Annotated in this window: 56 protein-coding genes and 3 riboswitches (1 of these 59 running past the window's edge); of the genes, 6 read left to right on the top strand and 50 right to left on the bottom strand. The window is 37.6% G+C overall.

What is annotated here, in order from left to right:
* The 10 genes from BLT_RS0110540 to BLT_RS21755 form a co-directional block, all read right to left on the bottom strand.
* Window positions 1–768, bottom strand: partial view of a methyl-accepting chemotaxis protein gene (locus BLT_RS0110540; RefSeq protein ID WP_017727760.1) — the beginning only. The gene continues 921 nt to the left of window position 1, outside the view; 768 of the gene's 1,689 nt are visible here — the first part of the coding sequence; the start codon lies at window positions 766–768; its stop codon lies beyond the left edge, outside the window.
* Between the two features lie 309 nt (window positions 769–1,077).
* Window positions 1,078–1,743 (bottom strand): thiaminase II, encoded by a 666-nt coding sequence (gene tenA, locus BLT_RS0110535; RefSeq protein WP_017727759.1) that lies wholly within the window; start codon window positions 1,741–1,743, stop codon window positions 1,078–1,080.
* Between the two features lie 335 nt (window positions 1,744–2,078).
* Window positions 2,079–2,190: riboswitch (TPP riboswitch) on the bottom strand.
* A gap of 135 nt (window positions 2,191–2,325) precedes the next feature.
* Window positions 2,326–3,144: an alpha/beta fold hydrolase gene (locus BLT_RS0110530; RefSeq protein WP_017727758.1), complete on the bottom strand. Its 819-nt coding sequence runs from the start codon at window positions 3,142–3,144 to the stop codon at window positions 2,326–2,328.
* Between the two features lie 74 nt (window positions 3,145–3,218).
* A complete protein-coding gene (locus BLT_RS0110525) occupies window positions 3,219–3,869 on the bottom strand; it encodes an alpha/beta hydrolase (RefSeq protein WP_017727757.1) in 651 nt (216 codons plus the stop codon).
* A gap of 102 nt (window positions 3,870–3,971) precedes the next feature.
* On the bottom strand, window positions 3,972–4,952 hold the full coding sequence (locus BLT_RS0110520; RefSeq protein WP_017727756.1) for a catechol 2,3-dioxygenase: 981 nt from the start codon (window positions 4,950–4,952) through the stop codon (window positions 3,972–3,974).
* Between the two features lie 122 nt (window positions 4,953–5,074).
* On the bottom strand, window positions 5,075–6,289 hold the full coding sequence (locus BLT_RS0110515) for a hypothetical protein (RefSeq protein ID WP_017727755.1): 1,215 nt from the start codon (window positions 6,287–6,289) through the stop codon (window positions 5,075–5,077).
* Window positions 6,290–6,443: 154 nt separating this feature from the next.
* Window positions 6,444–6,629 carry a tautomerase family protein gene (locus BLT_RS0110510; protein ID WP_017727754.1) on the bottom strand — a complete coding sequence of 62 codons (186 nt, stop codon included), beginning with the start codon at window positions 6,627–6,629 and terminating at the stop codon, window positions 6,444–6,446.
* A 125-nt stretch (window positions 6,630–6,754) separates the two neighbouring features.
* Window positions 6,755–7,651: an FAD synthetase family protein gene (locus BLT_RS21760; RefSeq protein WP_017727753.1), complete on the bottom strand. Its 897-nt coding sequence runs from the start codon at window positions 7,649–7,651 to the stop codon at window positions 6,755–6,757.
* Window positions 7,652–7,685: 34 nt separating this feature from the next.
* A complete protein-coding gene (locus tag BLT_RS0110500; RefSeq protein ID WP_017727752.1) occupies window positions 7,686–8,168 on the bottom strand; it encodes a flavin reductase family protein in 483 nt (160 codons plus the stop codon).
* Window positions 8,169–8,433: 265 nt separating this feature from the next.
* Window positions 8,434–10,311: a XylR N-terminal domain-containing protein gene (locus tag BLT_RS21755; protein ID WP_017727751.1), complete on the bottom strand. Its 1,878-nt coding sequence runs from the start codon at window positions 10,309–10,311 to the stop codon at window positions 8,434–8,436.
* A 660-nt stretch (window positions 10,312–10,971) separates the two neighbouring features.
* Between BLT_RS21755 and BLT_RS0110490 the strand changes: the two genes are divergently transcribed.
* Complete coding sequence (locus BLT_RS0110490) at window positions 10,972–11,175, top strand: twin-arginine translocase TatA/TatE family subunit (protein WP_017727750.1); 204 nt, start codon at window positions 10,972–10,974, stop codon at window positions 11,173–11,175.
* Window positions 11,176–11,490: 315 nt separating this feature from the next.
* On the opposite strand, the gene BLT_RS0110485 is transcribed toward BLT_RS0110490, so the two are convergent.
* Window positions 11,491–12,348, bottom strand: a complete 858-nt coding sequence (locus tag BLT_RS0110485) for a polysaccharide deacetylase family protein (RefSeq protein ID WP_017727749.1) — start codon at window positions 12,346–12,348, stop codon at window positions 11,491–11,493.
* Window positions 12,349–12,645: 297 nt separating this feature from the next.
* Window positions 12,646–13,470 (bottom strand): adenosylmethionine decarboxylase, encoded by an 825-nt coding sequence (speD, locus tag BLT_RS0110480; RefSeq protein WP_026105068.1) that lies wholly within the window; start codon window positions 13,468–13,470, stop codon window positions 12,646–12,648.
* 152 nt (window positions 13,471–13,622) lie between these two features.
* Between speD and BLT_RS0110475 the strand changes: the two genes are divergently transcribed.
* Entirely contained in the window at window positions 13,623–14,537 is a 915-nt protein-coding gene (locus BLT_RS0110475; protein WP_017727747.1) for a VanW family protein, read from the top strand.
* A 750-nt stretch (window positions 14,538–15,287) separates the two neighbouring features.
* Here BLT_RS0110475 and BLT_RS0110470 read toward each other — a convergent pair.
* Together BLT_RS0110470 and BLT_RS0110455 are read right to left on the bottom strand one after the other, a co-directional pair.
* Window positions 15,288–16,166 (bottom strand): DNA adenine methylase, encoded by an 879-nt coding sequence (locus BLT_RS0110470; protein ID WP_051045233.1) that lies wholly within the window; start codon window positions 16,164–16,166, stop codon window positions 15,288–15,290.
* 536 nt (window positions 16,167–16,702) lie between these two features.
* Window positions 16,703–18,073 (bottom strand): hypothetical protein, encoded by a 1,371-nt coding sequence (locus BLT_RS0110455; RefSeq protein WP_017727744.1) that lies wholly within the window; start codon window positions 18,071–18,073, stop codon window positions 16,703–16,705.
* Between the two features lie 219 nt (window positions 18,074–18,292).
* On the opposite strand from BLT_RS0110455, the gene BLT_RS0110450 reads away from it, so the two are divergent.
* A complete protein-coding gene (locus tag BLT_RS0110450; RefSeq protein WP_017727743.1) occupies window positions 18,293–18,601 on the top strand; it encodes a hypothetical protein in 309 nt (102 codons plus the stop codon).
* Window positions 18,602–18,703: 102 nt separating this feature from the next.
* On the top strand, window positions 18,704–19,225 hold the full coding sequence (locus BLT_RS0110445) for a hypothetical protein (protein ID WP_017727742.1): 522 nt from the start codon (window positions 18,704–18,706) through the stop codon (window positions 19,223–19,225).
* Window positions 19,226–19,285: 60 nt separating this feature from the next.
* On the opposite strand, the gene BLT_RS0110440 is transcribed toward BLT_RS0110445, so the two are convergent.
* The 24 genes from BLT_RS0110440 to BLT_RS0110325 all read right to left on the bottom strand — a co-directional run bounded on the left by BLT_RS0110440 (window position 19,286) and on the right by BLT_RS0110325 (window position 42,955).
* Complete coding sequence (locus tag BLT_RS0110440; protein WP_017727741.1) at window positions 19,286–19,579, bottom strand: DUF3219 family protein; 294 nt, start codon at window positions 19,577–19,579, stop codon at window positions 19,286–19,288.
* A gap of 88 nt (window positions 19,580–19,667) precedes the next feature.
* Complete coding sequence (locus BLT_RS0110435; protein WP_017727740.1) at window positions 19,668–20,663, bottom strand: LLM class flavin-dependent oxidoreductase; 996 nt, start codon at window positions 20,661–20,663, stop codon at window positions 19,668–19,670.
* Window positions 20,664–20,875: 212 nt separating this feature from the next.
* Entirely contained in the window at window positions 20,876–22,246 is a 1,371-nt protein-coding gene (locus BLT_RS0110430) for an MFS transporter (protein WP_394295510.1), read from the bottom strand.
* Window positions 22,247–22,290: 44 nt separating this feature from the next.
* Window positions 22,291–23,172, bottom strand: coding sequence for a patatin-like phospholipase family protein (locus tag BLT_RS0110425; protein ID WP_017727738.1), 882 nt, complete (start codon window positions 23,170–23,172; stop codon window positions 22,291–22,293).
* Window positions 23,173–23,388: 216 nt separating this feature from the next.
* Window positions 23,389–24,144 (bottom strand): exodeoxyribonuclease III, encoded by a 756-nt coding sequence (locus tag BLT_RS0110420; RefSeq protein ID WP_026105067.1) that lies wholly within the window; start codon window positions 24,142–24,144, stop codon window positions 23,389–23,391.
* Between the two features lie 93 nt (window positions 24,145–24,237).
* Window positions 24,238–25,293 carry a DUF3900 domain-containing protein gene (locus BLT_RS0110415; protein ID WP_017727736.1) on the bottom strand — a complete coding sequence of 352 codons (1,056 nt, stop codon included), beginning with the start codon at window positions 25,291–25,293 and terminating at the stop codon, window positions 24,238–24,240.
* Between the two features lie 374 nt (window positions 25,294–25,667).
* Window positions 25,668–25,859, bottom strand: coding sequence for a hypothetical protein (locus BLT_RS21750; RefSeq protein WP_394295509.1), 192 nt, complete (start codon window positions 25,857–25,859; stop codon window positions 25,668–25,670).
* A 144-nt stretch (window positions 25,860–26,003) separates the two neighbouring features.
* Window positions 26,004–26,378: an IDEAL domain-containing protein gene (locus BLT_RS0110405; RefSeq protein ID WP_017727735.1), complete on the bottom strand. Its 375-nt coding sequence runs from the start codon at window positions 26,376–26,378 to the stop codon at window positions 26,004–26,006.
* Between the two features lie 99 nt (window positions 26,379–26,477).
* On the bottom strand, window positions 26,478–26,897 hold the full coding sequence (locus BLT_RS0110400; RefSeq protein ID WP_017727734.1) for an RrF2 family transcriptional regulator: 420 nt from the start codon (window positions 26,895–26,897) through the stop codon (window positions 26,478–26,480).
* A gap of 177 nt (window positions 26,898–27,074) precedes the next feature.
* Complete coding sequence (locus tag BLT_RS0110395) at window positions 27,075–27,644, bottom strand: nitroreductase family protein (protein ID WP_026105066.1); 570 nt, start codon at window positions 27,642–27,644, stop codon at window positions 27,075–27,077.
* Window positions 27,645–27,698: 54 nt separating this feature from the next.
* Complete coding sequence (gene cobT, locus BLT_RS0110390) at window positions 27,699–28,748, bottom strand: nicotinate-nucleotide--dimethylbenzimidazole phosphoribosyltransferase (RefSeq protein WP_026105065.1); 1,050 nt, start codon at window positions 28,746–28,748, stop codon at window positions 27,699–27,701.
* 66 nt (window positions 28,749–28,814) lie between these two features.
* Window positions 28,815–30,203: a cobyrinate a,c-diamide synthase gene (locus tag BLT_RS0110385; RefSeq protein ID WP_017727731.1), complete on the bottom strand. Its 1,389-nt coding sequence runs from the start codon at window positions 30,201–30,203 to the stop codon at window positions 28,815–28,817.
* Window positions 30,204–30,213: 10 nt separating this feature from the next.
* On the bottom strand, window positions 30,214–31,353 hold the full coding sequence (locus tag BLT_RS0110380; RefSeq protein WP_017727730.1) for a cobalt-precorrin 5A hydrolase: 1,140 nt from the start codon (window positions 31,351–31,353) through the stop codon (window positions 30,214–30,216).
* Window positions 31,350–32,123: a precorrin-4 C(11)-methyltransferase gene (gene cobM / locus BLT_RS0110375; RefSeq protein WP_017727729.1), complete on the bottom strand. Its 774-nt coding sequence runs from the start codon at window positions 32,121–32,123 to the stop codon at window positions 31,350–31,352. The genes BLT_RS0110380 and cobM overlap by 4 nt, the downstream gene beginning before the upstream one ends.
* Window positions 32,123–32,824, bottom strand: a complete 702-nt coding sequence (gene cobI, locus BLT_RS0110370; RefSeq protein ID WP_017727728.1) for a precorrin-2 C(20)-methyltransferase — start codon at window positions 32,822–32,824, stop codon at window positions 32,123–32,125. Before cobI ends, cobM begins: the two co-directional genes overlap by 1 nt.
* Window positions 32,821–34,035, bottom strand: coding sequence for a precorrin-6y C5,15-methyltransferase (decarboxylating) subunit CbiE (cbiE, locus tag BLT_RS0110365; RefSeq protein WP_017727727.1), 1,215 nt, complete (start codon window positions 34,033–34,035; stop codon window positions 32,821–32,823). The genes cobI and cbiE overlap by 4 nt, the downstream gene beginning before the upstream one ends.
* Window positions 34,019–35,116 carry a cobalt-precorrin-5B (C(1))-methyltransferase gene (locus BLT_RS0110360; protein ID WP_026105064.1) on the bottom strand — a complete coding sequence of 366 codons (1,098 nt, stop codon included), beginning with the start codon at window positions 35,114–35,116 and terminating at the stop codon, window positions 34,019–34,021. The genes cbiE and BLT_RS0110360 overlap by 17 nt, the downstream gene beginning before the upstream one ends.
* A gap of 15 nt (window positions 35,117–35,131) precedes the next feature.
* Entirely contained in the window at window positions 35,132–35,779 is a 648-nt protein-coding gene (locus BLT_RS0110355; RefSeq protein WP_017727725.1) for a precorrin-8X methylmutase, read from the bottom strand.
* Between the two features lie 18 nt (window positions 35,780–35,797).
* Complete coding sequence (gene cobK, locus BLT_RS0110350; protein WP_017727724.1) at window positions 35,798–36,562, bottom strand: precorrin-6A reductase; 765 nt, start codon at window positions 36,560–36,562, stop codon at window positions 35,798–35,800.
* A complete protein-coding gene (locus BLT_RS0110345; protein ID WP_017727723.1) occupies window positions 36,559–37,428 on the bottom strand; it encodes a sirohydrochlorin chelatase in 870 nt (289 codons plus the stop codon). Before BLT_RS0110345 ends, cobK begins: the two co-directional genes overlap by 4 nt.
* A 42-nt stretch (window positions 37,429–37,470) precedes the next feature.
* Entirely contained in the window at window positions 37,471–39,117 is a 1,647-nt protein-coding gene (gene cobJ, locus BLT_RS0110340) for a precorrin-3B C(17)-methyltransferase (protein ID WP_017727722.1), read from the bottom strand.
* Window positions 39,118–39,252: 135 nt separating this feature from the next.
* The gene (locus tag BLT_RS0110335) at window positions 39,253–39,636 is read right to left on the bottom strand and encodes a (2Fe-2S) ferredoxin domain-containing protein (protein WP_017727721.1); all 384 of its coding nucleotides are present in this window, start codon (window positions 39,634–39,636) and stop codon (window positions 39,253–39,255) included.
* A 147-nt stretch (window positions 39,637–39,783) separates the two neighbouring features.
* Window positions 39,784–39,974: riboswitch (cobalamin riboswitch) on the bottom strand.
* 208 nt (window positions 39,975–40,182) lie between these two features.
* Window positions 40,183–40,369: riboswitch (cobalamin riboswitch) on the bottom strand.
* 106 nt (window positions 40,370–40,475) lie between these two features.
* Complete coding sequence (locus tag BLT_RS0110330; protein ID WP_017727720.1) at window positions 40,476–41,516, bottom strand: glucose-1-phosphate thymidylyltransferase; 1,041 nt, start codon at window positions 41,514–41,516, stop codon at window positions 40,476–40,478.
* Window positions 41,517–41,887: 371 nt separating this feature from the next.
* The gene (locus tag BLT_RS0110325; RefSeq protein WP_017727719.1) at window positions 41,888–42,955 is read right to left on the bottom strand and encodes a fatty acid desaturase family protein; all 1,068 of its coding nucleotides are present in this window, start codon (window positions 42,953–42,955) and stop codon (window positions 41,888–41,890) included.
* A 367-nt stretch (window positions 42,956–43,322) separates the two neighbouring features.
* Between BLT_RS0110325 and BLT_RS0110320 the strand changes: the two genes are divergently transcribed.
* On the top strand, window positions 43,323–43,532 hold the full coding sequence (locus BLT_RS0110320; protein ID WP_017727718.1) for a hypothetical protein: 210 nt from the start codon (window positions 43,323–43,325) through the stop codon (window positions 43,530–43,532).
* 364 nt (window positions 43,533–43,896) lie between these two features.
* Here the strand turns inward: BLT_RS0110320 and BLT_RS0110315 are convergent, their stop codons facing one another.
* From BLT_RS0110315 to BLT_RS0110260, 12 genes are all read right to left on the bottom strand, one after another.
* Window positions 43,897–44,757 (bottom strand): SDR family oxidoreductase, encoded by an 861-nt coding sequence (locus tag BLT_RS0110315; protein ID WP_017727717.1) that lies wholly within the window; start codon window positions 44,755–44,757, stop codon window positions 43,897–43,899.
* Window positions 44,758–44,881: 124 nt separating this feature from the next.
* Window positions 44,882–45,316 (bottom strand): Rrf2 family transcriptional regulator, encoded by a 435-nt coding sequence (locus BLT_RS0110310; protein ID WP_017727716.1) that lies wholly within the window; start codon window positions 45,314–45,316, stop codon window positions 44,882–44,884.
* Between the two features lie 104 nt (window positions 45,317–45,420).
* A complete protein-coding gene (locus BLT_RS0110305) occupies window positions 45,421–46,395 on the bottom strand; it encodes a 5-oxoprolinase subunit C family protein (RefSeq protein WP_017727715.1) in 975 nt (324 codons plus the stop codon).
* Window positions 46,396–47,283, bottom strand: coding sequence for a 5-oxoprolinase subunit B family protein (locus BLT_RS0110300; RefSeq protein ID WP_017727714.1), 888 nt, complete (start codon window positions 47,281–47,283; stop codon window positions 46,396–46,398).
* Window positions 47,284–47,296: 13 nt separating this feature from the next.
* Window positions 47,297–49,378, bottom strand: a complete 2,082-nt coding sequence (locus tag BLT_RS0110295) for a sigma-54-dependent Fis family transcriptional regulator (RefSeq protein ID WP_017727713.1) — start codon at window positions 49,376–49,378, stop codon at window positions 47,297–47,299.
* Between the two features lie 203 nt (window positions 49,379–49,581).
* Complete coding sequence (gene gabT / locus BLT_RS0110290) at window positions 49,582–50,928, bottom strand: 4-aminobutyrate--2-oxoglutarate transaminase (protein WP_017727712.1); 1,347 nt, start codon at window positions 50,926–50,928, stop codon at window positions 49,582–49,584.
* 108 nt (window positions 50,929–51,036) lie between these two features.
* Window positions 51,037–51,807: a LamB/YcsF family protein gene (locus BLT_RS0110285; RefSeq protein WP_017727711.1), complete on the bottom strand. Its 771-nt coding sequence runs from the start codon at window positions 51,805–51,807 to the stop codon at window positions 51,037–51,039.
* Window positions 51,808–51,935: 128 nt separating this feature from the next.
* Window positions 51,936–53,270 carry an acetyl-CoA carboxylase biotin carboxylase subunit gene (locus tag BLT_RS0110280; protein WP_017727710.1) on the bottom strand — a complete coding sequence of 445 codons (1,335 nt, stop codon included), beginning with the start codon at window positions 53,268–53,270 and terminating at the stop codon, window positions 51,936–51,938.
* A gap of 29 nt (window positions 53,271–53,299) precedes the next feature.
* Window positions 53,300–53,548, bottom strand: coding sequence for an acetyl-CoA carboxylase (locus tag BLT_RS0110275; RefSeq protein WP_017727709.1), 249 nt, complete (start codon window positions 53,546–53,548; stop codon window positions 53,300–53,302).
* A 71-nt stretch (window positions 53,549–53,619) separates the two neighbouring features.
* A complete protein-coding gene (locus tag BLT_RS0110270; RefSeq protein WP_017727708.1) occupies window positions 53,620–54,597 on the bottom strand; it encodes a 5-oxoprolinase subunit C family protein in 978 nt (325 codons plus the stop codon).
* Window positions 54,590–55,474 carry a 5-oxoprolinase subunit B family protein gene (locus BLT_RS0110265; RefSeq protein ID WP_017727707.1) on the bottom strand — a complete coding sequence of 295 codons (885 nt, stop codon included), beginning with the start codon at window positions 55,472–55,474 and terminating at the stop codon, window positions 54,590–54,592. Before BLT_RS0110265 ends, BLT_RS0110270 begins: the two co-directional genes overlap by 8 nt.
* A gap of 321 nt (window positions 55,475–55,795) precedes the next feature.
* Window positions 55,796–56,797 (bottom strand): HD-GYP domain-containing protein, encoded by a 1,002-nt coding sequence (locus BLT_RS0110260; protein WP_017727706.1) that lies wholly within the window; start codon window positions 56,795–56,797, stop codon window positions 55,796–55,798.
* Window positions 56,798–57,352: 555 nt separating this feature from the next.
* On the opposite strand from BLT_RS0110260, the gene BLT_RS0110255 reads away from it, so the two are divergent.
* Window positions 57,353–57,589, top strand: coding sequence for a hypothetical protein (locus tag BLT_RS0110255; protein ID WP_017727704.1), 237 nt, complete (start codon window positions 57,353–57,355; stop codon window positions 57,587–57,589).
* Window positions 57,590–57,671 lie beyond the last annotated feature (82 nt).

Here is a 57,671-nt window from a genome sequence, read left to right as displayed (position 1 = left end):
AATCATCGCTCTTAAGTTATCTGTCATTCGGTTAAAGGATTGATTTAGCTCAAAGATTTCGTCTTTGCTTTTCACGACAATCCGCTCAGTCGCTAAGTGTCCAGAAGCCACTTGTTTTGCAGCCTCACCGATTTTAATAATAGGAAGTGAAATAACATTTGACACCAATACTCCACTTACAATGGCGATCATAAATGCGACAATACTCACGATACCCACAACAAGTAGAGCACCTTCAGCCATCTGATTTGTCTCTGCTTGGGTTTCTACTAAAATGTCTTCGAGCCACCCTTTCAATGTACTAGCAGACTCTCTCATATCACGACTGATTGGAACGACACTTTCATTCGTCAACGAAATCGCTTCTTCTCTATCTGCTGGATAAACAAGAATAATAGATTCTACTTCATTTATAAATTGAGCATTCTTCGTCGATAATTCATCAAAGAATACGATCGTTTCTTGTCTCGTTGCTAGCACTTTAGCAGCTTCGATTTCTTCATTTATTTCGACGTTAGCTGCTCTTAAATCATCGAGGTAATTTTGATCTCCATATAGTAAATACCCACGAAGGTCACTTGTTTGTCTTGCGATTAAAGAATCAATGTCTTGCGTAATGGAACGAATCTCTGAAACGGTGTTTACTAGATATGTATACGATTCATTTGTATTTTTTAAATTTATATACGAGATAAAACTAGCGATTCCAAAAAGTACCGAAATTAATAAAAAGCTTCCTATCAATTTTTTTCTTATGGTTAGTCTCATGATTTTCCCCCAGTTGGCATCTATGTACTAGAAATACTTTTGTACTATATATGAAAATGAATAAATTCACAAGAGGAAATGATTAAATTTTACAAATTGTACAAGATATTGGAGAGAAACATTCACAAAAAATAAATACATTTAGAAAAAGTAGATTAAAAACAAAACGAAAATATAAATTAGTTATCTATATTTTTAATGATTATGTGTTTAGTAAATGGATTTTTAATAGTAAAAAAATCCCCTCTAGGAAGAAGAAAACTATTATATCTAACTAGAAGGGTTTTAGTTACCCTTAATTATTCTTTTTTACACTGGCCATTTTTCTAAGGTGTATGCCATTTCCCAAAACATATATTCATATTTGCTACTTGTTATAAAAATGGATTCCATCCGTTGTTTTTCAGCTTCAGAAGCTTTGTCAGCCCATTTATCTAAACGGTCGATTTGTTCTTTTACTAATGATTCAAACCATTCATCGCCGTAGGTGTCAATCCACTTTTGGTAAATTGGAACACCGGGCTTTGAATCTTTATATTTTTCCCCAATTTCCCAGTAGAGCCAATAGCAAGGAAGAATAGCGGCAATCACGTCACCTAGAGTCCCTTTGTAAGAAACTGAAAACATATGATTCGTATATGCAATCGCAGTTGGAGCAGGCTCATCAACAACGATTGTCCCCTCTTTGGAAATGCCTAATTCCTTTGCAAATCCTTCGTGTAATAAATGCTCTGCATCATACGTAGATTTTGCATGAAAAGCCATCCGACTTGTCGTATGAAAATCGAGTGCTTTTGCAGCACCAAGTGATTGAACTTGGGCAAATTGTGAAAGATAGAAGGAATCTTGTTGTACGTAATAGGAGAAACACTCCAACGGCAGAGATCCATCAGCAACTCCCTTTACAAAAGGGTGCTGAAAACTTGCTTCCCAGATCGAGTCAACTTTTTGGCGTAAATACTCAGAAAATTTCATTTTGCTTTCATCCTTTCTTCATTTTAAGGTTTTAGTTCATTTATTCGCCTATTTCATTCAAAGCCTTCTTTAATTTCTCCTTCTGTGAGGCACCTCAAGTCCAGCGATTAAATTGAATAGCGTGCTTTTCCCACAGTTACTTGACCCGATTCATAAAACGAATTTTCCTTTATCTAGTGATAGGTATCAATCACTTTCACCTCTTTTACAACAGTGTGATTGCACAAAATGCTGGGAGTAGAGAAATGATTTGTGTCTTAGTTTGTTCATGAATACCCCCTTTTTAAGCATAAAAAAAGTCAACGTGCCATGAAACATGTAGACTTACATTTAGTATGTAATTCTCTTATCATCCCTCCGCTGGCATTACCCAGATCAGATTTAATGGGTCGATATCTTCATCGGGATATCCTCTTAGCCAACCTTATAGCTCCCCAAGATTTTTGATTGTTAAATAAAGTATAACATACCATTTATTATATAGAAAAAAATATGCCTTTAATAGCTATTTTAGGCCGAGGTAATCCAACATATAAAACAGCTTGGTCCATACATTTGGATTGCAAGCTGTTTCTACACTAGTTATCGTTTTAAAAAATCATCCACTTGATTAATAAACGGTTGAGTTTTTTCAATTTGCGTCCAATGACCACATTCAGAGAACACATGCAACTCGGCTTTTGGAAGTATTTTTGATAGTTTCCAACTTGTTTTCTCGATCGGAATAATCCTGTCCTCTCTTCCATGAATTAATAAAACAGGAATTTCTATCTTCCGTAATTGGTCTTCTGACAACGCTAAAGCATCTACACATCTTTGTCTCGGTGCGGGAAACATGGCTGAAAAAGCTTCTTGAAAGCCTTCCTGAATGCTCGCCTTGTAACGCAACTCAACCAAATCATCGTTGCTTGCTGCACTTTGATCATAGGCAAACGTTGCGATCAGCGCTCTCATATTTTCTACACTTGGCTCATAGCCCCATACTGCATCTAATTCTTTAGTGATGGGGAATTCAATCCCTACACTGCCCATTAAAATTAATTTTTTTACTAAATCAGGACGGCGGTTCGCAATATGTAATGCCAATGCGCCTCCCATTGAATTACCAACGATTGATAGGTTTTCTAGATTCAGCGTTTCAATAAATGAGATCATATGGTTAACCCATACATTGACGGAGTACTCCATATTCTCTGGTCGCTCTGTATACCCAAACCCAACGACATCAGGAGCATAAAGCTTATATTGCTTTGACAGCTCTGGAAAAACCAATCTCCAATTTGCCCATGCCGAAACACCAGGACCCGAACCATGAATGAGAAGAATTGGCTCTCCCTCACCAGCTTCATGAAAATGTGTTTTGAACCCTCCTGCTTCGATATATTTCCCATTTTCAGACATCAATATCTATCCTTTCTCTTGGGTTTCGTACTACTTTAATAGGCTGTTTACATAAGCTTATGTGAGAATGCCATCTATGATTTTACTTGTACCCTTTCACGGAGCCATGAAACAAGATCCTGTTGATTCTCTTTTGAAATTTCATGGCCCGCTAGATAGGTCGTATATTTCACTGAAGCAGCTCGCTCAATCAAGTAATCATAATTCTCTTGACCAATGGTAGGAGGAAAAATTTCATCAAACTTACCATCAGAAAGAAAGATTGACATATGGTTTATTGGCTTTACTTCATATTCTGTTTTCACAAAAGAAGGAATGTAGCCATTCATTGCGACAACGCCTTTGATTGAATCACCTAAATGAATAGCTAGTGACATGCTTAAAATGGCTCCTTGGCTAAATCCAAGCAAGTATATCTGCTCAGGATCGATTGGATATTTGATTGTCGCGTATTCCATAAAATCTTTTAACCGCTTCATGCTTTCATCAAATAATGCTCGATCAGGGTTTCCATACCCTTTTAAATAGTAATAAGCAAAGCCTTTCTCAAATGTGAGATGGCCTCGAATGCCGATGATTATAAATTCATCTTTTAATTCCTTGACCAGTGCTACGATGTATTCCTCGTTATAGCCAATTCCATGTAACGCAAATATGACTGGATATTTCTGTCCCGGTTTTATGCTTTTGGGCTGGTGAATGGTATAAAAAAAGGGTGATTCCATCGTAAGCCTCCTTTTTCAGATTACTATTATGATTAAAAGTTGATGAGAGACTAAAGGGCATGACAGCTAGAAAACTGCCCTGCCCTTTAGCAAAGGTAAAAATTAGCCGATCGTTGAAGGCTTTTTATCGCCAATAATCGGGGTGCCATATCGGAAAAATTCTTCTGGTAGCTGAGAGCCGTACCAAATAATTCCTTTTTCCAAATCTTCTTCTTTCCACGTAATTGGCTTCCAATCAGGATCGAAAATTAAGTAACCCGCATCTCCAAATAACTCAACACGATTTCCACCAGGCTCAAGTACATAAAGGAAATAAGCTTGACTTACTCCATGCTTTCCAGGTCCTGCTTCAATTGTAATCCCATTTTCAGTAAAAAGTTCGCAAATGTCCATTAAGTGTTGAGGATAGCCGTACCAATAGCAAAGATGGTGCATACGTCCTTTTCCGCCAAGTGGATCTCCCATCATCGCAATCTCGTGGACTAGTGGACTTACGCTCATCCATGCAGCAACATCGGTACCATCCTTTAATTGAATATGTTCACGTAAATTAAAGCCAAGCTTATCCATCATAAAATCGACATTCGGTTTCGTTTCACTTGTCATTAAATTGACATGATCGAGTCGACGAACTGGGACGCCCCGTTGTGGTTTCTTTTGTGGACGGTTTAATAAAGGGGTTTTTAACTCTGATGGAGCTTCAAAGTATTCTACTTCCCAAAGTAATTCCATAGGATGTCCATCAGGCGTAGTAAATTGGTAGGCATCTCCATGACCAATTTCATTTTCAACCCAGCCTTTCTCAAGACCAGTCCCTTGAATCGCACTTACTCGACGATCTAACGCCTGCTGGGAAGATGTCCGCCAAGCAACATGGCCTAATCCAGCTTCCTTACCTTCTGTAATCTTGAGTGTATGATGATAGAAATCTTCATATGCTCTCAAGTAAACAGACTGACCTTCCTGATGAGAAATTTCCATTCCTAAAAGGTCTTTAAAAAACCACAACGTTTCATCTGGCTTCGGGCTGAAAATCTCCACATGTGCTAGCTGAGCAACATCAAAAATTGGTTCTTTTCTCATTTATAAAACCTCCTAAATAATGTGATGAAACTTAAAATTATCTATGCAGTCTGAATTGTGTGTACGCATTCAATTTGATTGCTTGAATCTATAGGTAAGCATGTTGCTCTCCCGTTACACAATTACCAAACAGGGTCACCTGCAAACCCGAACAACGTTCGACCAAAGGCAGCCAAAGAGTCTTCATACAGGTGATTCGGATGTGCAGCTAGAGCAAGTAAATCTCTTGTGATAAGCTCGACTTCATCACCTTTAAAGATCGCAGTCCCACCAAGGGTTAGCATAACCTTGACAGCAATATCCGTTGCTGCTTTCGCTACATGGCCTCGCAGAGCAAATAAGTGCTCTCTTTCTTCGTCGCTGACAACGGTCTTCCCTTCAGTTTGCCATGCTTGAAGCTTTTCAATATAAAGATTCACAAGGCCTTCTATAGAATTAAGCTGTAACTTTAGCTCGGCAAGAACACGTTGGCTTCCTGAGAAATCTTTTTCGCTTGCTCCCATCTTAAAGACACGTACACGTTTTTCTGTCCGTTCTTTGAACAAGGAAACGATTTTTTCCGCTCCACCTAATGCGACGAGCGGGAAGCCTAATAGGAAGAGAGGCATGAAAGGCATCCTGTATACCGGATCATTTTTATCATAATCGCCTCCAGCAGGTACTCCAGTGGCCATCACACGGCCTGCAGGAAAGATTCGATGTAAAGGAACATAGGCGTTATCCACTAATACACCGTTACTACCAGTACCACGCAGACCAACTGTATCCCAGTTTTCTACGACTGTAAGGTCAGACTTTGGCAATGCTAGGAGGCAGTATTCTGGTTCTTTGCTATCTGGCAATTCCATAATTGCACCTAAGCCAATCCAGTTGCTCCACAAAACACCGCTGCAAAAATTCCAATTTCCAGAAAGGCGGTATCCTTCTCCATCTGCGTCTTTTTCTACCTTACCGATAGGAGCAACAACGTCAGCAATCAAGCCACCTCTACCAAAGATTTCATCTCTACCTTTAGGAGGAAGATTGGCTACCCATGTTTCATGGATAGTGTAAAAATAGACGAGCCATCCAGCTGCAACACTATGACGTGCAACGGTACGAATGATTTCTCCATAAGTTTTTAAATCAACAGACAAACCCTCATATTTTTTGGGGCGCATAAGCTTATGAAAGTTTGCTCCCTCAATAGCCTTTGCTATTTTTTCAGAAAATCGAGCATTTTTGTCAGCCTCTTTCGCTTCAGCAGCAGCTAATCTCCCAATTTCTTCTGCTTTCGCTAATAGAGCAGCTCTATTTAATTCCCCTGCGCTTTCTAACTCTTGTTTGTTAATTGCCATCTGAACATACCTCCTCAATAAAGTTTAATTTTCCCATGAACGCTCGTGTATTTTTAAAAATTCATAAATACCAAATCGTAATCTCACTAAAGCTTCTGGATAGAAGTAGAATAAATTCATTAAAGCGCTTACATTTAGGTTTAAAGCTAGTAGATTAATTTTTTAATTTCTTTTTAACAGACTCACTAGCAATTCTCCAGTTTTCTACTGGTAAATCTTGAATAAGCACCCTTACCTTGTCTAAATCACAGTTAAGAATTTTCACTGCGATGTCTGACGTTTCGTAAATTAAAGCTTCTTTTTGCTCGTCTGTAATCCCAACAAGCAGTTGTATTAGCATCAGCACCCTTTACTTTTGAATTGTTCTAATAACAGCTTAAGATTTTCAATAATTCAAGTATACAGATCATAACGCTGGTTTTAATTCCTATTTTTAAAAATTTTTCATACGAAATGTGCTAATTTTTAAAAGAATGCGGATTGAATAAATCTATCGCTAAACGGCACTGTATCAAATTCAGTTACTGTAGCTATTCTTTTTAGCCATTTAATTTTTAGTTGCATTTGATTATCTATTTGTTGAAAACTGTTAAATTCAATCCTCAACTCATTGCTAGCAGCTTCTGTTGGACAGATGTATGCATAGCCATAGTAAGTGTGATGACCAATCGAAGCTTCAATCATATAGCAGCCGATTTTCGGAAGTGTATAGCCCTTTTCAATCTTGACTAACGCTTTAAGCTCACCAATATTTCGTTGTGAGGAGTTGACAACCATTTTGCCACGAGTCTCGTAATAGTTTCCTAGGTAAGAACACAGCTTTTCGACCTCTCCTCTTGCCAAAGCTTCTCGAATGAGTGTCGAACTAATTTTCTGGCCATCACAATCTGTCTTTGCTACTTTCGATACTTGAAAATATCCTTTTCCGTGTTCTAAGATCGTTTTCATTGTACCTTTTCCTTTGAAACCATAGGTAAAATCAAAGCCAGCTACAACATGAACAGCTTGTAGGCCAATCACATAATGTTCAATAAAGCTTTCAGGTGAAAGTGCTGCAAACTCTTCATTGAAATTAATAACATATAATTTGTTAACACCTAGACGAGCAAAGGTCTCTACTTTCACAGACATGGGGGTAATGTAACAAAAATTTTCCTTACCACCATTCAATATTTCTTTTGGATGGGGATAAAACGTGATAATAGCTAACTCTACTTTGTTCTCTTCTGCAACGGTTTTTGCAGTCTTAATGACACGCTGATGTCCAAGATGTACACCATCAAAAAACCCTAGAGCGATAACGCAAGGTTTGACGTTAAAAACAGTATCACGTTGATGATGAGTTAGATATATTGTTTCCATTCGAGTTAACTCCTTCGCAGTGCTTGAACAAGAACTACGTTGTGATGTTTTCTTGTAATGCATCTAAATCTCGATATCGGCCTTGGAAATATAATAATGGGTCATTTTCATTTATTTTCATTTCCTTCACTTCACCGATAAATAGGGTGTGATCTCCAGCTTCATGTTCTGCAACCACTTCACATGTTAAATTCACGAGTGCAGCTTCAATTATTGGCATCCCATTTAATCTGGCAAATTCATAGGGCTGACCATCCTTAATTTGTCCAGCAAACAACATCGAAGCTTCTTGCTGATTAGCAGCTAAAATGCTTACGGCATATTTTTTTGCTTTTTTGATGTAATCGAGCATTTTTGCTTGATTGCCAATGGAGATAACAACTAACTTAGGATTTAAAGATACGGACATAAATGCATTTGCCGTCATACCATGTTCTTTTCCATCCAGTTCTGTTGTGATAACTGTAATACCCGTTGCAAAATTCCCCATTGCATTTCGAAACAAACGATCATCCATTTCAATTCAACTCCTTCAATTTTTTTCTAACAAACCAATGAAAGCATTATATGCGCCTTTCAACATATCACTCCTTCTAAAATTCTTTGCTATACATAAATCATAATTAATTATTTGTTCAGAATATACAGATTATTATGTTGGTTGTTTGACTGAAATTAACTGCATCTTCGCATGGATCATATGGAGATTTATTTTTGTACATTTTAAAAAAACAAAAAAACAGCTTTAGAAATTCAGCTGTTTCACAGGGGAAAGCCCTTTATCATTTAATTGTTCCAAATTCTGTATCTGCCTCTAATTCAATCTCTATATCTAGTTCACCCATTAAAATAAGTGACTGGAGGGCTAAAAACAATTGAAAAGCAACATTCGGACGATTAATGTCTGATTCTAATATTTCATTTAACCGCTGTAATCGATACCGAAGGCCGCTGATAGAAAAATTCATATTTCGAGCTGTTTTATGAACATTGCATCCGTTATTTAAATAGTGATACAACGTTTTAGTTAACTCCATACTTTTATCTTCTTCAATTAATTTTCCGATTTTCTTGTTGATAAATTTTTGAATCATCTCATCGTTTTTCACCTGGAAGAGAATTCCTTCAATTCCTAAAGAATCAAAATTCACGATATTTCTAGAGCTGTTCGTAACTTTTAAAGCTGCAAGGCTCTCATTGTATAATTGGGCAGCATCTTCGATTGAAAATGAACTTGAACTAACGCCCATTCTAAATGATTCTTGCGGGAATTTGAATTGACAATAGTCTAATAGCTTTTTTAAAAGCTTATTTTTTTGGTGAACGCTTTCTGTGAAGGTATCTTCTGATATAAGAATAACAATGTCTTCAGCCTTTTGAGCCAAAAGCGCATGAATATTACGATCTTTAAAATACATATAAAGAAGGTTCATTAGTTCTTCGTTAACTACAAGTTCCTGCTTCATCGAATTCTTTTGTTTTGAGCGATTGAGGTTAATAACAAAATAAGGAGGATTAAGTTTAAAATCTAGATAATAGGCACGCTTGCTCATTTCTTTTTTACACATGCTGCCTGATAAGATATCCTCTAGAAAATTCCTTCTTATTTTATGTTCTGTATTTAAACGCGTTCTTTCATTTAACAAAATGGTTGAACATGCAAGTGCTGCACGTTCTAAAATCATTCGATCTAATTCTGTTGGCATACTTTCTTTGTACAAAAAAGAACAATAGCCAATAATTTTTTGTTGTAAAAAAATAGGTGTGATTAATTTCAAATGTACGCCGCTTTGTTCAATAAGCTCTGTCTTATTTATTTTAATTGGTCGGTGACGCTTTTGGGCTTCTTTATACGGTATACCGGCAACGGTCACTACGTTTTCATTTTGATCCTCAATGAGAACAGGCAAGTCAGTTGCTTCATGCAAAAGCTTTGCAATTGAAGACAAGCCGTTTTCTTGTAGTACTTCTTTCATTAACTTCTCATGGATATTGTAAGCTTTATTAAGATTGTCTCGTTCTAATAAAAGCTTTTCATACGTTTGCTCCAACTCATTAATTAGACTGTTTGCCTCATAATATTTAAGCTCCTTGTCTATTTTTCCTGACCATTCCTTCACGGTCCGACAAATACATTCGCAATAATCATGACCCATTGCTAAGCATTTTACTTCTTTCACAATGACCTTTTCTCCTAAAATCGTGGAGAGGTAGCCACTGGCATAACCTATCAAGTTATGGCACACAGGGTGTATACTATGACCAAATTGCTTAATATACTCTTGTGCTTCATAGGAATTAATCCAATGTGCTTCCATATGCATCGTTTTATTTTTAAAATCTACTTCGTTCACTAAAATATTTGCATCTTGTAAATAACCGTGTAATATATGCATTTTAGGTCCTGCTAACATTAATTCTTGAGCATTTTCCCAATTTAAATGTTTCATTTTTATGGCATCACTTATTCCAGAATGCCAACCATACCGTAGAAGAAATCCCTTTGTTCTGTCCTCGCCTAGCGTTTCTAATAACTCTTTGCGCAACGTTCCAATGGCTTCTGTAGGAATGGAAATGATTCTTTCGTATTGAGATTCCTCATGTTCTTGTTCAGTTACACTTTTATAAAACTGAGCCAAGTTTAATTTTTCAGCTCTCATATTTTCACCACCGTTAAAAAGATTTTTATAAAAATCATTTCAAACATTGTGAAAAAATCTAGATGTAACATGAATCATCAAAAACACAGATAAATAACAAAAAGTATGCGCTTACATTTCAGGCAATTAAATAAAATTGTCTGTAATGAACTTAAAACCATAGAAATTTTTTAGAGATCCGCACGAACGATATCGATACATGATTTAAATCTAAGAGTCACCTAACGAACGTCACTTTGCACAGTATATTAATTATAAAATTCACTTTATTCAAAAAAATACAAACGATTCAGCTTGAAATTTGTTCTCTATTTTCAATTTTATCGTACGAATATGCTGAAGCAGCTGTTTTAGGAATTATAGAAATAAAAAAGTGAAAAGTAAAGCATAAGCTACCATATAAACAATAATGAACAAAACAACTATTTATTCAGCAATCTTCTACAACGAACGATAAAATTTTAGGGTTCTTCCCTATATGAGCTTTCATCTCCCCAAAATTTGTTCACACATACTTAGAGGGATTTCTGAAAGTTTGTATATGATTTCCAATGATAATTTTATCATTCAGATTGTAATTTTTCGTCTGAAAAGCTATATTAAAAATTAGAAAAGAAATCTTACCTTTCACTATTTTAGTTTTTTGGGAGGCAATTATTTATGGTAGGACCAGCTGGATTAGTTCTAATTGGTACGGTTGCATTACTCGTATTCGGACCAAAAAAATTACCGGAAGTTGGACGTGCTGCAGGTAAAACACTTCTTGAGTTTAAGAACGCGACAAAAGGTATCATGGATGATGAGAATGACACAGGAAAAAAAGATATCACAGTAAAGAAAAGCGATAACGAAACAAAGCTTTAAATATTAAAATAAAAAGGGCTGGGACAAAAGAGTTTTTATTGAAGAGAAATCCGCACGTCATGCTCGTTGCTGCATAGCATTCGCTTCGGAAATATACTTCGCTAAGCATTTTCAATCATACACGTTCGTTATGTCCCAGCCTCTTTTTAAAGTGAAATCGTTTATTTTCATCCTTTCATGCAAATTTTAAAAGACCCAGCTAGGAGTCGCTGAATTCTAAGTGAACGTACAGTGATCTACCTTTTGAAAATAATAGCAAAGCATGTTGTATTAGCAATTATTTTTTGGTAATTATTTCCTGCGATGCATTCGATCTCATTTCTTATAAGAAATATTCACTAGATCAGGAACGGTTACAAACTCAAGTCCTTGTTCTTTTATCTCTGGAATGATTTGGTGAAGCGATTTTATCGTTCTTGTTCGATCTGCATTTTCTTCTCCACCGTCATGCATGAGGATTATCGCACCAGGTGAAAGATTCCTTAAAACATTTATTGCAATTTCTTCTGGAGGTAATTCTCGCCAATCTAAGGAGTCAACTGACCAACCGACGACCGTATAGTTCATTTCTTTGAGCTTTTCAACTAATTTTTCGTTTAAAAATCCATATGGTGCTCGGAACAGCCTTGTGCGATAACCAATTACCCCAGCAAGGATATCTTCCGTTTTCTTAACTTCTTCTTCAAGTGCTTTTTCTGAAGCTTCTACAAGATTTCGATGAGAATATGCATGGTTCCCAACAATATGCCCTTCACTTATCATTCGTTTGACAAGGTCAGGGTAAGCTTCTGCCCTTTTACCCATGACAAAAAACGTGGCTTTTACATTATATTGTTTTAAAATATCTAAAACCTGTGGTGTAAAACGCGGGTCTGGACCATCATCAAAGGTTAAGGCAACTTTATTTTCTGTTAAGGGTCCCCGTAGAATGACTGTATCTGGATATTTTTGCTGTAAAATAATATTTGAAACAGGCTTTTGTACTCGAACCGTTGATTCAGGGCCTCCTTCGAGAGCAGGCAATCCGTCTTTTAATTGTTTCGCGTTAAGCTCCCGTGCTTCCACGCTATTACTTGGCAATTTTTGAGCAGCATGTACAGATAACAAGGTTAGGCTCTGACAACTAATGACTATAACAGCCAAAAAAAAGAACCGTAAAATATTGTTTTTCATTCGTTCCTCCATTAGTTTACATAATAATATTATGTTATTTAAATTATGGTTTCACATATTCCCTTTACGAACGTTTTTGATTTAATCGCTTTTGTTGCAGGGCTATAATTGTACGGTCACATTCTCTTCCTCCATCAGCAAGCGGATGAGTTTTGCCTTTATTCGTATGCCTTATCCCGCCCTTTTTTTATATTGTCTGTATCTCCAAACAAAATTATGTTTGAAGTCATTTATTCAACTAAAAACCTTCCCATTGTAAGGAAGGCTTTAATACACGCATGATATTTAGAAGGGTCCTCAATCATCTTGTGAGTCAGGACTCATATTTTTTCCATAAAATATTTCTTCCATTTCAATTTTTAATCTTTCTGTGATTTCCTTTATCTCTTGCGCCTGTAATTTTTCTTTCGTATAGCCAAATAAATAGTTGTTTAGATCGAACTCTTTGAGCTTGCATTTTGTATGAAAAATATGCTCTTGATAAATATTAACATCAATCATATCGAACAAGCTCTTTATTTCTTTTGGAATATAGGTCTGAATGGAGCTAATATCGTGATCAATAAATAATTTATGGCCTTTAATATCACGCGTGAATCCTCTCACTCGGTAATCAATCGTCATAATGTCTGTATCAAATGAATGAATAAGATAGTGCAATGCTTTAAGGGGTGAAATTTCTCCACATGTTGCTACGTCGATATCTGCTCTGAATGTACTAATTCCCTCATTTGGATGATACTCAGGGTATGTATGCACAGTAATATGGCTTTTATCAAGCTGCATTACAACTGACTCAGGTAATGGTCCTGGTGATTCTTTCAAGGATTCGTTAGGAACTTCTACGACTGGTCCTTCTGATATCAATAAGGTTACACTGGCTCCTTGTGGGACATAATCCTGCTGAGAAATGTTTAAGACATGGGCTCCAATAATATTTGAGACATTTTTTAAAATGTTTGTCAGTCTCTCTGCATTATATTGCTCGTCTATATAATCGATATATGCTTTACGTTCTTCTTTTGACTTCGTATAGCAAATATCATACATATTAAAGCTTAATGATTTTGTTAAATTATTAAAACCATGTAATTTTATTCGCTGCGCCGGAGTTTGTTTCATGCTTTTTCCCTTCATTCATTATTGTCTTTCCTTCTTATGTTAGCTAAAAGAAACGGCAACTATTCCTAAAAAAACAATTCTTTTTTTATGTCATGTTCAATCACATGATCTAATACCTAGCTAGTTATACTATGAACGAGGGAGGCTGGCTTATGAAGTATTTCGTTTTTTTTATTCTTTTTTTCTTTCATCCATTACCAAGCGTTCATGATGATTTTGTCATTACAGATGATGGTGAAACAATTGCTACAGTAAATCGAACAGAGTTGATGATGCCGTTACTTGGTAATGCCATGGTCAATACGGAGAAATTTTCACAATTAATCAATGAGCTTGATAAGCATATTTACTTGCCACCTACGAATGCAACGCTAAACTCCAATGGCCAAATTGTAGAAGAGAAGGTAGGCTATAAACTTGATCAGAAAAGATTTCATGAATTATTTTATACCTACTTCTATGCTCAAGGGCATGCTGAAATTGAAATTCCAAAAATTAAGCTTTATCCAAAAGTAGACAGTGAGCTTTTAGCAAATATTCGTACACAGAGAATCGGTTACTATGTTACTTATTTTAATATGAATAATAAGGAAAGGTGTCATAATATTACCCTTGCTAATGAGGCGATCAATAATTACGTTGTTTTTCCTGGGGAGACGTTCTCCTTTAATGCGGTAGTCGGAAAGCGGACGAAAGAAAAAGGTTATTTACCAGCTCCAGTTATTGTAAGAGGTGAATTGACAGAAGGAATCGGGGGAGGGATTTGTCAAGTGTCTTCGACCCTTTATAATGCGGTAGACCATGCTCGCTTGCAAATTCTGCAACGGTACAGCCACAGCAAGCGTGTTCCCTATGTTCCACCTGGTCGTGACGCAACGGTCAGCTGGTACGGTCCTGATTTTGTTTTTAAAAATCAACATAATCAACCGATTCTTATCCAATCAAAAACATATGGAGGGCAGATTATTATCCAGATTTTTTCTTCAGATGCTTTTGATCACAAACCAAAAAACGTTCCAAGCGCTCCACATCAATTAGCGAAAGAAATTAAAGACCTTTTACCTTAAATTCTCATAAAAGGGCTCGGACAAAAGAGTTTTTATTGAAGAGAAATCCGAACGTCATGATCGTTGCTGCATAGCATTCGCTTCGGAAATATACTTCTCTAAGGTTGTGCATTGTTCGCATGTTCAATCATACACGTTCGTTATGTCCCAGCCTCTTTTTGAATTAGCAATTATTCAAAGGGAAGTGTCTTAAGTTTCCCTTCATTTGTAGAAGAATCTTTGCTCACTCGAAAAATATAAGTGGCATTAACTTCTTGTTACCTTTTTGTTTAAATTTATAGGAAATCGGTCACTATTTTCTAAAATCCATCGAACAAAAGGAAGTTGTTAACCCTCCCCTATCAAGAAAGATAGATCAGCGGCAAAAGGAACATAGTCATCTTCAAAGAAGAATGACACAATCATCATATGGAATCAACGACAATGAGTTATATTGAAAAAGCTTATGAATTAGGGCTTGTTGACACACTAGGATCTTTATACCGAGCACAAGGATAAAGATATTCACTACATTTATAAAGATAATCAAAAAAATTAGTTCTAAATATAAGAATGGAAGCTATTAATGAAATATAAAAACTCATGTTTTAACTGAACGGAGACTTAACAAGCCAAATAAAAAAGTCGGATCCTCCTTAGAATATAGGAATCCGGCTTTTTTAGGTTAAAAATTGCTTAGCGTATAATATCTGCGTTTTGTCGACAGGACCCCATCTACAATATTTTAATTTTAATTATACAAACCTTCCGTCACTTAGTTTCATAGTTCATTATTAAGACTTCATCAATCTTTCCTCGTTTGCTTGCTACTGAATTAATGCTTCGGGTTGCTTGGACCGTGACCATTTTATAATCTTTATAAATGTCTAGGATAAAATCAGTGGCTGAATTGCTGAGAAGGACGTAGCACCCTTTCTTATCTAATTCTGAAAAAACATCTCGGAGCTGTATCTGATCCTCTTTTGTAAAACCGTCTAAGCTGTAGCTCGTAAAATCAGATGTGGTCGAAACAGGGTCATACGGAGGGTCAAAATAGACAAAGTCCCCTTCTTTAGCTGTTGAAACAGCCTCCGCATAGCTTTTGTTCATGATCGTAACGTTATGATTGTTTAAGTAGTCACTAACAGATCGTAAAACCTGTTCATTTACGTATTTTGGATCTTTATATTTTCCAAAAGGTACATTAAATTGTCCTTTGCGGTTAACTCGATATAGTCCGTTAAAACAGGTTTTGTTCAAATAAATAATTCTTGAGGCTTTTTGAATGGCTGTACGCTGCGCATATTCATCGGTCCTGTCCCAATTTCGAATCTCATAAAAATAGTCCGACTCGTTTTTATGTTTTTTTAGTTCTTCAATTAACTCATCCACATTGTTTTTTATCACTTGATAGGTGTTAATTAATTCTGAGTTAATATCATTAATGATAGCATTCTTCGGTTGCAGACCGAAGAGGACCGCTCCAGCTCCAACAAAGGGCTCGTAATACGTTTGAAAGTTTGAAGGAATGTATTTCTGTATCTCAGGAAGTAATTGTCTTTTTCCTCCTGCCCACTTCAAAAATGGTTGGGCTGTGTTACTTGTTGATGTTGCCAATGCAGTTCTCTCCTTTAAGGTGGAGTATCTCATTTGTGTGCTCTGTTGGTAAAAGCTCCTTCACTAATTCTCCTGTACCTAATCAAATAATGTGTTGCTGAAACTTCGCTTTGTTTATTTTTAGTACAAAAGGATGATTAGGTAAGTGGAAGCTTTTTTCAACATAGTTCCAATCTGGACCTGAGGACGAATAAGCTCCATGTGTCATTTGCCACATAAGTGTCTCGTCCTCCCCTACTAATAATTAACCCTTCAGCAGCTAATTCATCATAGGCTAGAACGATGGTGCTTCAATTAACCTCTAGCAATTTTGCGTTGAGATGGTAGCTTGGTTCAAACGGTCCACTCACCTTGCTAGATTTTTTCTTTTACAAGCATTTTAATTTGTATATAAAGTGGTATTTTGTTGTGTCGATCTGACTTCCACTGAATGTCCATCTTCATCCACCTTTTTCTTTTATCATACCACAACTGGCTGGTTACAAGACTAACCAGTTGGATGGTGACTTATTTTATCCATCCTTTAGATAGAGTTCATTTAATGAAAGGTAAGCAGGTTTGGTTTCTTTTTAAAGTAATAAATACGCAATCAAGGTTCCGATTCCACCATAAAGAAGAGCAAAAGGCATATTTCGTAGCATGATCCGATAAGGATTTTCAATTGTGTTCATGGACGTCATCGTAACAGTAACTCCATACGTACCAACAGTGGCTGTCGCTAATGCCCCTGTAATTAGTACCATCCCAATGCTCAATGGATTCATAACATCATATAGAGGTGGCAAAACTTCCATTAATACACCGACTGTCGCCACAGGGTGTACACCAATCATGCTCATCCCTAGGTACATAAACTGTATTAAGAGTAAAATAATGATTGGATAACCAGAAGCAGCTAAAAATGGTTCTTGAATCAGTTGAAGAAACGGTGTTTCATTTAAACTACTAGAAAAAAACGCTAGTGATAAAAAAAGCACGACAAAATTTTGCATCCCATTCGTACGCGCCTTCCATGTCCCCCAGCCAATCGCTAAAAAGCTACGCCATTTTTTCATAAACAAGGCCCAAATGCAGGCGAATGGAAGAATGACCAATGTGACCGTTAAAATAAAATTAAGGTTAAATTGATTACCAACGAAAACTACAATCGCAAGGAACGTCGTTAATACAACCAAAAGGTGAAGGATTTGCAACCCAAATTCTTTTGGACTGAAAACACGATTGTGCCCTTCTACTGCTGGTTCATAAGGAACATTTTGAAAAGCTTTTTTTCCCCAGAGTGTGTCGATAACGAGAATGATAACAGAGCACAATAAGAGCCACGGTAAATAAGTAAGATAGCTTACCCCAGTCGTATCAACTGTAATGGCAACCATAATTTCCATTGGACTCCAAGCGAGGGCAATCGCAAAAGCCCGAAGTGTTGTTCTGCTAATAAATGCATCGCGTAACGTTTTTTTAAACTTTGTCATATTTTCAATCAATACATTCTGAGTTAAGGAAAGAGCCGATAAATTAATAAATGAAACAAGTGTATAGGTCGTTAAAGATGTTCTTACATACAGCTTTCCTAAATCCTCCACATTCGATTTCATCAACTGATTAATGCGACGGTCGAAACGACCGGCTCGTACAACGCTATTCATCCAAGGAAGGACGGCTAAAAATGCCAATAGCGGCATGGTAGAAGTCATATAAAACGGGATCTCATAAAGAGGCAATCCGGCATAAAGAAACAAAACCAACCCAATCAACACAAAAACAGTTCCAAGAATTCGAAACAGTTTAGCAGCACCTAAATAGGATATAAATAGCATTGGTAATGCTAACAACCCGACGATATATTCTAATGCTTCATTCTTTAAAAACACATTGACGATAAATAGCACAAGCACCAAAGAATAATAAATGTATAAGTTATGGTGGATCAATCGACTCATTTTCCTGCTCCCTTTCTTAAGAAAACATTTCGACTCTCAAAACATTCACATTAATCCACTTTACTCTTCTTCTATTAATCTTTCAACTAATAACTTTTTCTTTTTTATTTTAGGAGATAAAGTCAATTTTTGCATAAGTCAAATAAACAATCATAAGTATTATCTGATCAAAATCTTCGTTATAATATGCATATTATTGATTTTATAAGGAGAATGAAAGTGGACAGAAAAAGAATGGAAGATCAAATGATACATAATTACCAACGGGACGAGCAAATGATGATTCTCATCTTTGCTCAGTGGTGTGTGAACCATGATCTCAACCCAGTTGAAGTTTATAAGCGAGCATATCCGAATCAGGAAACCAATCATGAATTAGCACAGGCTGTAGAATTAACGGTACCGAAAGAAGAAGCTGGAGAAATCCCTAATGACACGTTACTTGGGGTCTTATCTTTATTTGGCAATGAAGATTTAGCATTTGTCGTTACAGAGGAAATTGACAAAAAAAGAAAAGAATGGCTCTAATCGTAGACGAAATCGCCAATTTTTTTGAATGAATCTTTACCTATATATAAACCAATTTATCAGCTAATATTTATTTAAAAGGTAATTAAAGGAGTATATCAAATGTTCGATCCAACGATTTATGAAAATCTAAAAGTAATCCTTGAAGGGAATGTCTATGACTTAGATCTTGCCGGTGAAATCAACGTCATCAATCGAAGTGATCTCGTTGATTTAGCAACAATGTCCAGAATGTATTCGGTGGAATTTCAAACACGTGAGGCGCAAAGCTCTTATCCCTATGCAGAAATCCTCTTGCAAACCTCAATCGTTGATTTCACAATTGAGAAAATCGAGGGTGATGAAAAAAAGGCTGGTTGCGAAATCGAAGTCAATTTTTATGCAAAAATTGAAGAGCCTGAAAAAGATTGCCCAACGATTGAGAAGCATTTAGCTGACGTCTGGAACCAAAGGCCTGTGATTAGACAAGAAATTATGTACCAATTTGGACGAGAAAATCAAATGTTCACAAAAATTAATATAAATTTCGAGCGAAAGATTAACGAACAACAAATCGATGACTTACGAGGAATTGTAGAATATAGTCTACAGTCATTGGATTATTTAAACTTAAGTGTGTTTTAAAATAATATTAAAAGCATTCACGTTCAATACGCCTATCAACGTGAGTGCTTTTTTAACAGGTTATTGTCCATCTACTTCAATCAATTCTAATTTAAACTCTGAAATAGAATGCTCATCAGTAAAATCAACTCGAGACGTTGAGTACTTGTTGATTTTCCCTCTGAATTCAATCTCTCTAGCAGGAATTTTCACATTAAATACATTTTCATATAGGAGTACGGTCATGTCATGATAGTCATTTCCTCCCCTCACTTTAAAATCAAAGGATATTTTGTACTTTTCATGCTCGAGAATGTCTTCTTTGTAATTTGTCACTTGAATTTTTACATGATTGAGAAACACTTCGTTAACCATTACAACATCTCCTCATCGTATGGAAAGTCATTCATATTACAGACACTGCTCGCTTCACAAATCATTACTTCGTTTTCAAAAAAGTTTATCAAAGCATTGCTTTTGCAATCCATTCATACGATTGAATCCGTTCTTGAAAACAATGTACATTTGTAACGATCATGATTTCATCAACTTCATAGGTCTCTTGTAAAGTAAGAAGCTGCTGCCTTACTTCTTCAGGATTTCCTATCACCATTTTTTTTCTCATGCTATCAATCATTTCTTGTTCTTTTTCAGTTAAAGTATATTGTCTCGCTTCTTCAAAAGAAGGGATCCCATTCTTTCCATTCCCTTTTCCTGTCTCAATTTGCCATATTAGAGTACTTAAGGCTAGTTCCTCTGCTCTTTCTGTTGTTTCTGCACAAATCGCTGTAACCGCAATCATTGACACAGGGCGGTTTAGGCCGTTATTCGCTTTAAAGCTTTCCTTGTAGTGCTTAACAATCGCTGCTCCATCTTTATCACTCATAAAATGACCAAATGTATACGCAATCCCTTTTTCGGCAGCTACCTTTGCACTTTTTTCACTTGTACCAAGAAGCCAAGTTTGCGGTGGTTTTTCTGGAAGAGGAGCTGCAGAAATTTTTGAAAACATATGGTCAGATGGAAAGTCTTGATATAAAAAATGGAGAAGTTCCTCAATTAATTCAGGCATTTTCCAAACTTTTTCCAAAAATTGATCTGAAAGAGCCATTGTCACTTCCGCTGACCCACCTGGAGCTCTCCCTATTCCAATATCAATGCGCTCTGGAAAAAGTGTTGCCAGCAAATTAAATATTTCCGCGACTTTATATGGCTTATAATGTGGGAGTAAAACTGCTCCCGAGCCAAGACGAATCCTTTTTGTCTTTGCACCGATGTATCCCAACATCACTTCTGGTACTGAGCATGCGAGTCCTGCCATATCATGATGCTCTGCAATCCAATAGCGATTGTATCCTAATTTTTCACCAATTTGCGCAAGCTTCATTGATTCCTGTAGTGCTTCATGAGCCGTTTTTCCAGACGCTATTGGGGATTGATCTAAAATGCTTAATTTCATGCCGCACTTCCTTTATGCTGTGATTCTTTTCATTTTAAATCGTTTTAAAATCTGTGTGAGCTTATGAAAAAATGACTGTTAACGATGTACTGAATATATATTATATCAAAAAAGGGAATTTTATATTTCAGATATGCTTAATAAAAAATGCCATCCAAGGGCATTTCGAAATCGAATAGATGGCAGTCAAAAAAATGATCATTGGAATGAAACTATTTATTCAATTGGGAGCTCCTAACATAAAACAAAAAGATGGTAAAAGATATGACGATGAATGTCGTTAAACCTAAATAAATATTTCTATAGGCGAAAGTAGGTAAAATACTTTCTTGCCATACGAGCAACAATCCAGCTAGTGCCACTCCGAACGCCCCTCCAAAAAATTGGATGAGCTGTGCCATTCCAAGACCTGCACCCATTTCATCTTTCACCAATATTCTAGATATCTCATTTGCAACACTAGAATTTAATGCTGAAAATCCAACGCTTACAAACAAATAAGTGATTAATATTACATATGGAGATAAGCTTGACAAAAACGCAAATAGAAATGTTGCTAGAAGTAATGATACATGACCAAACAAGATCAAAGGGTTGTTTCCTAATCGGTCAATAAAACGTCCAATTATAGGAGCAGCAAAGGCTGAAAAAATCGCTCCAGGAAAAATAATGATACCAATTTTCGCAGGTTCCAGCCCAAATAAAACAGAAAGCATGATTGGCATTAAAAACAACGTAGAGAAATGGGTCATAAATGCAGTAAATCCAACAAATAATAGCATCATATAGCGTTTGTTTTTAAGAAGGACAGGTTGGATAAAAGGCCGTTCTGCCGAATGGATATGCCTCCATAAAAGAACGAATGAAATCAAACTACCAAATAGAAAAAGAAACGAAAAGCTTGTAAGAAACAGCAGAAAACCTGTTACGGCGACTCCCGTTAGTACTGCACCAAAATAGTCAAACCTTCCTTTCTTTACTTCTTCTGCTGGAATCCATTTTTTAAATAGAGGGACTAAAAAAATCACAAGCCCTGTTACAGCAAAAAGATAATGCCAGCCAAAATATTGGGTAATCGCTCCGCCAATCACAGGACCAAGTCCGAAGCCTAACGACGCAGCAGAAGCAATAAATGACATCGCTCTTCCGCGTCTGGATATGGGAATATAACGTCCCGCAAGTACCATGGCAAGACCTGGAACGGCTCCAGCTCCAGCTGCTTGTAAAACTCTTGCTGCAAGTAATAAATAAAATGGCTGTGCAAAGAGACCGATTATTGATGAGATACTGAGTAATGTTAATCCAATCATTAATAGTCTTCCAATTGGAATAAAATCTGATAAACGACTATATGTTAAGGTTGAAATAGCAAAAACGATTGAATACCCAGAAACAATCCAAGAAGCAGTAGAAGATGACAACGACAAATCGGTCAATACACTAGGCAGAGCGACATTGAACATTGTCGTGTTCATAACAACAAGCCAAACCGTAAAACTCCAAAGAAAAATAATCTTATTTTCTCCTTTTTCCTGTTTAATTAACGTGACAGAAGATGAAATGTTTTCCATCGTTTTCACCATTTTTCTCTTTTGATAGAAAGCTCGTTATCCTGTTTTCTTTGATTCTAACCTTCTTTGCTTTTTATCATCTGATTTTGTCGAATTAAAAACTGCTTTAATTGGTTAAATTGTGATTTCGCATCGTTATAACCAAGTTCATATAGCTCAGTAAGTTTTTTTTGATTACGCTCAATTCGGCCCACTGGAATTCCCACACTTGGTTGGAGCACAAAAACATTGCCTTTTGTCTTTTCCTCTTCAATAAAAGAAAGTGTATCATTGTAAATTTTATAGCGTTCTTGTAGGAGTGATGCAATCATTGGGTGGCGTTTATATAAATATTTAACGACCGAAGCCGCTTTGCTCGGCCGTCTTTTAAAATGTTTTGGTTTTGTCATGATCACGACATTTTTTATGTAACCATCCTGTTGCGATTTTTTAACAGGAATCGGATCAATAATTCCTCCATCAAGCAAATACTTTTTATTGTATTCAACAGCCGGCGCAATGAAAGGAATCGAGCTTGATGCCCGAAGTATCTTTAAAATATCATTGCCGTGCTCATGCTTATTAAAATAAATGGCTTCGCCTGTCTCACAATCGGTTGTCACGACGACAAATTGCTGCTTCTCACTTAAAAACGTTTCAAAATCAAAAGGAACAATCTTTGTAGGAATTTCATCGAATAAAAAATCCATCCCGAATAGCTCTCGTTTACGAATGAAATTACGAAAAGATAAATAGCGAGGGTCGCTCACTAACTCGATGTTTACCTTTTTGTTTCTGCCTTCTTGTCGCGATAAATAGGAAGCAGCCATACAAGCACCAGCTGATACACCAATCACGTAAGGAAAGTACAGATTCTGCTCCAAAAAATATTCCAGTACGCCTGCAGTGTAGAGCCCTCTCATGCCACCGCCCTCTAAAACAAGACCTGTAGCCTCCATAGTAAAATACCTCATTTATATGTAGAAATTTACTTCTATTGTACTTCTTTTTCCTTTATTAATTGAAATTTTATGCCTAAATAATGTTCTTTATTATTTTGATGGCATGTCTTGATAAAATAAAGAACCATATAAAGAGAAAAACCAATGGAATCTTTTTCACCATTGGTCATTGGAATTTTTTCTATTTACTTTGCGATGTCGCTCTGTTACTTGCTAGCATTTCATTTCTAAAACAACAGGACAGTGATCACTTCCGAGAATTTGTGAATGGATTTCCGCGTCAATTAGTCTGTCTTTCAGTCTCTCTGACACAATAAAATAATCAATTCTCCACCCTATATTTCTGTCTCTAACTTTAGCCATATAGGACCACCAAGTATAGGCATCCTCCTTTTCAGGATAAAAATATCGAAACGTATCGATAAAACCACTTGAAAGCAATGTTGTCATTTTCAATCGTTCTTCATCCGTAAATCCAGAGTTACCTTTATTTGATTTTGAGTTTTTTAAATCGATTTCTTGGTGGGCAACATTCAAGTCGCCACATAGGATAACTGGTTTAATCGTGTCTAATTCTTTAAGATACATACGGAATGCATCCTCCCAAATTAAGCGATAGTCAAGTCTTGATAAATCTCGCTTTGCATTCGGCGTATAGACATTTACTAGATAAAAATCGTCAAATTCTAACGTTATGATCCGTCCTTCTGTTTGATGCTCTTCATTCCCGACACCATATTTAACGGATATTGGCTTTCTCTTCGTAAAAATGGCAGTACCTGAATACCCTTTTTTTTCAGCATAATTCCAATACTGCTCGTAGCCATTTAATTCGAGCTGAATTTGTCCTTCTTGTAATTTTGTTTCTTGGATGCAAAAAATATCCGCATCCACTTCTGCAAAATAATCTAGAAATCCTTTGCGCACACAAGCCCTAAGTCCGTTCACATTCCACGAAACCAATTTCAACATGTATTCATTCCCTTGCTGTCTATTTTATATGAGCCTAGTATATCGAAAAATTTAAGATGAGTGAATGAATAATGCTTAATCTACATTGTACTATCTACCAACCCTCTTCAACACATCCTCAAGCGAATCAGGCTTCAAAAACTCCACGGGTGAAACGCCCTTCTCAAACGTAAATGAATCTCCTTCAATGACGATCACGTATTTCCCGTTTATCTTCCCAATATGAAGTGATTCTCCGAAATCCGACAGCAATGCCTTTACATCAATATGGTCAAGCTTGAGCTTGAGTGGCAGCTCTGGCTGCTGCTCGACTATCGGTGCAGAAGCTTCGACGACTTGCTCTGGCGTCCATTTTTCCTGAAGCTCTCGCACAGGTGTGTTTGACCATGCTTCCATATACTCTTCCTCTTGCTGGCGTTCAGGGCTTTCCTCCGCATACGTTTCAGCAATATGCTGCTGGGCGATTTGTATGACCTGTGTTTTGACGATTTCAGGCATGGATTGATTGTATTCTACAAACTTTAAAAAGTCTTCAAAGTAACGCGCATGGGAGGATTGGTGAATTTTCAGCTCCCATTCCTCAACCATGCCTTCTTCTGGCATGAACGGGTATTGGATCGATTTCATGTTTTTTGTTGTGATTGCCCTTTCTACATGTCGGATTAGTGTTTTTTCATCAGAGATGCTAGCTACCTTTTGCTCAAAATCACATTTTAAAACAAACACAAATGGATCATCCATATACTTTGTTAATTTTGCACGGATAACAAGTATCGCTCCTCCACGAATCGCACTCGTATCTTTGTATGCGCGCACTAGTTCCTCACTATTCATTTTAAAATCTTCAGCAGAAGTAGCCAACCGAATTCGGTTAAAAAGATTATAATTTGGGTTTGTGTCAATGTCATAGCCAGGCTCGACGATAAAACGACCAATTTTTGTAGGTACTTGTTCAGATTTAGGGTTTCGCTCTACCTTTCGTTTTGCAACTTTCATTAATTCACCATCAAGAAATTCTTTCAGTGCGCTCTCAACATATGCTGCTTCATCTAATGTTTGGTAGTGCTTATAACGTTTATCCGCTTGCTCCCCTTGGCCGTCGACTTCAATAACAAAAAAGGAGAGATACTGTATCGAAAAGTCCATTAAAATCCCCTTACTTCATTTAGTGATCATATAGATTATCAAGATAGCATTATATCACATCAAGTTATAGATGAATGGGAAGTTCGAAGAAGATTTGGAACAAAGAAGTATTTTCACTAAAACAAATTTGAACATTGTTTAGAGCTTTCATGCTAAGAAGAGCAAATTTGTAAGAGAAAGCTTAAAAAGGGGCTGGGACAAAAGAGTTTTTATTTATGAGACATCCGAACGTTATGATCGTTGCTGCATAGCAATCGCTTTTCAATCATACACGTTCGTTATGTCCCAGCCTCGATCAATATTTCAAATCACGATCATGAATTAATGGATATGTGAGCCTTTGGAAGGGTTCGTAATGACAAATTCTTCTCGTGCTACATAGAAATATGGTTCCAAACACCATCTAAGAAATCTTCACGCTTGTCGAGTAAGATATCGATATCTTTGTCCGTCTTCACGATTTCGTCATGCTCTGGAGGCGTATCAAGAGCTGTATAGTATTGGGCATGATCACCGTGATGATGGGTAACAAAAAATGCTACCCATTTTTCCTTCAGCATCGACACCGCTTTGCTTAATCCTTTGTGCAACCTGTTCGAAGCCTTGTCTCATTTTAAGACATGACTCTTTAAAATAGTACCCAACAGGATTCAACACAGCTGTATCAGCATGTGCGTTTTAGCGCTCCTTTCATTCCACCTACACTTTTCTTACCATACACTGCTTCCGAAATTTGAATCACTTGCAATTGGTTTATTGTTCGCATTTGTTTTTTCTACGGTTTTTAATGCTGTCGTAAGTTCGTTAAACCATTGCTCATCTTTCGTTAATAACGCAAGATCAATCAGTGTATAGATTTGTTCTTCGTTATTTACCTGTGTGTTTGGTATGAGCTGAACGGCATTACTCGGAAGTCCAATTGTACTCCCAATCGTATCTTCATTTTCACATGCAACAACATGAACTCTAATAATGTCTTTTATTGGATCGATCGTTTGAATAAAACCATGTAACAATTCACCGTTTTTAAGCTTTCCCTTCACCCAATCTCCAATTACGAAACGTTTATTATGACTATTTTCCATTATTATTCACCACCATTTAAAGGGTATAAATCTAAGCTTCTATGAATACCTTCAACTGTACTCAAAAAAGTAACACAAAGGTTAAATAAAATCCTAGGTCTAAGGGCATAATTTTATGTCCGCCAATACTGAACTAATGGTTATTGTTTCTAAATATTTTTCAAAATAATTTTCTGCATCATGAAAAATTTGATTCATAACGACATGCATATTAGCTGAAATAGGGCATGATTCCTCAGGGTTACCACTGCTCCAATGGGGTTTGAGTGTACCATGTGAAACTGCTTGATAGATATGAGCTAATGTCAGTTCTTGTGGGTTGCTATTTAATATATAGCCTCCACCATTTCCTTCTTTCGTCGTTACAAACCCATTTTTTCTTAGACAACTCATGATTTTTCGAATTCTTGCTGGATTCGTTGCTACATTTTCTGCGATCATTTCACTGCTCGCCATATGCTCTGGCAAATAAGCAAGATAGACAAGACTGTGTACGGCAATTGTAAATTCGCTTTTCACACAATTCGGCTCCTTCTTATGGAAGAGTACTGTAATCCTAACGCTTACAGTTTAAGAAGTCAATTAATTAGGCTTATTATATTAATACCTTGGTACAAAAGTTATCAAACATTTTAAATTATAGCAAAAGAGACAGCGTCCTAAACTGTCTCCTCAATGATTTTATCTTTTAGACTTTTAAAGCCAAACTGTTTTTTCGTGATAAGGAGTACGTTTCGACGGCTTCATGCTATTAAGAGCTTCTTTGTCTGGGTAGCCAAGAAAGATCGTACCGATAATTTTTTTATTCTCTGGTGCCCCAATAAATGTATGTAATCGAGAATCCCGAACGAGCCCAACCCCTCTTGTTCGCCAAACAAATCCTAAACCGAGCTCACTCGCAGCTAACCACATAGAGTGAATCGCGCAACAAACCGCGTATTCATTGTCTTCTGAAGCATCTTCATCATCAATTACAAGATCAGAGGTTACAATAATCATAACAGGTGTTGTTGAAACTACTTTTAAGGAGCTCTCTACTAAATTAGGCTTTGTTGGAAACCGTTCCAATAAAAATTCTTTTGCTAATTCTTCATAACGCTCTTTTGCTTCATCTTGAATCACATAAAAGCTCCAGGGTTCACGCAGCCGATCTGTCGGTGCCAAAGTCGCCGCTTCAAGTAAGTATTCGATCTTCTCTTTTTCTACTTTGCGGTTTTCATAATTTCGTATTGCTCTTCTCGCTTTTAATAGGTCAATCGTTTTCATCATTCAGGCGCTCCTTTCCTGCTATTGAACAACACATTCGATTTGTGTTCTAGTCTAATTGGTTTGATCCTTGGTTGAAACCCCCGCTGAAGTGAATGTTGCCATTTCCTTAAGCATTAACGTCGCTGATTGAAGAATAGGAAAGGCAATGGCTGATCCACTCCCTTCTCCTAAGCGAAGCTCCAAATCTAAAATAGGCTGTTTTTCCAACAATTGAATTACAGTATCATGCCCTGGTTCCACTGAACGGTGGGATAAAAACATATAGTCGGAAACTTTGCTTGAAATGGCTTTCGCAATAAGTGCTGCAGTTGAGGAAATGAAGCCATCTACAAGAATGGGGATTCGATGATGTGCAGCTGAAAGCATCGCACCTGCCATACCAGCTATTTCAAGCCCTCCTAGCTTTGAAAGGATGTCGATGGGATCGTTTGGATCTGGGTTTCTTTTGCGAATTACCTTTTCAATGATTTTTTGCTTATGGACAACTCTCTCTTCAGAAATTCCTGTCCCTTGTCCTACAAGCTCTTTAACGTCTTTCCCACTTAAGACAGCTAAAATAGCACTGCTCGTTGTTGTGTTTCCAATCCCCATTTCTCCAAGCAGAAGACATTTTGCACCTTTCTTAATGATCTCTTCAGCCTGTGTAAATCCTATTAGAAGTGCTTCTTCTACCTCACTTCTTGTCATCGCATCTTCCACTAACGTATTTGCTGTACCAAATCGGATTTTCTTTTTAACAAGGCCTTCTCGCTCTATGTCGGAGGCAACACCAATATCAACGATTTGAAAAAGGGCACCAATTTGCTTGCTAAATACATTTATGGCGGCGCCGCCATTTAAAAAGTTCGTGACCATTTGGGCCGTTACTTCCTGTGGATAAGCAGAAACCCCTTCAGCAGTAATTCCATGATCAGCTGCAAACACGATAACCCCAGGAGGTGTAACCGTCGGAAACGTCTCGTTGGTCATTTCTGCTAAGGAAACAGCATATTCTTCAAGCTTTCCGAGGCTTCCAAGTGGTTTTGTTAACGTCGTTAGATAGTATCGGACCTCGTTTCCCGTTTGTAAACTAAGTGATGGAATTGAAGTTAATTGTGACATGTCCACTTTTTTGTGCTCCTTACTTAAATTCTTTCTTTTTAAAAAATTAAAGGTACCGCTACTCGTTTATCGTGAAATTTTATTTTTTCGTTTTATTTCCTTACATTTTTGAATCCAGTTTGTTACCATCTCTGGGCAGGAAGCAAAATGAAAATGTGTATAGCCTGCGATCAAATTTTCATTCATATAGCCTTCTTTTTTCATTCCGCGCATCCCTTTTGTTTCATAAGCATATGGTAGATCCTGCTCGGAATAAAATGTTGAGTAATGAAACTCATGGCCTTTGGCTTTCACGTTATCTGGCAAGAGATAGTTTCCGCTCACACCGATAATTTCTCTATAACCTAGAGCTACAAGTTTTTCTTGCATCTTCACTTTTCCAGGAATGATTCCAACCATTTCAAACGATTTTTCGTCCGTTCCTTCGATTGATTCTGTCAAATACATGTATCCACCACACTCAGCAAGCGTAGGTAACCCATTTAAAATAGCTTCACGTAACGACTGTTTTACTTCGGTCCCCTTCGCTAATTCTTCTAAAAACTCTTCTGGAAATCCTCCACCTAAATAAAGCCCATCAATGTGCTCTGGTAACCGTTCACCTGCAAGAGGAGAAAAATAAACAATTTCTGCACCCTGGGACTCAAGGATCTCGATATTTTCTTGGTAGTAAAAATTAAAAGCGGCATCCTTCGCTACAGCAAGTCGAACAGAAGCCTCTTCCTTCCTCGTAAAAATAGATGGAGATTCCCTTTGGCTTAGTGACGGAGCCGTCGCTAATTCCAAGAGCTGATCAATGGAAACAGAATCTAAGACAAGCTCTCCGAGACGGTCAAAAAACGGATCAAGCTCACCTCGCTCAATGGATGGTATTAATCCCAGGTGTCTTTCTGGAATTTCAATGTCCATCTCTCTTGTTAGATAGCCGATGACTGGTATATTGCACTCCTGCTCAATTGCTGTTTTTACAAGCTTAAAATGCCCTTCGCTCCCAACTTTGTTTGCAATCACTCCAACAATGTTTGGCCCCTCTGCAAAACACTGGAAGCCTTTAACAATTGCTGCTGCACTCCTGGCCATACTAGCACAATTGACAACAAGAACGACAGGGCTTTCTGTGATCATACTAATTTCTGCCGTACTGCCTTCATTCGTTTTTGGGTTTTTTCCATCGAAGAAGCCCATTACACCTTCAATGATCGAAATGTCGGCTCCCTCACTGCCTCTTGCATAAATATCAAGAACCGTTTCCTTTTGAAGCATCCAGCTATCAAGGTTTCGTGATGGTCTACCTGTAACAGCCGTGTGATAAGAAGGGTCAATGTAGTCAGGTCCACATTTAAAGCCTTGCACCGTAAACCCTTTTTTTCTAAGTGCTGACATCAGCCCAATCGTTAAGGTTGTTTTACCAACTCCGCTCCCTGTTCCAGCAATAACTAATCGTCGCTCTGTCATCTTCTACACCTCATATCATGCTACTTTCGTTTGGAATCACAGCAACTGAAATCGTCACGTTACCTGATTTCTTCTTAACAAGTGCTAGCTCCTTCGCTCCACTATAAAGACGTGCAGCAGGCTCACTTACACCATAGGCTCCAGTGAATTTAAAGACGGTTTCTGAAGGCTCACTTATTTCAGCTTTGTTCAAATGTTCTGCTGGATAATAAGCGAAGTCCCAATTGTATTTTTGGACCACCTCTAATAAACCGATTTCATCTTTTTTCAAATCAATCGTAGCAATCGCTTTTACACTTTTAATTGAAAAATTTAATTCTGCTAGTGTATCAAGGATTACCTTTTCAATTTCCTGGCTTGATGTTCCACGGTTACAACCAACACCGAGAACAATTACCTTTGGTCGGTACACGACACCATTTTTAATGATTAATTTTTCGTTCTCCGTTAGGTTTCGATGAGTAATCACAAGCGCTGCGTCAGGCTCTGCGCACAAAGCTTCTTGGATGGATTCATAAAGCTTAATGTTCTCAGGAATCGGTCGATCATAGGTCCACCAGTTTTTCTCCCCTGATTCTTGAATCACTGCTACATGCTCTTCATTCACCACCGAAGCGCTTACCGGTGTTAGCTTCTCTGCTGAATCCCAAACCCAGCCAAACCTTTTACCGAATAAGTCCACTGGAATGGTTTGCTGCACATCTGATGCGGTGGTGATAACAGGAATTGCTCCAAGATTTTCCGCCACCTCTCTTGTTAATTCATTTGCACCGCCTAAATGACCAGAAAGAACACTAATAGCATACTCGCCCTTATCATCAAGGACTACAACGCCAGGGTCTGTCTTCTTATCTTTTAATAGAGGCGCAATCATTCGGACAACTGCACCAAGCGAGATGATCATAATAATCCCTTTATAGGACTGAAAGAGAGATGGAAGAAGGAGACGAACACTTCCTGTAAATAATTGAATATGTTTAGCTTCTTCATCTCCTTTTTTAAATTTTTCCATATAATATAAATCAGCATTTTGAAATGAACTGAGTAATTTTCGTGCCAGGTTCACTCCATGTTTGGTTATGGCTACAATGGCGTAGTTTTCCTGCTGTTTTATCGTAACTGCCTTTCCTTCTTCTAATAAGAGTGTCATTCTTTCACTCCTTTTCGAAAACCATGCGTAAATGCTTTGTCATAGAGCTTTGATCGGTAGTCTTTATTATGAATCTGTTCATCGAGTGCCCATCCAGCTAAAATCATTGCTTGCTTGCGCATGCCATTTGCTTTCATGTCTTCATCAAGGCGCTCAAGTGTCGAACGAAGAATTTTTTGATCTGGCCATGTTGCTTTATATACAACAGCAACAGGAGTTTTCTCGCTCCAACCTGCATCGAGAAACTCCTTAACAATTTTTTTTGTTAGTGTCGCACTTAAAAATAAGGCAACGGTGCAATGGTGCTTTGCTAAATCCCGAAGCTTTTCTGTGTCAGGAACTGGTGTACGCCCTTCAGCACGGGTTAAAATCACCGTTTGGGTTAAGTCAGGAATCGTTAATTCGGCACCTACTGCGGCAGCTGCAGCAAACACAGAGCTGACACCTGGTATAATATCAACTTTAATGCCTTCTTTATGTAAAAGAGCAATCTGCTCCATCGTCGCTCCATATACAGCTGGATCACCTGTATGGACACGCACGACTTTTTTATTCTTTTGTACTCGGTCCACCATAAGCGCAACCATTTCCTCCAAATGCATGCCTGCCGTTTTAATGACTTCCGCATTCGGTTTTGCTCGTTCAATTAGCTCAGTACTAACAAGGGAGTCGGCATACATAACAACGTCTGCTTCTTGAAGCAGCTTTAAGCCTTTTACAGTAATTAAATCAGGATCTCCGGGTCCTGCACCGATAATCGTTATTTTCATTATTTTCTAACCACCATTAACGTTAAATATTCGAGTTCCGCTCGCTCTAGTTCTTGAACGTTCCAAACAATTTCTTCATCAGAGGTTACTTTCGTGACGACAGAAGCTCGGTCAAGTAAATCAAGCTCACGAAGAATACGAAGCATTAAATCTATTACCTTTGCCACTTTAATAAAAATGACACAATCATTCTCAACAATTGCTTTTTTCATCGTTTCATAATCATCTCTTGCTGGAATAATCGCCACATGATCATCCCCTTCAGCAAGGGCAATACCAAGTCTGGATGCCGCACCATTAATCGAAGAAATACCTGGTACAGTCTGTATCAAGACTTCAGGATAGCGCTCCTTCATCAGGTTCATCATATGAATGAATGTACTATACAATAGAGGGTCCCCTTCGGTAACAAACGCAACATCTTTTCCCTCCCGTAGTTTTTCCCAGACAGCTTCGACCGTATTGGACCATTCCCGTTCAAGGATTACCGGATCTTTTGTCATCGGAAACACAAGCCCCAGCATTTCTTTTTCACTAGGATTTACGTAGACATCAATGATACGTTGAGCGTAGCTTTTACTCCCTTTTCTTTTTTTCGGGTAGGCGATAACTGGCGACTCCTTCAGCTTCCGAAACGCTTTGACCGTCAAAAGCTCAGGATCTCCAGGTCCTACTCCTAAACCATACAATGTTCCTATCATGTTCCATTCCTCTCTTTGCGCTTTGCTGTAATAATGTATATCGGGTTTAATGCATCAAAACGAGTTAGATTAAGAATTGGTTTACTTCGTGAAATTTGCGCAAGTGTTATCTCAGTCTCAAAGCCTCTTTTTTTAAAGCCTTCTACTGCTTGGACCAAATTTTCAATTGTGACGGCGTTTAAGACAATTCGACCGCTAGCCTTTAGCCGTGAACAGCAAACGTCAAGAATATCCTCCATTCCACCGGCTGTCCCGCCAATAAAAACGGCATCTGGATCTAAAAAATGGTCGAGCTTTTCTGGTGCTTTTCCTTGGACAACGTGAAAATCTGTGCGAAACTTCACCATGTTTAGCCGACAATTTTTTAAATCATGCTCATTTTTTTCAATTGCAAAGACTTTTCCTTCTTTCGCGATCCTCGCCGCTTCAATTGCCATTGATCCTGTACACGTTCCTATATCCCAAAAAACACTATCTTTTTTTAAATTTAGTGCAGCCAAGCTTAAGGTTCTAATTTCTTTTTTTGTAAGCAACCCTTTTTCAGGCTTTCTTTGATAAAACTCTTCATCGTTAATTCCAAACGCCCAAGATGGACCTTCTGCCACTTTTTTTAAAATCACGACATTTAGTGGGGAAAAATCTACCGAGCTTAAATCTCCTAGCTCGTACCAACTGCAACGTTCATTCTTTCCACCAAGATTTTCAGCGACAAACGCACGATACTCTGTCATACCATATGAAAGTAGATAATCCCCAATACGTCCTGGGTGATTATCCGAATCGGTAAGCAGTGCTACCGTTGATTGCCCATCAATACGCTGAACAAGCCCATCCATACTTCGTCCATGGACACTTGTTATGTAAGCATCGTGCCAGCGTTCTTTTATTTTTGAAAAAGCAAGCTGTATCGAGCTTAAATAAGGATAAATGTCGAGCTCCACCTTTTTCGATAAATAGCCGCCAATTCCATAAAATAAAGGATCTCCTGATGCGAGAATCACAACACGTCTTGTTTCGTTTTGTAATTGTTCCACAAGTGATTGAAGTCCGCCTTTTATGACAACCTTTTCACCTTGATAATCTGGAAAGACAGACAGTTGCCTTTCTCCGCCTATTAATACTTCACTTTCATCAATCCACTTTTCATACAATGGGAGGAGACTTTCCTTTCCTTCATCTCCGATCCCAATCATTTTAATGTTCTCTTTCATCAATAGCCGCCTTTCCAAAAAACGTTCCTTTCATCGAATATAAGCTTGTTTCAATAAAAAGACCGCCTCCAACTTCCTTTAAACCTGACGAACAGCAATGTTCACAAAGGATTCTAAAGAAATCGGCAAAATTATTTTCATATAACAGATCCCCAACTTGAGAAGCAGTGTTCGCCTCACGCACTTGTTCCAGGATGGATTCATTTGCACCTGCTTTTCCAGCTACTTCTGCTAAGAAATGAAAATCAACAGGAGCGCTTTTGGAGTGAACCATCATAACACCTTGGGCAACTTTTGAAAACTTTCCCATCATGCCGACCATGGATACCTTTTTGATTCCTTGTCGTTTACATTGTTTTAACGTAAACCCAACAAAATCTCCCATTTCAATAAACGCTTCCTCAGGCAGGTCTGGGTACTGCTTCATTCCTAACTTCTCACTTCTGCCCCCTGTTGTTATGACGACATGATCGCAGTTGCTTGCTCTCGCTACACTGATTGCTTGTACGATACTTGCCATATAAGCAGAGCTAGAAAAAGGAACCACGGTCCCTCTAGTTCCTAAAATTGAGATGCCTCCAATAATCCCTAAGCGACTATTTAAGGTTTTTTTGGCGATTTCCTCACCATCTGGAACAGAAATTACGACGTTTACCCCTTTAGAAATCCCGTGCTTTTCCAATACCTCATTAACGGTTTCAAGGATCATTTTTCGAGGAACAGGATTGATCGCAGCTTCACCTACCGGAACGGGCAGTCCCGCCTTTGTCACACGACCAACCCCTATCCCCCCTTCCAACGTAATTCCTGGAGTGTCACTCCAAGACACGGTTGATTTAATTAAAGCACCATGCGTAGCATCCGGATCATCGCCACCGTCTTTAATGGTGCCTGCTTCTACTCCTTGTCCGACCCTTTCACAGCTCACCATCTCAAACGTGGCAAATTTTTTAATTGGTAGATAAATGGTTGCCTCTGTTTGTGGTTCTCCAGAAATCAAAGCAATTAATGCTGCTTTAGTTGTTGCTGTTGCACATGCCCCTGTTGTGTATCCATGACGCATTTCTTTCTTTTTTTTCATATTTTCCATCATTGTTTATGCCTTTTCAGCGAGGATTGAAATTGCATTTAACGCTGCAACTGTAACGGTACTACCGCCTTTCCGACCGACATTTGTGATAAAAGGCACATCCAGTTTCGCTAATTCTTCCTTCGATTCAGCTGCTGAAATAAATCCAACAGGCAAACCAATGATTAGCCCTGGCTTTGCCACACCTTCCTTTACAAGGCGAATGAGCTCAAGTAATGCTGTTGGGGCATTTCCAATCGCAAAAATCCCGCCGTCACATTCCTCTAATGCTTTTCTAACAGAAATAATCGCTCTTGTTGTATTCAGGCGTTTCGCCTCTTCGATGACATCCTGATCAGAGATATAAACCTTGACTTTTCCTCCAAACTTCTCAATTCTCGGTTTGCTCACACCAGCTTGAACCATTTGGACATCGGCATAAACAATTTTTCCACTTCGAACCGCTTGAATTCCAGCCTCAATTGCTTTCGGATGGAAAACAAGACTACGCCCTAACTCAAAGTCCGCTGAAGCATGAATCACTCTTTGAACAATTGGATATTGCTCTTCTGTGAACGAATGTTCTCCAAATTCCTCATCAATGACTTCAAAGCTTTTTCCTTCAATTTCTTGAGGCTGAATTGTAATTGGCTTAAACTCTGTATGAAAATCCATAAAAACTCTCCTCCATATTTATTCGAACGTTTGATTTAAATGATTTATAACAGCTGTAAAATCAGAGTAAACGGTCCCGTATTCAACAGAAGGGCGCTTAATCATGATCGTTTCAATGCCAAGCTCTGCTGCCGCCTCTACTTTTTCATCAACGGTGCCTACTTTACCGCTTTCTTTTGTTACCATTACAGTGACCCCATATTGTTTGTATAGTGCCCGATTAAACTCTTTACTAAAAGGACCTTGGATCGCCACAATGTCTTTTTGCGGAAAACCGAGCTGTTCACATTTCTCCATGTTATCCTTTCGTGGAAGCATCCGTGCAACAACACGAGTGTCAGGTAGATTCAATAGTTTTTCAGCAAAAATTTGTAGTGTTTTGCTTCCTGTTGTTAGCATAATCACGCCTTTTTTCTCTGCTGCTTTTTCTGCCGCTTCCCCGTAGCTCGATACAACCGTAACATTTTTCTGTTGAAATGTCTGAGTCTCTCTTTCATAACGAATATAAGGAACATTTGCATGTGCTGCCCCTTGAATCGCATTTTTACTCGCTTCTTCCGCGAATGGATGGCTCGCATCAACTACGGCTTTTACCCCATGCTGTTCAATAAAGGAAGCAAATTGCTCACTTGTCAAGCGACCAACATGGACATCTAGCCCATATGCCTTCATTTCTTTCCCTGCATTTTCAGTTACAACAGTCGTTAAAATGGAATAACCGGCTTTTTTAATTTCAAGTGCCAACGCCCTTGCATCACTTGTTCCAGCTAAGCAAAGAATCATGATTTATGCACCTCATGATGATGGTGGTGATGGTGGTGATGGTCGTGATGATGGTGATCAATATGTTCCATCGCAGCAATGCGATATTGACACGTATCACAGTTCATTTTGACATTTTCTTGGAGTGCTTCATGAATACGGTCAAGCAAGATCGTTTGCAGTTTTGTGTGAAAACCAAAATACTCGGCCAACTTAAATTCACAACCAGGATACTCTGCTTCAAATTCTACAATCATCTCTTCTAAACGTTTAATTAGGATTCCTGTAAATAAAAAATACGGAAGTATAATCACTCGTTTTGCGCCTAGCTTTATACAACGCTCAACCCCCTCACGTACAAGGGGATCGGTCACCCCCATAAAAGCTGTTTCAACAATTTTATAATTTAGATTTTCCCACAACAAACGCGTAATTTTATATAAATCACTGTTCGCATCAGGGTCACTGCCGCCTCTTCCTAGCAATAAAATGGCGGTTTCTTCATCTTTTTCAGTAGGTAGTTCTTCTACCTCTTGTAAGCGGCTTTTACAAATTTCAATCGTTTCTTGATGCATGCCGATCGGCCTTCCATAAGTAAAATGAACATCTGGATAGGTTTCTTTTGCTTGGTCGATTGCAGCTGGAATATGTATTTTTGAATGACCTGCTGCAAGGAGCATGATTGGGATTACATAAACATGTGTTGCTCCTTTTGCAACGCAAGTATCAATTCCTTGATTGACATTCGGTGATTCAAACTCTAGGAAACATGTTTCAAGCAAAAAATTCTCCTCAATTTGCGATTTTAATTGTTCAATTGATTGCCTTACTTGTTCATTACCTTCAGGGTCCCGACTTCCGTGCCCGACTAATAATACTGCTTTCATGTTCAAACTCCTCCTTTAATCCTTACAATGTGTCATACTTATTTAGTCACCACACGGGGCAGGCTCTAGTTCAATTTTTGGAGCGATGTCTTTGTACTTGAAGCCTTGTACCTCTTGAACACGTTTAAAATACTTAAAGAACCGCTCATTTGGATGCCCTTTTTCCTTGTACTCATAAATAATCTTTTCAATGGTTTCTACGATTTTATCAGGCTCGATCCCTTCTGCAACCGCTTGTCCAGGATGAGCTGTTCGACCGACCGTTTTAGCACCTAAAAACAAGTCAAACTTTCCTTTTCGAAAGACGATGCCAATATCATCATTTACTGCTCCGTAGCAAGCCATCCCACAGCCGTTAAATCCTAGCTTTAGCTCTTTTGGAAGCTCGATGCCACCAAGCTTTTTATGTAGCTCCTCTGCATAGGGAATCGAATCTTTTTTCTCCCCTTCACAAAAGTCACAAGCTTTTAGTTGAAAGACGTCACCCACTGGATTTAATATAAAGCCAACCTCTGTTAACTTTTTTGTAATCACATCAGGATCTGTTGTCGGAATGCTTAAAATTATCTGATGATGAGGCGTGTACTCCATGCTTCCTTTGTCACCAACGACTTCAGCGAGCGTCATCATTTGAACAGGTGTAAACTTTTTGTTAACAATCCCTGGACTAACCGCTAGTTCAAAAATTGATTCAATTTGTTGTTGAACAGGTGCAATAGGCTTAGTGTCATCCGCTTTTGTTTCCTCAGTCTGCATACGAACACGCTCAAGAGCTTCTGTTGCGATACTTAAAGTACTTTCCCTAGGCTTCTCGGCTATTGCAATCTTCTCTTGTTTGTTCGTAACATTATCCTCTTTTCCTTGATGCAGAGCCCAAGGTTCATTCTCGTGTCGTAATCTCTCATGTGGCCGCAATCGCTGTTCAGTCGTATGAAGTGTGTATTTTCGCTGGTATCCCCGTGGTGTAATCATTTTATTATCATAGAGAAACGTTGAAGAGTTACCTATAACAACGGTCGTTAGCATGCCAATATCATGTTCCAGCATCTCGCTTAAATTTGTAAGAATCACCTTTTCTCTATCACGATAGGCACTTTTAACAAGACCAACAGGGGTGTCAGGGGAACGATATTTTAGTAGAATTTTTTGGGCTTCGACAATTTGTCTCGTTCTGCGCCCGCTTTTTGGATTATATAGGGCAATGACAAAATCGGCCTGTGCCGCAGCATCAATTCGTTTTTCAATCAGCTTCCAAGGTGTTAAATGGTCACTTAAACTTATCGTACATGCATCATGCATGACAGGTGCACCTAACAAGGAAGCGCATGAATTAATCGCAGAAATCCCTGGTATGACCTCTACATCAACACCTTTTTCTTCTGTCCAGCCTTTTTCAATTAACACTTCATAAATAAGGCCTGCCATGCCGTATACACCAGCATCACCACTTGAAATAACCGCAACCTTTTTTCCTTCTTCTGCAAGACGTACAGCCGCTTGCGCCCGTGTTACTTCTTCGGACATTCCTGTGCTAATAATCTCCTGATCGATTAATAAGTCTTGAATGAGCTCGACATAGGTTTTATAACCGATCACACAATCACTTTCTTGAATAGCTTCCTGTGCACGTTTGGTGATGTGTTCGAAGCTACCAGGTCCAAAGCCAACAACGAGTAACTTTCCAACCATTACGAACGCCTCCTTTTATTCTCCCGCGTATCAATCTGAAGTAATGCCATTTTATTCTGATGCCGCTCCCTTAGATGTTGTCTTTTAAATTGAGGAAGTCATTCTGCCTAGTTAGTATGAAATTCAAAAGGCTGATTATGCTTTCTCTTTTTCTATTTTTAAAATTCCTTCATGCGTTTCATCTTTGTTTAATCGAGTCATTCCGTCCTCTTGAAATTGATAGGATACATAATTCTTTAAATCCTCTTCAACAGAGAGATAATTATTTACAATCTTCCGACCGATTTCTGGATCAATTGCTTTGTACCACGTTCCTTCTGGATAGACAATCACTACACATGCATCTTTGCACCTTCCATTACAGCGTGTACGTGTCGTATGAATGGCTTCATCAAGGCCAAGATTTTTGATTTCATCACGAATTGCTACCGTGACCTCTTCTCCACCTTTACGCATACAGCTTGATCCATTACAAATCAGCATGTGCTTTTGGGTTCCCGTTAAATTCCAAGTCGTCATTTTTAATCTCCTCCGAATTTTTATTAATCGATTGATTGATTGATGACATGACAATAAAAAAACTGCACCCATAAATAGAGGTGCAGTAAACATGCGCGTAGAAAAAAGCATGGATATCCAGCACTTCTACCTATTTCCCCGTAGGCATTGAAGGCGTACACAAAGGCAGGTCTCCTGACTTAGGGTCATCATTTTATTACGTCTTCCCGAAACAGGTTCAGTGACAAGTTGTAATAAAACTACCCAATACAGTGGCGGGACCGTGCCGGACTTTAACCGGTCTTCCCTTTTCAGCGTTCCAGACAATTTGGCAACGCACCTTTGCTTGATTATTTTTCAGTTTTTTATGATAAATAGACTCCTATAAATACGTTAATCGATCAACGGTGTACGCTTCTAGCAAATATCCTCTCTCGCCATTTTATGAGCAATTCCCTTTTCGAAGGAAGCATATCCTTTTGGGTTAACGTCAAAGGCATGTCCTTTAATTAAGGTACAGAAGAGAAGTACCTCAAATATCGAATTCTTATCCTTCGCTCCAAAGCTTAGCTGATAAAACTAAAAGCAGATCTCCTAGCTTTGCTTCGACTTACTTTTCATCCCCGCCCTAAATGAACTCAGTAGGTATAGACAATTTTATCAGCACTGACAATAGTGGGGACTGTAGCGGTTTTTCACCAAATACCCAATTACTTCTAGACAATGCACAAATATTTTTAACGAAATGATGAAGCCAGTAAAAAAAGCTATATATTTCATTAAACTAAAAGAGGTGGATTTAATCAAGTATAATTTTATCACACTTGAAATAATTAACAATTATTATCCCCAATGTTTTTTTATTCTGCCCCATCATTACATATAAAAGAATGTTCTCCTACTATAAAGCTAATTGATTTATCTTTTCTACCTGGATTATTGATAATCTTTGTGTTCTTCCCAAATACGCTATTGATAATTGTTCCTTGAATAAACTCTAGTGTTACATTGTCTAAAATAATGCTTTCCTTAATACGACAATTAGTAATTTGAGCACCTGATTGAATCGATACATACGGGCCAATCGTTGCGTTTGTTATCTTGCATTCACCTCCAATGACGACAGGTTCAATAATGGTACATTTTTTTAACTGTGCATGTGGTGATATCATTGTTCTTTTTTTTGCTATCTCTTCAAGTACCCAGCGGTTAGCCTCTAATAATCGATCAATTGTACCAACATCTGAATACTTTTTCGCTGTATACGTATATGTTACATGGTAGTTTTGGTCAATTAACCATTGAATCGCATCCGTTATTTCATATTCACCACGTTTAGATGGCAAGATCGATTCAATGGCTTGAAAGATAGAGGAATCAAATGCGTATGCACCGATAACTGCAAGGTCAGATTGAGGCTGTTGAGGCTTCTCTACAATTCGTATAATTTGATTACCTTTTACTTCTGCAATGCCATAATCTTGAGGTGTTTTTACTTTTGCTAACATGATGGATGCATTCGCTTGCTTCGATTGTACGGACTCTTTTAATTGAATAAGTGATTCTTGAATGAGATTGTCCCCAAGTAGCAAAAGAAACGGTTCCTTACCTATAAAAGCTTTTGCTTGTTTAACCGCATCTGAAATTCCTTTCTGCTCATATTGATAAAGTAATGTGATAGATATACCTAAATGATTCTCTTCTCGCAGATGTTCTTCAAATGCCTGTTTATAATCCGGATTTATGACAATACCTATTTCTGTAATTCCAACATTTAAAAGGCTCTCAATGCAATATTTAATCACAGGCTTGTTTGCAATCGAAAGAAGAGTTTTTGGTTGAGTAAACGAAAGTGGTTTGAGCCGCGTCCCTCTTCCAGCACTGAGTATAATGCCTTTCATTTATACATCCCACCTTATATCCATAAATTAACGTATATGCTTGATCGTTCCTTTTTGAAATAGCTCCAATACTAACTCATAAACAAAGCGATATCCCTATAATCTATATGTATTACAGATCGTTTTTTTTGACACGGCCATCGTTACAAATATGAACAGAATTCATTATACGATTCTCATTTTTTACGTTTATTTGAATATAGCGATGAAAAGAAAAACGCTGGAAACTCTGACTGGAAAACGATTTTTTCGTAGCAAAAGTTGCAACCGACCTCGAGCTACGATGCCTTTAGCTACTCAAATAAAAGGGAGTCCGTCTCAAAGTTAGACGACTCCCTTTCCAGCTATTTCTGTAATAATGTACATAGTTCCTATGAAATTGATTGCTTATTCTTCGCTTTTGTTGCTTGAATGTTTATTGGATCGAGTCCATTGCCTAATGATCCATAGACTTTTCCTTGATGCGGATCAATAAGATCTGTTTTATTGTGATAAAGGCGTGGGGTTTTCCATAATGCAACAAGAGCTCTGCCTAATGGCATTTCATGATAACGTTCTGGCCACTTTTGCTTAATTTGTTCTTTTACAAGTGGGTAATATTTTGAACTTATTCCAGGGAATAAATGATGCTCCGTATGATATGAGAAATTAAAGTGAAGAACGTTCACCCATTTCGGAACAGTAACCGTTAAACTATTCGCTAACGGATCATTAACTTCCACCACAGGATTTAAGCGATGATTCGTTGAAATATAACCCATTACAATCAAATTCGCAATAAGTAACGGTAATAAAAACATGAAAAGCCATTTTAGTGGCCCAACCCAAACGAGTAAGCCGATCCATGTTGCCCACGGAAGCATCGCTTCGATAAAGATTGCCGGTCGTTTTTTTGGGTTGAATTCTTTGAGATAGATTAGAAACATCTTCATAGAATGAGCTGAAAATTGAATCGTCAATGATGCGAAACTGAAAAATGCGCGGAAGGAGTGAGGTAATCGATAAATCCAGCGTAAAAACGGTTTTTTCGATATTCTCTCAAGTGTTGGCCAAGCATCTGGGTCAAGTTCTTCATCCTGAGTGTGGACATGGTGGGTTAAATTATGCCACTTTCTCCATAGCCTCGGACCAGTCGTTAAGGGCCAAAAAGCAATCGCTCCTAATAAATCACGAAGCCATGGTTTACGAACGACGGTACCATGTAAAATTTCATGCCCCAAAAAACCCATTGCCGCAAAGCTGGCACCTAATATCATTGAGATACAAATCGTAAAAAATACATTGAGCTCGAGTAAGCCGATTGAAAGAAATCCTCCAATAACGACAAGCAAATAAGCAAGCCCGCCCCAAAGTCGAGCAGGTACAGGCTTAAACGCTTTTTTCGGTAAATGAGGAGAAATTCTAGCAGCATACCAAGCAAAAGAATGCAAGTCTTTCACAGAGTAGCCCCCTTTATATATATTTATACTCTTTTTTTGACATGATATTAGGAGTTTACCATTACAAATTAGTCAGTGCTATCTTTTTTTCAGAAAACTTATGTGTTATTAATCTTTTTGATGATCTTGACATAAAATCGACAAATTGAAAAAGAACGACTCGAGTTCATGTTAAGCCTTACAGAGGAAATGTTATTTGAATTGACTGCAAAAGGTGATATCCCAAGATCAAATATTACGCTATTTATTTTAAATAACGACCATTCAGCGCAAATCGTTAAAGATGTGGCTTTCTCCTCTTCTTTCAGTAAAAATTTCCTTACTATAAAACTTTATGATATAATGATTAGATTAGGTGGTGATATGAATGGGAAAAAGAAATTATGCAGCACAATTGTACAAAATTGTTAAAGATTCAAAAAAAGCGATTTCTTACGAAGAGGCTGCAAAATCTTTAAAAGCAGCTAATCCTATACTAAAAAACACGTCTAAAAACACCATTGTCATTAAGAATATCTTAGAACGGTTTGTCGAAAATGGTAAAATGACCAAAACAAAAGCAGGTAGTTATCGATAAACTGAGGACGCGAAGGCGTCCTTTTTTTGTTGCGTACTTCTCCCTATATAAAATGATAACAATATTTATAAGTCCTCTTAAAGTTGCAATGAGTCATTTAGCCTTATTGGAAATATAAAAATTCTTTGTGTCAAAGCCAGAAAATTATAGCTAAACAACTTACCTTTTTGTGAAAAGGGGACGGAGCTACAGGACAATTGGATGAAACAGTGAAGGACTTCCCGCCCACACAAAATATAAGTCTCAGCTACTCCTTTATTATATAAGAAAAATGATGGTGTAAAAAACAGACGAACGAACAGATTCATTCAATCGTCTGTTTTTAATATTAAACCAATTTTAACTCTTTATTCATTTTTATCTTTTATTGTAATGCTTCTCTTACCATGTCTTTTAATGGGGTTGCTGCTCCAATTAGTGTCTGTAAATCATCTGATGTTTTAGATGTTTCCCCTTCAGAGATCGAATGGTAAATGCCTGCAAAAAGCTCAGCAACAGGTTCAGGTAAACCTACGTTTGTTAGAATTGATTTCATTTCATCAAAAGAAACTGATTGGTGGACAACTTTTTTACCTGATACCTCTGAAACGATTTCAGCTAGCTCATCATAGCTCCACGCTTGAGGATTTACAAGGTTATACGTCTTATTCTCATGACCTTCCTCAGTAAGTACTGTAGCAGCAGCTAATGCAAGGTCCCTTCGAGTCAAGGAATTAATCTTTCCATTTCCAGTATTCGTTACAATCGCTCCACGTTCTACAGAACCTTTAAGCTCAGGATTGACAAACACTTCTGTATAAAGCGCATTACGTAAAAACGTATATGGAATTCCCGTTGTGCGAATGGCATATTCTGTCGCTAAATGAACATGAGCGAGCGGAATGATAGATTCCTCAGCAAACGCGTAACCAGTGTAGGCAATATGCTGAACACCTGCGTCTCTTGCTGCTTGTACTACTGTAGCGTGTTGACGAATGCGAAGTGTGTTATCTGTATCAGGGCTTGAAATAAATAAAACCTTTGAAGCTTCAGCAAATGACGATTTCATTGATTCTAGATCAAGGTAATCACCCTGACGAACTTCCACTCCAAGCTCAGCAAGCTTTGAAGCTTTTTCTACATTTCGTACACTTGCAATAATTTCATTCGCAGGTACTTTTTTAAGTAAATGTTTGATCACAAGTTCTCCTAAAAATCCTGTCGCACCAGTTACAACGATTGACATAAAATCTACTTCCTTTCACATTCAAATTTTTGAGAGGGCTTATTGTAACCTAAATGGTTACAAAGTATTCAAAAAAAGATATAGATAGAACCAAATCGATTACAACAATTTGAAAAAATCAGCTCTATACAGAGCTTTTTTTCTCATTAAGTTCAGTCACCAGACTTTTTAACGTTACTTGTGCCAATGATTGCTCCATTGCATTTTGGGCTTGTCGCATTTTCTTGCGAAGAACGGATTCAATATTCGCACCTACTGGGCAAGCAGGGTTCGGATGGTCGTGAAAATTAAAAAGGAGATCTTGATCAATGACTTCAACCGCTCGAAACACATCAAGAAGCGTAACATCATCTAATTCCTTTAAAATGTAGGCTCCACCTGTTCCAGCTTGAACTTGAACAAGCCCAGCTTTTTTTAGCTTGCCTATTATTCTACGAATAATGACTGGATTGGTCTTGACACTCCCTGCAATGAATTCAGACGTACAAGGTGACGTAGTCAGTGAAAGCAATGTTAAAATATGCACCGCTATTGAAAAGCGGCTGCTAATTTTTTTCATATTATTCACCCTCTCGTTGTAACCATTGTAGTTCCATTAAAAACTAGTGTCAATAAATTTGAACGCTATGCTCACATGGTTATCAAAACCTATTCAAATGTTTATCATTTAAGCAAATCAATGAGTGACGAAATTTTCTTTTTCTTTTCTAATCTCGCTTCGATTGCTTGCTCTACCGTTACCGTCTTAAATCGTGTTGTCGTTGTTGGTCTTGATTGAGAAATTTTATCAAGGTCGGCATTGATCGCTGCACCAATTGTTACAAAGCCTCCACCTGTCGTTGCATCTCTTAATAGCAAGATTAATTCCTCCTCATTTGGAGCCATAATTGCACCAATTGGATAGACTGTGTCAACCACATTTGGTGATTGTGTGCCAGCACCAAAAGGTGACTTAAATGGTTTGAACTCAATATGTGAACCTGAGTAACGATAAGCAACGTGGTTTGATTCGAGACTTACTTTCCACTCTGAATCAAGAAATGACTTCATTCCCCTATCACTTAACCAATGGCTTGATAAACCAATAACAACACGAATTTCATTCATGGATGAAAAAGTAGGAATGTATTCATTAGGAATTTGTCTTCCTATAAGAGGAAAAACACCTTGCAACGGCTCGCCAATTTCAAGTTCGTCTTTCGCTCGTACTTGAAATTTATTAAATAGGTTCGACTCATAAAGGGATTTGTTAACAGTATGTTGTGAATCACGAATATTTTTAATGCCACCAGCTACAAACAAATAAGATTTTACGCCTGCTGATATCGTCTTAAATACTAATTGATCACCTTCATTTACCAAGAGCGTTTCCCACATAGGAATTGGCTTTCCGTTAAGGAGTGCCTCGATGGGTGCTCCTGTAATCGCAATCACTGTTTTTTTTCTAACCTCTATTTTAGGACCAAGTAAAGTCATTTCAAGTGCGGCATAATTTTCAGGATGACCCATTAAAATATTTCCTAATAAAAAAGAATATTGATCCGCGGCGCCAGAAGGAGGTACTCCAAGGTGATACAAACCGTTTCTTCCTAAATTTTCAACAAAGGTTTGAAATCCAGCATCTTCAATATAAAGCATTTAAAAGCCCTCCATTAGCTTTTGGATGTAGGACTTTCTTTTTGCAAAATATTCTTCTGGTGAAAAATGTAGTTCTTTTATTTTATATTGATATGTACCTTGCTTTACTTGCTTTCTAATATTCATATAGTCCCCCTCGCTAACAGGTCGATGCTTCCATATATCTCCAGGTTTAGCTAAAAAAACAGAATCATTAAAAACGGCTAATTTCTGTTCGTGGTCCACTAGTGGAACAGCGGATAAACCGATTAATTGATAACTTCCTGGAGTCATGAAGGGATAAATAACTGTAAATGCGCCTCCCACCCCTACTGCTCTACTTGGGGTATTCGTTCGTGGACTGATATATTTTGGAGCTTGCAAGACATCCTTCTTCTCTAACCCAAGAGGATATTCCCAAACCGTTCCTGGAATAAATCCCATCATTGTTAATAAATAAGGATGTGAGGAATGCGCTTCAATAAACGACTTTTTATCAGTATAGCCATTTACTTTCATGACTAAATTAAAGTTAGATATATCATCTTTTATGACATTTCGTTCACGATATTTTTTACTGTACTCTTCGGTGTACGGATCGTCATACCAAATTGGAATTTCTATGACTCTTATTTCCAAGTTAAGCTCAGATGGATTGCTTTTTGTCATATCAATTTCTTTTAATGATTCTAATAAATCCCGAGCTGAAATCACTTCAGGATTAAATTGCACAAGGTATGATGCATTTGACGGACAAATTTCCAAAACTCCAGGTAGGTCTCTCTTGCGTAATTCGTTCGTGATCGCCAATGCCTTAAAGTTACTATCCTCGCTCATTTCAGGTGAAATTTCAGCATAAATATAATCGTCTCCAACAAAATCAAATTTGGTTTCTGGTAATGTAAACAACCGGATCTCACCTTTACTTAAAGATTTTTTGCATTCGACGGCTAATCGTTGCAGGACTTACTCCCAAAGCTTCTGCAGCCTTATACGCACTGCCGTATTTTTCTAACGCCTTCATGACAAGCTGATTTTCTACTTCTTCAACAGCTTTTTTTAAAGGAACGATATTTTGGATCATAATGTTTCTTTCTTTGTTTTTCGTTAGACTATTATGATGCAAGGTCGAGAAAACATCTTGGTCAGTTATCATATCATTTCTTGTCGTTACAGCAAGACGTTCAATCACATTTTGTAATTCTCTTACATTACCAGGCCAATCATATTCTTCTAAAACCTCAATCGCCTCTCTTGAAAAGCTCTTATTCAAACGGTACATTCGATTTATTTTTTCAATAAAATGAAGGCATAAAGGTAAAATATCAACAATTCTTTCCCGTAACGGTGGTATTTTAATTGGAATGACATTTAGGCGATAATATAAATCCTCACGAAATTTTTCCTCAATAACAAGCTTTTTTAAATCTTGATTCGTTGCTGCAATGATTCGAACATCAATCGATTTTACTTTCGTTCCGCCAACACGCATAATTTCTTTTTCTTGTAGTACCCTTAAAAGCTTTACTTGCATGTCATAAGGTAATTCGGTTACTTCATCTAAAAAAATGCTTCCTTTGTGTGCTAGCTCAAACAACCCAGGCTTTCCTTTTTGGTCTGCCCCTGTGAAAGCTCCCTTTTCATAACCAAACAATTCACTCTCTAATAAATTTTTTGGAATCGCCCCGCAATTTACACGAACAAAACTCTGTCGGTTTCTATTGCTATATTCATGAATGGCTTGTGCAAAAACTTCCTTTCCTGCCCCTGATTCACCCATTAGTAAAACCGTTGAATCTACTTTCGCTATATGTTTTATTTCCTCAACAAGCTTCTCCATTTCTTGTGAACGGTAGACAAGCTTCTGATAGGTATGACCTTCATTTCTCTTTAATAATTCATCCAGTTCTTCTTTATATTTTTTTGTTTTTTTCTTTGTTAAAGCTAATTCTTCCTTTAATTTATTCATCGCCGTAATATCTCTTGAAAGAACAACGACTTTCTCCAGTTTTTCTTGATGAAAAACGGGTGTAGCGACTGACCAGATTTTTCTTCCAGTTACTGATTCCTGAATCATCGATAGCTTTTTCTTTCTTTTTATACACAAAGCAATGATATTTGGCTGAAAATATCCATCTTTCTCTAACTGAATAATATTTTGACCGACTAACTGCTTCGCAGAATACCCATTCCAAAAATCCGCCAAAAATGTTCCCGCTAGGCGGATGATTTCTCCTTGATGATTCGTAACCATAATTTGTTCGTTTGCAGATGAATAAATCGCTTGTAAATCATTGTTTAAGTCCCTTACGAATTCCAGTTCTTTTACAGCTTCCTCAAGCTGTTCTCTCGGTGAAAAAATATGGACTATGCCAATTATTTTTTCATTTTCATAGAGAGGCAGAAAATTACCGCTAATTTGTTTAAAATTAATCGAACATTCAATGCTTAAAAGTTGATTTCCTGCAAGGACTTCTGCAATATTTTTTTCTGTGGTAAGCAATGCTTTATAATTTCGATAAAGAAGGACTCGTTTTGATAATCCTAATATTTCTTCTGCTGTTCCATTTATAAACGTGATGTGATAATTGCTGTCTGTTGTGATGATTCCTGTGCCAGAGCTATTAAAAATTTGGTTCAGTTGATGTAATCGATATTGACTTAATTGATGCTTTGCCTCCACACTCGTCACAAAGCCTGCTATTTCATTCTTTTTATTCATGCCAAGATAAACGGAGATATTATGATAAAAAGAAATTTGGCTATCTTCAGGAACTTTTAAAATATCATGTCTAAAAGTAAGAGGAGATTTAATGTTTTTTTCGTTATGGATTTGCTGAATGAGATCATTTCGATCAACATACCCAATGACCTCTTCTTCATCATTTTTCACGAATACCAATTGAGCTTTTTCTTTTTCAAAAAGGAGGAGTACCTCTAAAATCGTACTGTTTTTTGGTAAGTAATAAAGCGTTGTATTAAGAACATCTCGCCAAACAATCAAATGAACCCCTCCAAGCAAGCCTCTTTTTCTAATTACTCTATATTGTACCAAAAAGTCTTAAAATGATAAAAAGTCTGAATTAAATCACCTAATCTCATTAGAAAAGTGCAAGACCCTTATCTTTAAAAAGGGAAAAAATACCTTGCGAAAATCGCAAGGTATTTTCCTTAATTTATAAATTATTTTAATTAATATAAGAATATTTATCTCACATCATGTATTACTTTGTCGATAACTTTAAATGCTTCCTCAAGCTGTTCGTCTGTAATAACGAGTGGACTTAAGATACGAATGACGTTTCCATAAAGACCTGCACTTAAAATAACAACTCCGCGACGATTGCACTCTGCAACAATTTTTGAAGTTAATTCTTTGTCAGGCTTTTTTGTTGTGCGATCCTTTACAATCTCAATTGCACACATTGCCCCAATCCCTCTAACATCACCAATACATTCATACTTCTTTTGCATCTCTTTAAAGCGCTTCAATGTATTTTGACCAAGCACGTTTGCTCGCTCAAGAAGTTGTTCGCCTTCGATCATCTTAATTACTTCTAAGGCAGCCACACAGCCTAATGGGCTTCCGCCATACGTCCCTCCTATTTCACCTGGGTTGGGCGCATCCATGATTTCTGCTTTCCCAGTCACTGCACTTATTGGAAGTCCAGCTGCAATCGATTTTGACATCGTCATTAAATCAGGCTCAATGTCAAAATGCTCAGATGCAAACATCTTTCCGGTTCTTCCAAAACCTGTTTGTACTTCATCTGCAATGAATAAAATTCCATGCATTTCGCAAATTTCTTTCACCTTGTGAACAAAGTACTTTGAAGGAAGGATAAATCCACCTTCTCCCTGTACTGGCTCCATAATAAAAGCTGCCACTTCTTCAGGTGGTACTTCGCCAATCAAAAAATCGTTAATTTGCTTTAACGTGTAATCGTCTAGTTGACGATCGGTCATCCCTTCAGGCTTTCGATAGTAATAAGGAAACCGTAATTTATAAGTATCTGGTGCAAAAGGGCCAAAACCATTTTTATATGGCTTTACTTTACTCGTTAAAGACATTGACATAAACGTGCGTCCATGGAAGCCTCGGTCAAAGGAAACAATCGCTTTTCGACCCGTATATTTTCTTGCAATTTTTACTGCATTTTCAACAGCCTCAGCTCCAGAGTTTAAGAAAAATGTTTTCTTTTTACTATTACCTGGCGTTATTTCATTTAGCTTCTTCGCAAGTTCTATATAAGGCTCGTACATAATAACATGAAAGCATGGATGAATATACTTGTCGAGCTGTTGTTTCAAGGCCTCGACAACAGAAGGAGGACAATGGCCGACATTCAATGTGCCAATTGCACCGGCTAAATCAATCAATTGATTACCATCAACATCGGTGACCATCGCGCCTTTTCCTTCAGCAATAAATGTCGGTGCAGTATTAAAAGGACCTCGAGGTATGTGTTCTTCACGTTCCTTTATTAGTTTAAGAGAATTTGTACCGGGCAGTGAACCTGCTAATTTAACATATTGATATTCTGATGAATTCAAAGTGCATCTTCCTTTCCTGAATACTCCTAATCCTTACACGAAGATGGAACCAATGAACAAAGAACGCTTCTTACATACGATGAATCTATTCTGATAGAAAACCTCAAATCATTGGTTTATTAAATTTTTTATTGATGTTACTTCAATCTCATTCCGCATTAATGCCTCCGTAATCGCTTTAGCCAATAATGGTGCCCCTTCCGTATCTCCATGGATACAAACGGTTTGTACGTTGATTTCCGCTTCTTTCCCATCATAGGTTATGACTTTCCTTTCTTTAACCATACGAACAACCCGCTCAGCCATCTTGTTAACATCCGTTAATGAAGGCCCTGTTCTTGTTAAGACGATGGAACCTGTATCCGTATGCTCTCGGTCTGCGTACCCTTCATATGCAATAGGAATCCCCATTTCTTTCCCTACAATAGCGACTTCCGATTGATTAAGAGCAAAGACGATCATCTTTGGATTTATTTTTGAGATAACCTCTAAGAAGGCTTTTGCAATCTTTTTATCTTCCATTGCCATCATAAATAAGGCACCATGTAGCTTACAATGTTGAACTGGAAGATTATACATGCTCGCAAATTCACGGATAGCACCCATTTGATAGATAACATAATCTTGAATTTCTGATGGTGTAACATTCATGTGTCGACGTCCAAATCCGACTAAATCAGGGAATCCAGGATGAACTCCTACCCCAACATCATAGGATTTGCACAGCTCAATGGTTCTTTTTATGACATGGGGATCACCAGCATGAAAGCCGCAAGCAATATTGGCAGAGGTGATATATTGCATCATCCCTTCGTCATTTCCCATTTGATACAAGCCAAAGCTTTCACCCATATCACAGTTAAGATCTACCTTTAACATGCCATCACCTCGTTCCATTCATTCTTTTTATTGTAATAAAACACTTCAATGGTTAAGTGCCCAATATTATTACAGAAGCAGCTTCTCACTTTATCATCGGTGTTAATTTTGAAAGTGATAGAGTCTTATTATTTAAGGTTTTGTAAAAAATGGGTAGTGTATTCCCCATCCTGAAATTGTTTATGCTCAAGAATTTGTATCAACAATGGAATGTTTGTTTTTACACCTTCAATGTCAAATTGCTCTAAAGCATCTAGCATGGAAGCAATCGCCTTTTCTCGATCCCCTTCGTGTACAATGACTTTTCCGATCATTGAATCGTAAAAAGGGGAAACCATATCTCCCTCTGTAACAGCAAAGTCGAGCCTTACATGAACAGGAGTTAATAATTTTTCGATTTTACCTGGAGATGGCATGAATGTTTCTGGATCCTCTGCACAAACTCTACACTCAATCGCATGACCCTTAGCCTTTATTTCATCTTGCTTGTAGGGCATCGGTTTGTTTTCAGCAAGATGTATTTGAAGCTCCACCAAATCTACGCCTGTAATTCCTTCAGTGACAGGGTGCTCCACCTGCAAACGAGTATTCATTTCTAAAAAATAAAAGTTCTTATCTTCATCAAAAATAAACTCCATTGTACCAACACTACTGTAGCCAATTTTTTTCGCCCCAAGAACCGCTGTTTGACAAAGCTTCTCTCTTAATTCTTCATCTAAAAAGCAAGACAAGCTTTCCTCCACAACCTTTTGATTTCTTCTTTGAACTGAGCACTCACGTTCAAATAAATGAACCGTATTTCCTTCTCCATCAGCGGCGATTTGTACTTCGATATGACGTGGGCCTTCAATCCACTTCTCTAAAAACAATGAACCATCACCAAAATAAGACTCAGCACTCTGCTTTGTACGGGTAAATACTTTCGTTAATTCTTGTTCATTATGAACAAGCTGCATGCCCATTCCACCGCCACCTGCACTTGCCTTTAGCATTAACGGATATCCTAACCTGCTTGCAACGTCAATGGCCTGTTCGACAGAATCTAACGCACCATCCCAGCCTGGAATGACAGGTACCCCAGCTTCCTTCATTACTTTCCGAGCTTTGATTTTACTGCCCATTAGTTCAATGACTTTTGCTTCAGGACCGACAAAAATAATGCCTTCTTCTTCACATCTCTTCGCAAAACAAGGGTTTTCCGATAAAAAACCATAGCCTGGGTGAATCGCATCCACTTGATTTTCTCTCGCAACTCGAATCACTTTTTCAAGGTCTAAATAGCTTTTTTTAGCTTGCGATTCACCAATATGATGGCTTTCGTCTGCCATCTTAACAAACGGAGCATCTGCATCAGCATCTGAGAAAATAGCCACCGTTTGAATTCCAAGTTTTTTGCACGTCTTAATAATTCTAAGAGCAATTTCCCCACGATTTGCGATTAAAAGTTTGTTTATATTAGCCATACTATCCTCCCGCAAGGTGTCAACATTCATTAACTAGGTTTTACAGTGACAATCTCTTGACTCGCGTTGATTACTTCTTCGTTTTCTACCTTAAAGCTTACAATCGTACAATCTTCATCTGCTTTCACTTCATAAAAATTTTTCATTACCTCAATTAATCCAATAATATCCCCAGCCTTCACCTCTTGGCCTTCCTCAACATACACCTCTTCATCAGGACTCGGTCTGCGGTAAAATACTCCAGGAATTGGAGCTAGAATCGATTTTTGAACACTCATTTTTATTCCTCCAAAAAACTAAATTAGTGGTTTCATATTTTAAAATAAAAGTTATTCTAGCATATTGCTTTTTATTCGTTTAAAAATTCTTTTACTTTCTCCACTCTATCTTTTAACGCTTTGCGTGCTTTTAAAGCCTCATCTATATTTACTGCGACAAAGCGAACTTTTTCATTTGTTTTGATCTGGGCCATTTTATTTAAGTCAGGACTAATGATCGTCGCAATGGTTGCATAGCCCCCTCCTGTTACCGCATCATTTAGTAACGCGATCGGTTCAATGCCATCAGGCACTTGAATCGAGCCAATTGGATAACCAAGGTCTACCACGTTGGATGGGTTGCTTCCTGCGCCAAAAGGTTGTTCTCGCGGAACAAAATGCAATCGTTCACCTTTAAAACGATAGCCCACTCTGTTTGCATTCGGAGTGACCGTCCAATCGATCGATAAAAACCTTTCTAAACTTTCTTCGGTTAAACGGTAGCTACATAAGCCAACAATAACGCGAATGTTTTCATTTTTAGAAAACTCAGGAAGATACTCTGCAGGAATTTGTTTGTTCAAATCAACTTTTTTGACATTGTTTTCTTTTTTAATTTTTAGAATATCACCTTCTTTTAGCGCTCTTCCATTGAAACCGCCAATCCCACATAAGGTATATGTAGAACGAGAATTCATTTTGATCTCGACATCAATGCCACCTTGAACTGCTAAATATGACCGAGCTCCCTGTTTTACAAAGTCAAACGAAAGAATGTCACCAGCCTGAACTTCTACGGCTTGCCACATTGGAATGCTTGTTCCATTAATTTTCGGCGGAATCTCCGCTCCAGTCACAGCAATCAGTGTAGAAGATTGAAATTCGATCTCAGGCCCCAGATAAGTGATCTCCAACACAGCTGCGTTGTCTTCATTTCCTATTAATAAATTGGCGATAACAAATGAATATTTATCCATCGCTCCTGAAGGCGGCATACCTGTATGATAAAATCCAATTCTTCCATTATCCTGAACCGTTGTTTCGATACCTGGCTTAATGATTTTAATCATTGTATAACCCCCTTAATACCTTTTTTGAAAATCCCTCAGGTTCTTCCATTACATCAACTGGGGAATAAGAAAATGGTTTTGTTTGATACGTAAATGTGCCTTTCTCCACTTGGCTTCGAATGTCCTCAAATTCGTCGAGCGTAATATCACGAAAACGGAAAATATCTCCTTGCTTTGGAAAAACCATGGATTCTTTAAAATCGTAAAGTTTTTGCTTAGTGTCTAAAATTGGTGCAGCAGCCATTCCAAACATTTGATAGCCACCAGCCCCTTGAACTGGATAGATACAAGCAAATGCTCCACCAAAACCGAATGTTCTCTCAGGAGTAAATGTTCTAGGCGTCACATATTTAGGGACTTCGATTTGCTTTTCACGCTCAACCATTTGAAAGCAAAATGGAAGCCCAGGAACAAAACCTAACATAGAAACCATAAAAGGTGATTTAACAAGTGCTTGAATAAAATCTTCTTTCGATGAATATCCATTTATTTTTGCTGCGTATTCAATATCCGTTAAATTTGGATCCTGATGATTATTTCTAAACCGCATCACTGCTTCATGGGTCCATGGATCTTCAAACAAAATCGGAACATCGACAAGTCGTGATTCGATTGAAATGTCTGGTACTTCCTGAACGTTTTTTTCTAACGCTTTTAATTCCTCCATTAATTCTGTAGGGTGAATTTGCTCAGGAACAAATCTTACCATGTAAGAAGCGTTCCCAGGACAAATGTCTACAATTCCCTCTAGCTTCTTATCTTTTAATTCTTTTGTGATAGCCAGTCCTCGATAATGAGCTTCTAGTGACATTTCTTCAGATAATTCGACAAAGATATATTCATCTCCACCATATTCGTATCTCGTTTGCTGCTTCAAGTTTCGTCACCTCGCAAAAATAGTGTAGTGAGTTTATTTTTAGATTTTTCTTTTAACATTTAATAATGCAAAAATAATGCCAACTCTTTTAATTCTATAAAATGAGTTAATAAATCTTTATTTTTCGCTTTGTTGCGCAAAGTATGAGAGAATCTAACGTCTATTCTATTTCACTCGTAATTTTCAATTTAGAAACGGATTTTTCAAAATTGAAATATTTTGTTTTTGTTCTTCAATGCATGTATAGGTGCGATTTTTGTTCCTTTTGATTTGTTATAAACAAAAAAAGTCCTAAAGATAGGACTTTTTTGAATGGAGTCGTCATGTATTGATTTGTTGTTTTTTTTCAATAATCACTTCTTCAATTAATATCGTCACCTTTTCACTCAAGTCAATTTCTTCCCCTGATGAATCCAACCGAACAAAAGGTCTTTGAAGGTGAGATTCAATTCGAGTTACGATCCCACTTTCGTTATTGCTTAATTTCACATGTGTTCCCGGAGGATAGGCAATGATGCTTTGACTAAAAGCAAGAACAATCCCATGAGGATAAACCGTGTCAGACAATGTCATCATTTTTTCGATTGCTTCATGCGGGGCCATACCTTCATGAGAAATCAAGTTTTCAAAATAATTTGCAATACTGCAAACATGTGCAAATTCAATCATCTCGTTACCCTTTAACTTTCTTGGAAAACCTTGTCCATCCATTGTCTCATGATGCTGATAAGCAACATGAGCAGACATTAGACTAAGCTCACGATGAGAGCGAATAATATTAAACCCTTTTTCTGGGTGCTCCTCTCTAATGGTTGATTGTGATTTACCAATATCATGCAATAAGCTCCCAATACCTAAATCATGAAGCTGATGGTTCGTATATCCTAAATGCTTTCCTATTTGTAAAGAAATTAACGTAACATTCACTGCATGTGCAAATGGTGAAAGGGTTGTATCGATCGCTGAAGTTGGGATAAGAATGATCGCTTTGCGAAGCTTTATTTCTTCTACTAATTTTTTTATTGCTTTTTGAATCTCTACTAATGGCAAAGCTTCTTTCTTAGCGCTTGACATGAATGCACGTTCAACCGTGGCAATAGTGTCTAACCAAGTAGACATCTCAATCATTTCATCAAGTGAAATTCCTTTTGATTTCGCATCCTCCACAAACAAATATTTAATCCCTATCTCCTTAAGCTTTTCCATATATTTTGGGTGTACCTTTGCTCCCGTCCCAAGCAGCACTCGTTTTCTTGAATCATAGATCGGCTTTGCTAGCTCCATCGTGTTTTCGTCATATTCGTTAATCGTTATAAGTCTCATTCTTTCCCCCATCAGCCGTACTTAAATCATATCGAACTGTCGTACGAATCCACTTATTTTTTCACAGTACTAAAGATACAAAATTCTCAGTGTATTGTCAAAACAAATAATGACATAAATCGATGCAGCCCAACTCTCATTTTGTTAATTCATAATTATCCCTTCCTTTGTTCACTGAAAATATGAAAAAGTAATTTTATGGATTAATTATTTAATTGACAAGAATAACATTATGTTAACTAATTAACTGAAAATGACGTGTACGAACAAATAAACGTACACGTCTGCTTTTTTTATAATGCCTCTTCCATTGTCATGTTGCTAGCTTAAATTTATTTGAGAAGAAATGAATGTTTCAACCCTTCTCAAGGCTTATTTTTTACCAATACGTGTGGATCAATTATAAATTTTTTCGCAGCCCCACGATCAGTACATGGAACAAGCTCAAGTATTACAAATGACTTGCTTGAAACCTAAAATCTTGTCTGTCTTCCCTTTCTTTTTCTAGTAAATTCACTCATAATAAAAGGAAAGAAATTGTAGGGAGGAATGATCATGGGAGAATGCAAATTAGACCACTCTCTAACAGACGTTCAGCAAAAGCTTAAAAGTCAGTCCAATTTTTTACCAGCCGAGCTGTATCAGAAGTTTGAAACATTTCTAAAAAGAGATTTGTCCCAAGAAGCATTAAATAAAGCTTTTCATTTATTAAAAAAGTATGATTTAGCTTCAGAGGAAGAACAATCTGTTCGAAATGAGAAAATAGAAGAACTGATTCAAACAACTTCATGAGCTTTTTGCCTTTTTAAAATGTGAGAGAGAATTTTTAAAGAGGCTGGGACAAAAGAGTTTTTATTGATGAGAAATCCAAACG

The sequence above is a fragment of the Halalkalibacterium ligniniphilum genome, assembly GCF_000334155.1.
Taxonomy (GTDB): Bacteria; Bacillota; Bacilli; order Bacillales; family Bacillaceae_D; genus Halalkalibacterium; species Halalkalibacterium ligniniphilum.
Note: the sequence above shows the minus strand (reverse complement) of the source record. Positions and strands in the feature narration are given on the sequence as shown.

Bases quoted from the DNA above. Each gene is read 5' to 3' on its own strand.
- BLT_RS0110315 (WP_017727717.1), bottom strand. From the start codon at position 44,757: ATGTCAATCGTTGTAACTGGTGCGACAGGATTTTTAGGAGAACTTGTG.
- BLT_RS0110320 (WP_017727718.1), top strand. From the start codon at position 43,323: ATGGGAAAAAGAAATTATGCAGCACAATTGTACAAAATTGTTAAAGAT.
- BLT_RS0110435 (WP_017727740.1), bottom strand. From the start codon at position 20,663: ATGAAATTAAGCATTTTAGATCAATCCCCAATAGCGTCTGGAAAAACG.
- BLT_RS0110270 (WP_017727708.1), bottom strand. From the start codon at position 54,597: ATGATTAAAATCATTAAGCCAGGTATCGAAACAACGGTTCAGGATAAT.
- speD (WP_026105068.1), bottom strand. From the start codon at position 13,470: ATGAAACAAACTCCGGCGCAGCGAATAAAATTACATGGTTTTAATAAT.
- BLT_RS0110515 (WP_017727755.1), bottom strand. From the start codon at position 6,289: ATGGCAATTAACAAACAAGAGTTAGAAAGCGCAGGGGAATTAAATAGA.
- BLT_RS0110520 (WP_017727756.1), bottom strand. From the start codon at position 4,952: ATGAGAAAAGAACCAATTTTTGATGTTGCTCAGCTAGCACATGTGGAG.
- BLT_RS0110305 (WP_017727715.1), bottom strand. From the start codon at position 46,395: ATGCTTTATATTGAAGATGCTGGATTTCAAACCTTTGTTGAAAATTTA.
- BLT_RS0110470 (WP_051045233.1), bottom strand. From the start codon at position 16,166: ATGAGATACTCCACCTTAAAGGAGAGAACTGCATTGGCAACATCAACA.
- BLT_RS0110395 (WP_026105066.1), bottom strand. From the start codon at position 27,644: ATGAAAACGATTGACCTATTAAAAGCGAGAAGAGCAATACGAAATTAT.
- BLT_RS0110500 (WP_017727752.1), bottom strand. From the start codon at position 8,168: ATGGATGATCGTTTGTTTCGAAATGCAATGGGGAATTTTGCAACGGGT.
- BLT_RS21760 (WP_017727753.1), bottom strand. From the start codon at position 7,651: ATGGAAACAATATATCTAACTCATCATCAACGTGATACTGTTTTTAAC.
- BLT_RS0110525 (WP_017727757.1), bottom strand. From the start codon at position 3,869: ATGGAATCACCCTTTTTTTATACCATTCACCAGCCCAAAAGCATAAAA.
- BLT_RS0110255 (WP_017727704.1), top strand. From the start codon at position 57,353: ATGGGAGAATGCAAATTAGACCACTCTCTAACAGACGTTCAGCAAAAG.
- cbiE (WP_017727727.1), bottom strand. From the start codon at position 34,035: ATGAAAGAGAACATTAAAATGATTGGGATCGGAGATGAAGGAAAGGAA.
- BLT_RS0110355 (WP_017727725.1), bottom strand. From the start codon at position 35,779: ATGGATTTTCATACAGAGTTTAAGCCAATTACAATTCAGCCTCAAGAA.
- BLT_RS0110380 (WP_017727730.1), bottom strand. From the start codon at position 31,353: ATGACACTCTTATTAGAAGAAGGAAAGGCAGTTACGATAAAACAGCAG.
- BLT_RS0110335 (WP_017727721.1), bottom strand. From the start codon at position 39,636: ATGACGACTTGGAATTTAACGGGAACCCAAAAGCACATGCTGATTTGT.
- cobT (WP_026105065.1), bottom strand. From the start codon at position 28,748: ATGTCACAATTAACTTCAATTCCATCACTTAGTTTACAAACGGGAAAC.
- BLT_RS0110425 (WP_017727738.1), bottom strand. From the start codon at position 23,172: ATGGAGGCTACAGGTCTTGTTTTAGAGGGCGGTGGCATGAGAGGGCTC.
- BLT_RS0110445 (WP_017727742.1), top strand. From the start codon at position 18,704: ATGTTCGATCCAACGATTTATGAAAATCTAAAAGTAATCCTTGAAGGG.
- BLT_RS0110285 (WP_017727711.1), bottom strand. From the start codon at position 51,807: ATGTTAAAGGTAGATCTTAACTGTGATATGGGTGAAAGCTTTGGCTTG.
- cobK (WP_017727724.1), bottom strand. From the start codon at position 36,562: ATGATTCTTTGCTTAGCTGGAACAAGTGATGCAAGGGCGTTGGCACTT.
- BLT_RS0110490 (WP_017727750.1), top strand. From the start codon at position 10,972: ATGGTAGGACCAGCTGGATTAGTTCTAATTGGTACGGTTGCATTACTC.
- BLT_RS0110485 (WP_017727749.1), bottom strand. From the start codon at position 12,348: ATGAAAAACAATATTTTACGGTTCTTTTTTTTGGCTGTTATAGTCATT.
- BLT_RS0110430 (WP_394295510.1), bottom strand. From the start codon at position 22,246: ATGGTGAAAACGATGGAAAACATTTCATCTTCTGTCACGTTAATTAAA.
- cobM (WP_017727729.1), bottom strand. From the start codon at position 32,123: ATGAAAATAACGATTATCGGTGCAGGACCCGGAGATCCTGATTTAATT.
- BLT_RS0110455 (WP_017727744.1), bottom strand. From the start codon at position 18,073: ATGAGTCGATTGATCCACCATAACTTATACATTTATTATTCTTTGGTG.
- BLT_RS0110345 (WP_017727723.1), bottom strand. From the start codon at position 37,428: ATGAAAGCAGTATTATTAGTCGGGCACGGAAGTCGGGACCCTGAAGGT.
- BLT_RS0110405 (WP_017727735.1), bottom strand. From the start codon at position 26,378: ATGGAAAATAGTCATAATAAACGTTTCGTAATTGGAGATTGGGTGAAG.
- BLT_RS0110330 (WP_017727720.1), bottom strand. From the start codon at position 41,516: ATGAAAGGCATTATACTCAGTGCTGGAAGAGGGACGCGGCTCAAACCA.
- BLT_RS21755 (WP_017727751.1), bottom strand. From the start codon at position 10,311: ATGAGAGCTGAAAAATTAAACTTGGCTCAGTTTTATAAAAGTGTAACT.
- BLT_RS0110260 (WP_017727706.1), bottom strand. From the start codon at position 56,797: ATGAGACTTATAACGATTAACGAATATGACGAAAACACGATGGAGCTA.
- BLT_RS0110360 (WP_026105064.1), bottom strand. From the start codon at position 35,116: ATGAAAAAAAAGAAAGAAATGCGTCATGGATACACAACAGGGGCATGT.
- BLT_RS0110475 (WP_017727747.1), top strand. From the start codon at position 13,623: ATGAAGTATTTCGTTTTTTTTATTCTTTTTTTCTTTCATCCATTACCA.
- tenA (WP_017727759.1), bottom strand. From the start codon at position 1,743: ATGAAATTTTCTGAGTATTTACGCCAAAAAGTTGACTCGATCTGGGAA.
- BLT_RS0110440 (WP_017727741.1), bottom strand. From the start codon at position 19,579: ATGGTTAACGAAGTGTTTCTCAATCATGTAAAAATTCAAGTGACAAAT.
- BLT_RS0110530 (WP_017727758.1), bottom strand. From the start codon at position 3,144: ATGTCTGAAAATGGGAAATATATCGAAGCAGGAGGGTTCAAAACACAT.
- BLT_RS0110385 (WP_017727731.1), bottom strand. From the start codon at position 30,203: ATGACAGAGCGACGATTAGTTATTGCTGGAACAGGGAGCGGAGTTGGT.
- BLT_RS0110275 (WP_017727709.1), bottom strand. From the start codon at position 53,548: ATGAGTGTTCAAAAATCGATTCTAGCTCCAATTCCTGGAGTATTTTAC.
- cobI (WP_017727728.1), bottom strand. From the start codon at position 32,824: ATGATAGGAACATTGTATGGTTTAGGAGTAGGACCTGGAGATCCTGAG.
- BLT_RS0110510 (WP_017727754.1), bottom strand. From the start codon at position 6,629: ATGCTAATACAACTGCTTGTTGGGATTACAGACGAGCAAAAAGAAGCT.
- BLT_RS0110415 (WP_017727736.1), bottom strand. From the start codon at position 25,293: ATGGACTTTTCGATACAGTATCTCTCCTTTTTTGTTATTGAAGTCGAC.
- cobJ (WP_017727722.1), bottom strand. From the start codon at position 39,117: ATGGTTGGAAAGTTACTCGTTGTTGGCTTTGGACCTGGTAGCTTCGAA.
- BLT_RS0110310 (WP_017727716.1), bottom strand. From the start codon at position 45,316: ATGAAAAAAATTAGCAGCCGCTTTTCAATAGCGGTGCATATTTTAACA.
- BLT_RS0110280 (WP_017727710.1), bottom strand. From the start codon at position 53,270: ATGGCTAATATAAACAAACTTTTAATCGCAAATCGTGGGGAAATTGCT.